The organism is Kribbella sp. NPDC051586 (assembly GCF_044453965.1).
GTDB lineage: Bacteria > Actinomycetota > Actinomycetes > Propionibacteriales > Kribbellaceae > Kribbella.
In genome coordinates this window covers 1-57671 of record NZ_JBITDF010000001.1, presented here as the reverse complement: position 1 = coordinate 57671, position 57671 = coordinate 1, and the positions used below count along the sequence as shown (strand labels likewise).

At 68.6% G+C, this 57671-nt stretch carries 52 protein-coding genes (1 of these 52 running past the window's edge); 30 read left to right on the top strand and 22 right to left on the bottom strand.

Annotated features, from left to right (window positions below):
* Positions 1 to 1815, bottom strand: the 5' portion of a protein-coding gene (locus ACIA58_RS00260) for an MFS transporter (RefSeq protein ID WP_396401410.1). 264 nt of this gene lie to the left of the window's left edge; 1815 of the gene's 2079 nt are visible here — the first part of the coding sequence; the start codon lies at positions 1813 to 1815; its stop codon lies beyond the left edge, outside the window.
* Between the two features lie 117 nt (positions 1816 to 1932).
* Here ACIA58_RS00260 and ACIA58_RS00255 point away from each other — a divergent pair, with 117 nt between their 5' ends.
* Entirely contained in the window at positions 1933 to 2721 is a 789-nt protein-coding gene (locus ACIA58_RS00255) for a DUF3027 domain-containing protein (RefSeq protein WP_396401409.1), read from the top strand.
* Positions 2722 to 2867: 146 nt separating this feature from the next.
* Here the strand turns inward: ACIA58_RS00255 and ACIA58_RS00250 are convergent, their stop codons facing one another.
* A complete protein-coding gene (locus tag ACIA58_RS00250) occupies positions 2868 to 3179 on the bottom strand; it encodes a DUF2530 domain-containing protein (protein WP_396401408.1) in 312 nt (103 codons plus the stop codon).
* A gap of 239 nt (positions 3180 to 3418) precedes the next feature.
* Here ACIA58_RS00250 and ACIA58_RS00245 point away from each other — a divergent pair, with 239 nt between their 5' ends.
* Together ACIA58_RS00245 and ACIA58_RS00240 are read left to right on the top strand one after the other, a co-directional pair.
* Positions 3419 to 4891 (top strand): NCS2 family permease, encoded by a 1473-nt coding sequence (locus ACIA58_RS00245; RefSeq protein WP_396401407.1) that lies wholly within the window; start codon positions 3419 to 3421, stop codon positions 4889 to 4891.
* Between the two features lie 4 nt (positions 4892 to 4895).
* Positions 4896 to 6956 carry a prolyl oligopeptidase family serine peptidase gene (locus ACIA58_RS00240; RefSeq protein ID WP_396401406.1) on the top strand — a complete coding sequence of 687 codons (2061 nt, stop codon included), beginning with the start codon at positions 4896 to 4898 and terminating at the stop codon, positions 6954 to 6956.
* Here the strand turns inward: ACIA58_RS00240 and ACIA58_RS00235 are convergent.
* Complete coding sequence (locus ACIA58_RS00235) at positions 6944 to 8029, bottom strand: hypothetical protein (protein WP_396401405.1); 1086 nt, start codon at positions 8027 to 8029, stop codon at positions 6944 to 6946. The two genes, ACIA58_RS00240 and ACIA58_RS00235, sit on opposite strands and share 13 nt — an antisense overlap.
* A gap of 103 nt (positions 8030 to 8132) precedes the next feature.
* Between ACIA58_RS00235 and ACIA58_RS00230 the strand changes: the two genes are divergently transcribed.
* Entirely contained in the window at positions 8133 to 8582 is a 450-nt protein-coding gene (locus tag ACIA58_RS00230) for a MarR family winged helix-turn-helix transcriptional regulator (RefSeq protein WP_396401404.1), read from the top strand.
* Complete coding sequence (locus tag ACIA58_RS00225; protein WP_396401403.1) at positions 8579 to 9946, top strand: MFS transporter; 1368 nt, start codon at positions 8579 to 8581, stop codon at positions 9944 to 9946. Before ACIA58_RS00230 ends, ACIA58_RS00225 begins: the two co-directional genes overlap by 4 nt.
* Here ACIA58_RS00225 and ACIA58_RS00220 read toward each other — a convergent pair.
* On the bottom strand, positions 9943 to 10647 hold the full coding sequence (locus tag ACIA58_RS00220) for a DUF4429 domain-containing protein (RefSeq protein ID WP_396401402.1): 705 nt from the start codon (positions 10645 to 10647) through the stop codon (positions 9943 to 9945). The genes ACIA58_RS00225 and ACIA58_RS00220 overlap by 4 nt on opposite strands.
* An 80-nt stretch (positions 10648 to 10727) precedes the next feature.
* Between ACIA58_RS00220 and ACIA58_RS00215 the strand changes: the two genes are divergently transcribed.
* Positions 10728 to 12131 (top strand): mycothione reductase, encoded by a 1404-nt coding sequence (locus ACIA58_RS00215; protein WP_396401401.1) that lies wholly within the window; start codon positions 10728 to 10730, stop codon positions 12129 to 12131.
* A 148-nt stretch (positions 12132 to 12279) separates the two neighbouring features.
* Here the strand turns inward: ACIA58_RS00215 and ACIA58_RS00210 are convergent, their stop codons facing one another.
* On the bottom strand, positions 12280 to 13722 hold the full coding sequence (locus tag ACIA58_RS00210) for an LLM class flavin-dependent oxidoreductase (protein ID WP_396401400.1): 1443 nt from the start codon (positions 13720 to 13722) through the stop codon (positions 12280 to 12282).
* Between the two features lie 20 nt (positions 13723 to 13742).
* A complete protein-coding gene (locus tag ACIA58_RS00205) occupies positions 13743 to 14849 on the bottom strand; it encodes an MFS transporter (RefSeq protein ID WP_396401399.1) in 1107 nt (368 codons plus the stop codon).
* A gap of 268 nt (positions 14850 to 15117) precedes the next feature.
* On the opposite strand from ACIA58_RS00205, the gene thpR reads away from it, so the two are divergent.
* Genes thpR through efeB form a run of 4 tightly spaced genes read left to right on the top strand, consistent with a single transcriptional unit; the run spans position 15118 to position 18999 of the window.
* A complete protein-coding gene (gene thpR / locus ACIA58_RS00200; protein WP_396401398.1) occupies positions 15118 to 15681 on the top strand; it encodes an RNA 2',3'-cyclic phosphodiesterase in 564 nt (187 codons plus the stop codon).
* 46 nt (positions 15682 to 15727) lie between these two features.
* Positions 15728 to 16579 (top strand): iron uptake transporter permease EfeU, encoded by an 852-nt coding sequence (gene efeU, locus ACIA58_RS00195; RefSeq protein ID WP_396401397.1) that lies wholly within the window; start codon positions 15728 to 15730, stop codon positions 16577 to 16579.
* A gap of 33 nt (positions 16580 to 16612) precedes the next feature.
* On the top strand, positions 16613 to 17752 hold the full coding sequence (gene efeO / locus ACIA58_RS00190) for an iron uptake system protein EfeO (protein WP_396401396.1): 1140 nt from the start codon (positions 16613 to 16615) through the stop codon (positions 17750 to 17752).
* The gene (gene efeB, locus ACIA58_RS00185; RefSeq protein WP_396401395.1) at positions 17749 to 18999 is read left to right on the top strand and encodes an iron uptake transporter deferrochelatase/peroxidase subunit; all 1251 of its coding nucleotides are present in this window, start codon (positions 17749 to 17751) and stop codon (positions 18997 to 18999) included. Before efeO ends, efeB begins: the two co-directional genes overlap by 4 nt.
* Here the strand turns inward: efeB and ACIA58_RS00180 are convergent.
* From ACIA58_RS00180 to ACIA58_RS00160, 5 genes are all read right to left on the bottom strand, one after another.
* Positions 18992 to 19435, bottom strand: coding sequence for a MaoC family dehydratase (locus ACIA58_RS00180; protein WP_396401394.1), 444 nt, complete (start codon positions 19433 to 19435; stop codon positions 18992 to 18994). The genes efeB and ACIA58_RS00180 overlap by 8 nt on opposite strands.
* Positions 19436 to 19439: 4 nt before the next feature.
* The gene (locus tag ACIA58_RS00175; protein ID WP_396401393.1) at positions 19440 to 20279 is read right to left on the bottom strand and encodes a carbohydrate ABC transporter permease; all 840 of its coding nucleotides are present in this window, start codon (positions 20277 to 20279) and stop codon (positions 19440 to 19442) included.
* The gene (locus tag ACIA58_RS00170) at positions 20272 to 21252 is read right to left on the bottom strand and encodes a carbohydrate ABC transporter permease (RefSeq protein ID WP_396401392.1); all 981 of its coding nucleotides are present in this window, start codon (positions 21250 to 21252) and stop codon (positions 20272 to 20274) included. Before ACIA58_RS00170 ends, ACIA58_RS00175 begins: the two co-directional genes overlap by 8 nt.
* 88 nt (positions 21253 to 21340) lie before the next feature.
* A complete protein-coding gene (locus tag ACIA58_RS00165) occupies positions 21341 to 22660 on the bottom strand; it encodes an ABC transporter substrate-binding protein (RefSeq protein ID WP_396401391.1) in 1320 nt (439 codons plus the stop codon).
* A gap of 437 nt (positions 22661 to 23097) precedes the next feature.
* Positions 23098 to 24168 carry a LacI family DNA-binding transcriptional regulator gene (locus ACIA58_RS00160; RefSeq protein ID WP_396401390.1) on the bottom strand — a complete coding sequence of 357 codons (1071 nt, stop codon included), beginning with the start codon at positions 24166 to 24168 and terminating at the stop codon, positions 23098 to 23100.
* A gap of 83 nt (positions 24169 to 24251) precedes the next feature.
* On the opposite strand from ACIA58_RS00160, the gene ACIA58_RS00155 reads away from it, so the two are divergent.
* Positions 24252 to 25880, top strand: coding sequence for an acyltransferase (locus ACIA58_RS00155; RefSeq protein WP_396401388.1), 1629 nt, complete (start codon positions 24252 to 24254; stop codon positions 25878 to 25880).
* 44 nt (positions 25881 to 25924) lie between these two features.
* The gene (locus ACIA58_RS00150; RefSeq protein ID WP_396401387.1) at positions 25925 to 27259 is read left to right on the top strand and encodes an FAD-binding oxidoreductase; all 1335 of its coding nucleotides are present in this window, start codon (positions 25925 to 25927) and stop codon (positions 27257 to 27259) included.
* A gap of 109 nt (positions 27260 to 27368) precedes the next feature.
* Here ACIA58_RS00150 and ACIA58_RS00145 read toward each other — a convergent pair whose 3' ends face one another.
* Genes ACIA58_RS00145 through ACIA58_RS00130 form a run of 4 tightly spaced genes read right to left on the bottom strand, consistent with a single transcriptional unit; the run spans position 27369 to position 33055 of the window.
* Complete coding sequence (locus ACIA58_RS00145; protein ID WP_396401386.1) at positions 27369 to 29885, bottom strand: hypothetical protein; 2517 nt, start codon at positions 29883 to 29885, stop codon at positions 27369 to 27371.
* A 10-nt stretch (positions 29886 to 29895) separates the two neighbouring features.
* Complete coding sequence (locus ACIA58_RS00140; RefSeq protein ID WP_396401385.1) at positions 29896 to 31206, bottom strand: ABC transporter substrate-binding protein; 1311 nt, start codon at positions 31204 to 31206, stop codon at positions 29896 to 29898.
* Positions 31207 to 31223: 17 nt separating this feature from the next.
* Positions 31224 to 32084, bottom strand: a complete 861-nt coding sequence (locus tag ACIA58_RS00135) for a carbohydrate ABC transporter permease (RefSeq protein ID WP_396401384.1) — start codon at positions 32082 to 32084, stop codon at positions 31224 to 31226.
* Positions 32084 to 33055, bottom strand: a complete 972-nt coding sequence (locus ACIA58_RS00130) for a carbohydrate ABC transporter permease (protein ID WP_396401383.1) — start codon at positions 33053 to 33055, stop codon at positions 32084 to 32086. Before ACIA58_RS00130 ends, ACIA58_RS00135 begins: the two co-directional genes overlap by 1 nt.
* A 241-nt stretch (positions 33056 to 33296) precedes the next feature.
* On the opposite strand from ACIA58_RS00130, the gene ACIA58_RS00125 reads away from it, so the two are divergent.
* A complete protein-coding gene (locus ACIA58_RS00125; RefSeq protein WP_396401382.1) occupies positions 33297 to 34394 on the top strand; it encodes a hypothetical protein in 1098 nt (365 codons plus the stop codon).
* On the opposite strand, the gene ACIA58_RS00120 is transcribed toward ACIA58_RS00125, so the two are convergent.
* Both ACIA58_RS00120 and ACIA58_RS00115 read right to left on the bottom strand, forming a co-directional pair.
* Positions 34324 to 35607, bottom strand: a complete 1284-nt coding sequence (locus tag ACIA58_RS00120; RefSeq protein ID WP_396401381.1) for an MFS transporter — start codon at positions 35605 to 35607, stop codon at positions 34324 to 34326. The genes ACIA58_RS00125 and ACIA58_RS00120 overlap by 71 nt on opposite strands.
* A gap of 20 nt (positions 35608 to 35627) precedes the next feature.
* On the bottom strand, positions 35628 to 36224 hold the full coding sequence (locus ACIA58_RS00115) for a helix-turn-helix domain-containing protein (protein ID WP_396401380.1): 597 nt from the start codon (positions 36222 to 36224) through the stop codon (positions 35628 to 35630).
* Positions 36225 to 36385: 161 nt separating this feature from the next.
* Between ACIA58_RS00115 and ACIA58_RS00110 the strand changes: the two genes are divergently transcribed.
* The 4 genes from ACIA58_RS00110 to ACIA58_RS00095 all read left to right on the top strand — a co-directional run bounded on the left by ACIA58_RS00110 (position 36386) and on the right by ACIA58_RS00095 (position 40265).
* Complete coding sequence (locus ACIA58_RS00110) at positions 36386 to 36751, top strand: hypothetical protein (protein ID WP_396401379.1); 366 nt, start codon at positions 36386 to 36388, stop codon at positions 36749 to 36751.
* A 127-nt stretch (positions 36752 to 36878) separates the two neighbouring features.
* The gene (locus ACIA58_RS00105) at positions 36879 to 38114 is read left to right on the top strand and encodes a class I SAM-dependent methyltransferase (protein WP_396401378.1); all 1236 of its coding nucleotides are present in this window, start codon (positions 36879 to 36881) and stop codon (positions 38112 to 38114) included.
* A complete protein-coding gene (locus tag ACIA58_RS00100) occupies positions 38111 to 39211 on the top strand; it encodes a hypothetical protein (RefSeq protein WP_396401377.1) in 1101 nt (366 codons plus the stop codon). Before ACIA58_RS00105 ends, ACIA58_RS00100 begins: the two co-directional genes overlap by 4 nt.
* Before the next feature lie 73 nt (positions 39212 to 39284).
* The gene (locus ACIA58_RS00095; protein WP_396401376.1) at positions 39285 to 40265 is read left to right on the top strand and encodes a GNAT family N-acetyltransferase; all 981 of its coding nucleotides are present in this window, start codon (positions 39285 to 39287) and stop codon (positions 40263 to 40265) included.
* Positions 40266 to 40329: 64 nt separating this feature from the next.
* On the opposite strand, the gene serC is transcribed toward ACIA58_RS00095, so the two are convergent.
* Complete coding sequence (gene serC / locus ACIA58_RS00090) at positions 40330 to 41454, bottom strand: phosphoserine transaminase (RefSeq protein WP_396401375.1); 1125 nt, start codon at positions 41452 to 41454, stop codon at positions 40330 to 40332.
* A gap of 108 nt (positions 41455 to 41562) precedes the next feature.
* On the bottom strand, positions 41563 to 42414 hold the full coding sequence (locus ACIA58_RS00085; protein ID WP_396401374.1) for a phytanoyl-CoA dioxygenase family protein: 852 nt from the start codon (positions 42412 to 42414) through the stop codon (positions 41563 to 41565).
* A gap of 101 nt (positions 42415 to 42515) precedes the next feature.
* Between ACIA58_RS00085 and ACIA58_RS00080 the strand changes: the two genes are divergently transcribed.
* A complete protein-coding gene (locus tag ACIA58_RS00080; RefSeq protein ID WP_396401373.1) occupies positions 42516 to 43268 on the top strand; it encodes a helix-turn-helix domain-containing protein in 753 nt (250 codons plus the stop codon).
* On the opposite strand, the gene ACIA58_RS00075 is transcribed toward ACIA58_RS00080, so the two are convergent.
* Positions 43269 to 44381: a citrate synthase 2 gene (locus ACIA58_RS00075; RefSeq protein WP_396401372.1), complete on the bottom strand. Its 1113-nt coding sequence runs from the start codon at positions 44379 to 44381 to the stop codon at positions 43269 to 43271.
* Between the two features lie 127 nt (positions 44382 to 44508).
* Between ACIA58_RS00075 and ACIA58_RS00070 the strand changes: the two genes are divergently transcribed.
* The 3 genes from ACIA58_RS00070 (at position 44509) to pdxH (ending at position 46847) form a co-directional block, all read left to right on the top strand.
* A complete protein-coding gene (locus ACIA58_RS00070; RefSeq protein ID WP_396401371.1) occupies positions 44509 to 45111 on the top strand; it encodes a hypothetical protein in 603 nt (200 codons plus the stop codon).
* 31 nt (positions 45112 to 45142) lie between these two features.
* Entirely contained in the window at positions 45143 to 46093 is a 951-nt protein-coding gene (locus tag ACIA58_RS00065; protein WP_396401370.1) for a hypothetical protein, read from the top strand.
* Between the two features lie 109 nt (positions 46094 to 46202).
* Positions 46203 to 46847 (top strand): pyridoxamine 5'-phosphate oxidase, encoded by a 645-nt coding sequence (gene pdxH, locus ACIA58_RS00060; RefSeq protein WP_396401369.1) that lies wholly within the window; start codon positions 46203 to 46205, stop codon positions 46845 to 46847.
* Here pdxH and ACIA58_RS00055 read toward each other — a convergent pair.
* The gene (locus ACIA58_RS00055; protein ID WP_396401368.1) at positions 46793 to 48976 is read right to left on the bottom strand and encodes an MMPL family transporter; all 2184 of its coding nucleotides are present in this window, start codon (positions 48974 to 48976) and stop codon (positions 46793 to 46795) included. The two genes, pdxH and ACIA58_RS00055, sit on opposite strands and share 55 nt — an antisense overlap.
* Positions 48977 to 49091: 115 nt before the next feature.
* On the opposite strand from ACIA58_RS00055, the gene ACIA58_RS00050 reads away from it, so the two are divergent.
* The 4 genes from ACIA58_RS00050 to ACIA58_RS00035 all read left to right on the top strand — a co-directional run bounded on the left by ACIA58_RS00050 (position 49092) and on the right by ACIA58_RS00035 (position 51984).
* A complete protein-coding gene (locus ACIA58_RS00050; RefSeq protein WP_396401367.1) occupies positions 49092 to 49823 on the top strand; it encodes a TetR/AcrR family transcriptional regulator in 732 nt (243 codons plus the stop codon).
* 269 nt (positions 49824 to 50092) lie between these two features.
* Positions 50093 to 50383, top strand: coding sequence for a hypothetical protein (locus ACIA58_RS00045; RefSeq protein WP_396401366.1), 291 nt, complete (start codon positions 50093 to 50095; stop codon positions 50381 to 50383).
* Positions 50383 to 51369 (top strand): SPFH domain-containing protein, encoded by a 987-nt coding sequence (locus ACIA58_RS00040; protein WP_396401365.1) that lies wholly within the window; start codon positions 50383 to 50385, stop codon positions 51367 to 51369. The genes ACIA58_RS00045 and ACIA58_RS00040 overlap by 1 nt, the downstream gene beginning before the upstream one ends.
* Positions 51370 to 51375: 6 nt before the next feature.
* Complete coding sequence (locus ACIA58_RS00035) at positions 51376 to 51984, top strand: CGNR zinc finger domain-containing protein (protein ID WP_396401364.1); 609 nt, start codon at positions 51376 to 51378, stop codon at positions 51982 to 51984.
* Here ACIA58_RS00035 and ACIA58_RS00030 read toward each other — a convergent pair.
* Positions 51977 to 52699 carry a hypothetical protein gene (locus tag ACIA58_RS00030; protein WP_396401363.1) on the bottom strand — a complete coding sequence of 241 codons (723 nt, stop codon included), beginning with the start codon at positions 52697 to 52699 and terminating at the stop codon, positions 51977 to 51979. The two genes, ACIA58_RS00035 and ACIA58_RS00030, sit on opposite strands and share 8 nt — an antisense overlap.
* A 237-nt stretch (positions 52700 to 52936) precedes the next feature.
* Here ACIA58_RS00030 and ACIA58_RS00025 point away from each other — a divergent pair, with 237 nt between their 5' ends.
* From ACIA58_RS00025 to ACIA58_RS00005, 5 genes are all read left to right on the top strand, one after another.
* Entirely contained in the window at positions 52937 to 53590 is a 654-nt protein-coding gene (locus tag ACIA58_RS00025) for a TetR/AcrR family transcriptional regulator (protein WP_396401362.1), read from the top strand.
* 154 nt (positions 53591 to 53744) lie between these two features.
* Positions 53745 to 54698: an ROK family protein gene (locus ACIA58_RS00020; RefSeq protein ID WP_396401361.1), complete on the top strand. Its 954-nt coding sequence runs from the start codon at positions 53745 to 53747 to the stop codon at positions 54696 to 54698.
* Positions 54695 to 55825, top strand: a complete 1131-nt coding sequence (gene nagA, locus ACIA58_RS00015) for an N-acetylglucosamine-6-phosphate deacetylase (protein WP_396401360.1) — start codon at positions 54695 to 54697, stop codon at positions 55823 to 55825. Before ACIA58_RS00020 ends, nagA begins: the two co-directional genes overlap by 4 nt.
* Positions 55813 to 56727, top strand: coding sequence for a 1-phosphofructokinase family hexose kinase (locus ACIA58_RS00010; protein WP_396401359.1), 915 nt, complete (start codon positions 55813 to 55815; stop codon positions 56725 to 56727). Before nagA ends, ACIA58_RS00010 begins: the two co-directional genes overlap by 13 nt.
* A gap of 11 nt (positions 56728 to 56738) precedes the next feature.
* Entirely contained in the window at positions 56739 to 57575 is an 837-nt protein-coding gene (locus ACIA58_RS00005; RefSeq protein WP_396401358.1) for a ketose-bisphosphate aldolase, read from the top strand.
* The last annotated feature ends 96 nt before the right edge of the window (positions 57576 to 57671 follow it).

Below are 57671 nucleotides of genomic sequence, written 5' to 3'. Positions count from 1 at the left end.
CGGGGGCCGGCCGCCGGAGCGCCACTCGATGGTCGGTTCTTCGCCGGAGTCCGTACGGCGCGCGCGGTTCGCCCGCTGCTCGGCGACGCTGGTGGTGAGGATCGTGCGGGTCGTGCCCTCGGTGCGCCCAGCGCCGGACGACGGGCGATCGTCCGGGTGCGTGTGCGGGTGGGCGTCGGTGCGTGGTCCACCGAGACCGCCCGGGCGCAGAGGCCCTTGGGTCGGGCGCGCCGCCGGGCGCATCCGCAGTACCAGGAAGACCACGATCACCAGTACGCCGGCCAGGAACCCGAACCCGAGCCGCGGGATCAACGGCAGCACGATCCCGCACCCGCCGCCGATCACCCAGGCCAGCTGCAACACCGTCTCCGAGCGCGCGAACACCGACGTACGCACGGACTCCGGGACGTCGCGCTGGATCATCGCGTCGAGCGACAACTTGCCGAGCGAACTGCACAAGCCGGCCACCAGACCGAGCGCGATCAGGATCGGCAACCCGTACAGCACCGCGACCGCGACCGCCACGGCCGCGTCCACGAGCAGCACGACCAGCACGACCGCTTCCGGTTTGCGTGCCTTGAGCAACGATCCGAGCACGGTGCCGAGGCTGTTGCCGATGCCGGCCGCGGCGATCACCGCAGCGGCCGCGACGGCGCCTTTCACTCCGCTGATCGGCTGGTCGCGCAACAGGAACGCCAAGTACATGGTCAGGAAGCCGGACACGAACCGCAGTCCGAGGTTGCACCGGATCCCGCGCGCCACCGCCGCGGTGATCGCGCGCCGCCGCGCTTCGCGTCCCGCCGTACCCGTGACTTCTTCGTCGGCGGGGGAGTCGACCGCGCTCGGCAGGCGGATCGCGAGGATCAGGCCGACGATGTACACGAGCGCGGCCCACCGCAGCGACCACTGCGGGCCGATCGAGGCGAACCCGGCCGCGATACCGGCGCCGACGGTCGCGCCGGCGACACCGGCGAGCGAGATGCGTGAGTTCGCGGTGACGAGGGTGATCTGCTTCGGGAGCAGACGCGGTACGGCGGAGGCGCGGGTGACGCCGTACGCCTTGGAGGCGACGAGGCAGCCGAGGGCGGCCGGATACAGCCACGCGGAGCCGTGGCCGGAGATCGAGGAGGCAAGGGTCCAGACGAGGAACGCGCGGACGCCGAGGGTCGCGCCGATCGCCCAGCGACGGCCGTGGCGGAACCGGTCGAGGATCGGGCCGATCAGCGGCGCCATCAAGGCGAACGGCGCCATCGTCAGGAGCAGGAACAGCGCCACCCGGTCGCGCGCCTGGTCGCTCGGCACGGTGAAGAACACCGTCCCGGCCAGCGATACGGCGAACGCGGTATCACCGGCCGCGTTGACCGCACCGAGCTCGATCAGCCGCGAAAGCCCGGATTCGCCGGCACCTTGCGCGTTGGTCAGCCCCCGGATCCGGCGTCCGGTCGCGCGGCCGACCTTCCCACTGACCTCAGCCGCCTTCTTGGACGCCGACGCAACCCCCTCGGCGCCCACCTTCGACGCATGCCCGACCTTCTTGCTCGCGGACCCGACCCGCTCCCGAGCATCAGTGAGCCGATCACCGGTCGACTTCCCAGCACCTTCCGGGCCGGGACCGCTCGGTCCGGCGTTCTTGCTGCCGCCCTCGCTCTGACTGCTCATCCGTGAACCCCCCGACGCACTGCGGCCGCCGTCCCGCGCGTTCCCAGTGTCCTCCCGACTTCGCTCGGCGTCACCGCGCGGCCTACCGGCGGCGGGGTTGCCGTCGCGGGTGCCGCCGGGGCCGACGTTCGGGTCGTCGGGGTCGGGGGGATGCATGAAACCATCCTGCCTCGTGCCGGGGACAGACCGCAGTCACCGCGCGTACGTCCGGTTGATTGCGGATCGCGGACGGCGGTTCGGAGTACTGCGAGCGGCGTGCGAGAATGGGCGATTGTGACTCCCGTCAGAGCTCCGGAACCGGTCCGCGCCAAACCCGACGCCATTGCCGTCGCGGCGGTCGAACCGGCCCGTGAGGCTGCGATCGCCGAGGCCGGCGCCGCGCAGGTCGGTGAGCACCTCGGTCATCTGGTCGAGGGTGAGCGCCTCGTCACGCACTACTTCGCGTCGAGCCACCCGGGGTACCGCGGCTGGCGCTGGGCGGTCACCGTGACGCGCGCCTCGCGGGCCAAGACGGTCACGGTCAACGAGGTCGTCATGCTGCCCGGCGACGTCGCGATCGTCGCGCCGGAGTGGGTGCCGTGGTCGGATCGCGTCCAGCCGGGCGACCTCCGTCCCGGCGACCTGTTCCCGACGCACGCCGACGACCCGCGCCTCGAGCCCGGCTTCACCGACACGGCGGACGCTCCCGAGGACGTCCTGACCGTGGTCGAGGAGCTCGGCCTCGGCCGCGAGCGGGTGTTGTCGCCGTTCGGCCGCGAGGAGGCGGCCGAGCGCTGGTACGCCGGAGACTTCGGTCCGACGTCGCCCATCGCCCAGGCCGTCCCGTACAAGTGCCACTCCTGCGGCTACTGGATCCGCCTGGCTGACAGCCTCGGCCAGGCCTTCGGCGTCTGCGCCAACGAGATGGCCCCCGGCGAAGCCCGCGTAGTCGCCTACGACTACGGCTGCGGCGCCCACTCCGACGCCACCATCGACATCACCGAACCCCCCACCCCCGAACACGCCTTCGACACCACCGGCTACGACACCCTCGAACTAGCCGAAACCGACGTCGCACCCTGACCAGCGCGGACCTTGGACACCTGACCGGGACTGCGGACATCGCATGGCCTGTCCGTGGTCCCGATGGCAGGTTCATAGTCCTCGGTAGCTGGTCCGTCGCCCAACGGTGAGCACCGTGGCGATGTCTGCGCCGCTTGCGCGTGGGGTCAGTCTTCGGTGGCGGGGCGGTGGCCTGCCTGGATGGCGGTCCAGCGGCGTTTGCAGTACCAGAGGCCGATGAGGCCGAGGCCGAAGCCGGCTACGGGGACCCAGAGCCACCAGTCGAGGCCGTTGGCCTCGAGGCGGTCGTGGAAGATCAGCAGGACGACGAAGGCGACGACCCACAGGGCGATCCCGGTGATGACGCTGGGGATGCCGGACAGGTCCAGCGGCTTGACCTCGGCGTGCACCAGCTCCCCACGCGCCAGCTGGCTGGTGGGATCGGTGCGCTTCTTCGGTCCGCCCTGCTCCTCCGTCACGCCCCCAACCTTAGGCCATGCCGTCCGACCCCAGGCCTACTGCGCGGCACTCGGCACGGGTACCTCGCCAGCGCGGGACCGAAGGCCACGGTGCTCCGCGTCGGGACCTTCGCCCCCGTACGCCGGTGCGCCGCACCGAGCGCCTGATCGGTGCGGCGTGGGGGCGGACGGCAGGGCCACCCGCAACGGTTTGATCTAAGTGCTCGCAACTGCCCGGTAGGAACTGGCACGATGCGGTCATGAGCTCGCCCCAGGCCTCGACGGCCCGCTCCGGCACCGGTCCTCTCGATTCCTTCTTCAAGATCAGCGAACGCGGTTCCACGCTCGGACGGGAGCTCCGTGGCGGGCTGGTCACGTTCTTCACGATGGCCTACATCGTCGTGCTGAACCCGCTGATCATCGGCACCGTCAAGGACGGCGCCGGCCAGTTCGTCGGCGGCGGCACCGACCCGGCCGCGGCGATCGCGAAGATCGCGGTCGCGACCGCGCTGGTCGCCGGCATCGTCACGATCCTGATGGGCGTGGTCGCGAACTTCCCGCTCGCGCTCGCCACCGGCCTCGGCCTGAACGCGTTCATCGCGTTCTCGGTCGCGACCAAGATGACCTGGGCGGACGCGATGGGACTGGTCGTGCTCGAGGGCCTGATCATCCTGCTGCTGGTGCTGACCGGGTTCCGCAAGGCGGTCTTCGAGGCGGTGCCGCTGCAGCTGAAGATCGCGATCAGCGTCGGCATCGGCCTGTTCATCGCGTTTATCGGCGTGATCGACGCCGGGTTCGTACGCCGTCCCGCCGCGCCGACCGGTCCTCCGGTGGAGCTGGGCGTCGGCGGCACGCTCCGCGGCTGGCCGGTGCTGGTGTTCGTGGTCGGCCTGATCCTGATCGTCACGCTGTACGCGCGGAAGGTGAAGGGCGCGATCCTGATCGGCATCCTGGCCGCGACCGTGCTGTCGATCGTCATCGAGGCGATCGCGAACATCGGCGCCCGGACCGCGGACAACCCCGGCGGCTGGGGCCTGAGCGTGCCGAAGCTGCCGGACCAGTGGTTCACGAAACCCAACCTGGACACGATCGGCGAGTTCAGCCTGTTCGGCTCGTTCGAGAAGATCGGCGTGGTGTCGGCGATCCTGCTGATCTTCACGCTGATGCTGGCCGACTTCTTCGACACGATGGGCACGATGACCGCGATCGGCGCCGAGGCCGGTCTGCTCGACAAGGACGGCATCCCGCCGAACTCGCAGCGCATCCTGATCGTGGACAGCGTCGCGGCCGCCGCCGGTGGCGCCGCATCCGTGTCCAGCAACACGTCGTACATCGAATCGGCGTCGGGTGTCGGCGAGGGCGCGCGGACCGGCCTGGCGAGCGTGGTGACCGGGATCTGCTTCCTGATCTCGATGGTCGTCGCGCCGCTGGTCACCCTCGTCCCGTACGAAGCGGCGACGCCGGCGCTGATCCTGGTCGGGTTCCTGATGATGACGCAGGTGAAGGGCATCGACTTCGACGACATCGAGGTCGCGTTCCCGGCGTTCCTGACGATCGTCCTGATGCCGTTCACGTACTCGATCTCGGCCGGTATCGGCGCCGGCTTCATCGCCTACGTGATCCTCAAGTCCGTCCGTGGCAAGGCCCGCCAGGTCCACCCGCTGATGTGGGTGGTAGCGGCCCTCTTCGTCGTCTACTTCGCCATCGGTCCGCTCACCGACTGGCTCACCTGACCCCGTGGATCCGATCGAGGCGTTCCCCGAGCAGTCAGCACGGACCGGCCGCTTCACGTTCGGGCTGCCCCGGGCGTTCACGCTGACCGATACGCACGTCCTGTTCCTCCGGACCCGCGGCCCGGAGGATCGGGCCAGTTGCCTGTGGTCCCTCGACCTGAGCGACGGCCGGGAGCAGCTGCTCGTCGCGCCCGAGCGCCTCGGCGACGACGAGCAGCTTCCGGAGGCGGAGCGGGTACGGCGGGAGCGCAGCCGCGAGCGCACGTCGGGGGTCGTTGCCTACTCGACCGATCGAGCCGCCCGGCAGATCGTGTTCGCGGCCCAGGGCGCGCTGTACCACCTGGAGCTCGGCGCCGAGCCGAGGCAGGTGCCGACGGCCGGACCGGTCGTCGATCCGCGCATCGATCCGACCGGCCGCCGGGTCGCGTACGTGACCGGCCGCGAGCTGCGCGTAGTCGACCTTGCCGACGGCAACGACCTGCTCGTTGCCGAGGACAAGGATCCGGAGGTCGGCTGGGGCCTGCCCGAGCATGTCGCAGCGGAGTCGATGGGCCGGACCCGTGGGCACTGGTGGCCGCCGGACGGCACCCGGCTGCTCGCGGCCCGCGTCGACCTGAACCCCGTGCAGCGCTGGTGGATCGCCGACCCGGCGAACCCTGACCGGCCACCACGTGAGATCGCCTACCCGGCGGCCGGTACGCCGAACGCCGACGTCACTCTGCACGCCTTCGACCTGGCCGGCCGGTCGGTCGAGGTGCGTTGGGACAGGACGACGTACGAGTACCTGGCCGCGGTCCGCTGGGATGCGCACGGACCGTTGCTCGCCGTACAGTCCCGCGATCAGCAGACCGTGCTCATGCTCGCGGCCGATCCCGAGACCGGCGAGACGCGCGTCCTGCACGAGCAGCATGATCCGGCCTGGGTCGAGCTCGTCCACGGCAGCCCGGCGCGCACGGAGTCCGGTCGGCTCGTCCACACCGAGGACGACGCCGAGACCCGGCACCTCGCGCTCGACGGCGTGCCGGTGACGCCGGATGGTCTCCAGGTCCGCTCCATCCTGGACGTCTCCGGCGAGGCCGTGCTGTTCGAAGCGAACGACGAGCCGACCGAGTGCCATCTCTGGCTGTACGACGAGAGGGGCCTCCGGCAACTGAGCAGCGGAGCCGGCTCGCACAGCGGGAGCGTCGCTGCGAATGCGCTGCTGCTCACCTCCAACACCGAGTCCGGGCAGCAGTTCGTCGTACGCCGGGACGGTCAACCGGAGCGAGTCATCGAGGCGCTCAACGCCGTACCGGTGGTCACACCACGGATCACGTGGCTGCGCGCCGGTGAGCTGGAACTGCGGACCGCGCTCCTGCTCCCGTCGTGGCACCGCCCGGGCGACGATCCGCTACCGGTTCTGATGTCGCCGTACGGCGGTCCCGCGATGCAACTCGCGAGGCGAACGAGCAGCGGTGCGTTCGCGACCGCCCAGTGGTTCGCCGAGTCCGGCTTCGCCGTCGTGATCGCGGACGGTCGTGGCACGCCTGGTCGCGGACCGGCCTGGGAGAAGACCGTCCATCTCGACTCGCTGACCGCCCCGCTCGAGGACCAGGTGACGGCCCTGCATGCGGCGGCCGAGCAGTCCGGTGCGCTCGACCTGAGCCGCGTGGCGATGAGGGGGTGGAGCTACGGCGGTCTGCTGGCCGCGGCTGCGGTACTGCTGCGTCCGGACGTGTTCCACGCTGCGGTCGCCGGTGCCGCGCCCGCTGATCAGCGGCTGTACGACACGCACTGGCGGGAGCGGTTCCTCGGCCACCCGGACGAGCATCCGGATGTCTACGACCGCCTGTCTCTGACGACGTACGCCGCCGACCTGCGACGTCCGCTGCTCCTGGTCCACGGCCTGGCCGACGACAACGTGCTCGTCGCGCACACCCTGCGCCTCTCGGCCGCGCTCCTCGCGGCCGGACGCCCACATCAGGTCCTACCGTTGCCTGCGGCCACGCACATGCCGACCGACCAGACCACAGCCGCGGCCCTGCTGCGCTACGAACTCACATTCCTCTCGACTCACGTGCTCTGATCCGAAACCCCGCCGGAGCGAAGCTCCAGGTACTCCGCGCGGGCGGTGAAGATGTCGCGGAGTTCGGTGCTGATGTTGTCCAGGAACTCCACGCGGTACGTCGAATCCGTCAACAGCGCGATCGAGTAGTACAAGCCGGTGAAGTTGGCGATGCCGACGGCGACCTTGATCAAGGACGCGCTGAGGACGATGGGGTGGTTCAGCAGCGTGAGGTGGTACGACCAGGCGCCGGGCGTGACGCCCCACTGGCCGTACACGTGGGCGCTGATCGCGAGCATGCCGAAGGCAACGAAGAAGACGCCGACGCCGGCGCTCACCACCAGGACCTGCATCCATTGCCGGATCACCAGGCTGATGCTGACGTTGAAGCGCTGGATCGGGCGCAGCCGCGGGCCGGCGCCGGCGTCGCGCTCGATCGCGTCCACCTCCCGCGGCAGCCGGATCAGCAAGAACAGTGTGCTCAGCGCCGTGAAGGCGACGACGGAGAAGACGATGAAGGACGCCGGCATTCCGGTGAACACCTGCCACATGTCCGCGGTCATGAACAGCACCAGCGAGAAGACCAGCAGCAACGGCAACGCCCGGATGAAGCTGGCGACCGAGTTCGCCAGCTCCCGGGCCAGCTGGCGCAGTCCCCACACGATGGTCGCGATCAGGCCGTAGCCGACGACGACGTACACGACCCCGACCAGCAGCAGGTTGCCGAGCGCAACGCCGAAGAACTGGCGGACCTGTTCCTGCGTGACTACGGGCAGCAATGCCGGGAGCAGCACGAACACGGCCAGCTCCGGGATCCCGAAGCGGGTCGGCAACGACCAGAACGGCCGTCCGCGGAACCTGTTCAGCAGGCCGAACCCGGCAACGAGGGCGACCAGGCCGCCGAGCGCGGCCAGCAGGTTCTGCCACCAGTGCCAGTCCAGCGAGGTGGCCCCGAACATCTCGGCCAGGAACACCAGCACCAGCAGCGGCGCCGCCCGCGTGAAGATGTCGTGGGTCGGGGAGAAGTCCTCGATGAACAGCGGCAACCCGGCCCGCCGGAACCGCTGCTCGTACCGCTCCAGCTCGGCGCTCATGATCCGGCACTCTAGCGTCCTGGGCCGGGACACGAGCGGCCCGGGAATACCAGCCGGCGGTCACCGGTTTTAGTTAGCAAAGGTAATGAGTTAAGGTAAAGACATGCCCGAAGTCGTAGCCCAGCAGGTGAAGAGTGACGTCGGGCTGGCGAGTGCCCTGCGATCGTCGACGCTCAGGCTGTCCCGGCAGATCCGGCGCCAGCGTGAGCCCGGTCACGATCTCACCGCCAACCAGCTCAGCGTGCTCGGCGCGCTGTCCAAGCACGAGTCGATGACGATCGGCGAGCTGGCCTCCCACGAACAGGTGAAGCCGCCGTCGATGACGCGGATCGTGACCAACCTGGAGGAGGCGGGTCTGGTGGCCCGCCGCCCGCACCCGACCGACAGGCGCCAGATCGTCGTCGAGCTGACTGACCGCGCCGACGAGCTGATCCTGGCGAACCGGCGCCGCCGCGACGAGTGGCTGCAGACCAAGCTGAAGCAATTGACCCCCGAGGAGCGCGACATCCTGCGCAAGGCAGCACCTGTTCTCGAACGCCTGGCGGCCCAGTGAGCCCGACCTTCCGCGCGTTCAAAGTCCGTAACTTCCGGCTCTACGCCTCCGGCGCGATCGTCTCGAACGTCGGCACCTGGATGCAGCGTGTCGCCCAGGACTGGCTGGTCCTGGAGCTGACCCACTCCGGGACGGCACTCGGTATCGTCACCGGGCTCCAGTTCCTGCCCGCCCTCCTGCTCGGCCCGTATGCCGGACTCGTCGCCGACCGCTTCCCGAAGCGGCAGGTGCTGACGATGACCCAGATCTTCATGGCCACCGTCGCGCTGACGCTCGGCGGTCTGACGATCAGCGGTGTCGTGCAGACCTGGCACGTGTACCTGCTGGCTCTGCTGTTCGGCGTCGGCACCGCCTTCGACGCCCCGACCCGGCAGTCCTTCGTGGTCGAGATGGTCGGCCGCGACGAGCTGTCCAACGCCGTCGGGCTGAACTCGGCGTCCTTCAACGCCGCCCGGCTGCTCGGCCCGGCGCTGGCCGGTCTGCTGATCAACTGGATCGGCACCGGTCCGGTGATCCTGGTCAACGGCTTCACCTACGCCGCGGTCATCGTGTCGCTGCGGATGATGCGGGTCTCCGAGCTGCACACCCCGAAGCCCGCCGGCCGTGAGAAGGGCATGATCCGCGACGGCATGCGCTACCTGTGGCGCCGGCCGGACCTGATGATGGTCCTGGTCGCGGTGTTCTTCGCCGGCACCTTCGGGCTGAACTTCCAGCTCACCTCGGCGCTGATGGCGACGAGCGTGTTCCACAAGGGCGCGGGGGAGTACGGCATCCTCGGCTCGGTGCTCGCGATCGGCTCGCTGTCCGGTGCGCTGCTGGCCGCCCGCCGGGTCCGGATCCGGGCCCGCCTGGTGATCGGCGCGGCGCTCGCCTTCGGCATCGCCGAGATCGTCAGCGCCTTGATGCCGACGTACCTGACCTTCGCGTTGGTGCTGCCGATCGTCGGACTGGCCTCGCTGACCATGCTGACCTCGGCGAACGCGACCATGCAGCTGAGCATCGAGCCGACCATGCGCGGCCGCGTGATGGCGCTGTACATGACGGTCCTGATGGGCGGTACGCCGATCGGCTCGCCGTTCATCGGCTGGATCGGTCAGGTGCTCGGCGCGCGCTACTCGCTGATCGTCGGCGGTGGACTGACCGTGCTCGGGACGGTCGCCTCGGTGCTCTACTTCTCCCGCCGTCGCGGTCTCGCGATCCGGCCGCGGTTCCTGCCGCGCCCGCACCTCGAGGTGCTGCCGCAGACCGACCTGCTCGGCGACAAGGCGGTGCTCGAGACCGTCCCGCCGGGGCCCGTCACAGCCGCCGAGCCCATCACAGTGGAGCCTGTCACGGCGAAAGACGTCGGGCCGAGGGTCGCTTAGGGCCGGATCCGGGTCAGCAGGCGGGCCGCGAAGAGTAGAGCGTCGACGTCGGCGCCGGTGTCCGTGAGCATGGCCGCCGGGTCGTGCTTCGGCCTGCGGCGCTCGACCGGCGTACCGGCGGTGGTGATCCGGAGGAAGCCGCGGGCGCCGAGCCGGCCCTGGTTCGGCGTCCACTCGACGTCGACGATGTCGCCCAGCGGCACCGACCACGGGTCGCCGAGGGCCTTCTTCTTCCGGCCCGCGGACCGCTTGTAGGCGAATGTGAGCTGCCCGTTCGCCACCGACAGGCTCGCGTCCCGGCCCTCGAGCCGGTCCGGCGCGGCCGGCGGGGCGAGCAACCAACGCGCGGCGGCGGTCGACGGTACGTCGCGGCGCACGAGGGTACGGCGGATGTCGCCGGCGATCTCCTCCGCGAGCGCGTGGTCGACCTCGGGGAAGTCGTACGGGTCCATCACCACCTGACCGCCGGTCACCGACTGCAGCGGGTCGGCGCCGTCGCGAAGGATGAGCTTGAGCCCCGCGGCACTGACCTCGACCGCCTGCAGAGCCTCGACCGGCAGGATCCGCTCGCCCAGCCGGGTCCACAACGAGCTGGTCAGCGTGTCCAGCCCGGCCTGCGTCCCGTCGTACCGGAGCCGGAGGATCCCGATGCCGTCCCAGACGACCGTGCCGTTCGTGCTCGTCAGCTCACCACTTGCCACCCTGCCCATCTTCCCCGCTGACCGGGTCCACCGCAGGACCCTGACCAGAGGTGACTTGCATGTCAGCGCCACAATGAGGTGTGACTCATTACGACTTGGTGGTCATCGGGACCGGATCCGGCAACACGATCGTGAACAAGCGGTTCGCCGACCGGAAGGTGGCGATCGTCGAGCGTGGCACGTTCGGCGGCACCTGCCTGAACGTCGGCTGCATCCCGACCAAGATGTTCGTGCACGCCGCCGACGTGGCCGCGACCCCGTCGGGGAGCTCACGGTACGGCGTCGACGAGCAGCTGCTCGGCGTCCGCTGGACCGACGTCCGGGACCGCATCTTCGGCCGGATCGATCCGATCGCGGCGAGCGGCTCGGAGTACCGGCACCACAACGCGGACAACGCCAACGTCACCGTGTACGACGGGACGGGGCGGTTCACCGGGTTCAAGGAGCTGACCGTCGACAACAAGGACGGGTCGACGAGCGTGTTCAGCGCCGACCAGTTCGTGCTCGCGACCGGCAGCCGGCCGATCGTGCCGGCGATCCCGGGGCTCGAGGAGACCGGGTTCCACACGTCGAACACGGTCATGCGGCTGGAGGAGCTGCCGCGCCGGCTGGCGATCATCGGCAGCGGGTTCGTCGCGGCCGAGTTCGCGCACGTTTTCGCGTCGTTCGGCGTCGAGGTGACGATCGTCGCCCGCTCGAGCGTGCTGCTGCGGCACGAGGACGCCGAGGTCGCCACGGCGTACACGAGGATCGCCCAGGACAAGTACGACGTACGCCTGAACCACGAGACGATCCGGGTGGAGCGGCGCAACGACGGCTCGATTCTGATCGGGATGCTGAACCCGGACGGCGCCGACGAGCTGATCGTCGACGAGCTCCTGGTCGCGGTCGGCCGGGAGCCGAACTCGGACCAGCTGAACCTGGCCGCCACCGGTGTCGAGGTCGACAGCGAGGCGCGGGTGGTTGTGGACAAGTACCAGCAGACCAGTGTCGACGGCATCTACGCGCTCGGCGACGTGACGACCCCGCACCAGCTGAAGCACGTCGCGAACCACGAGGCCCGGGTGGTGAAGCACAACCTGCTCAACCCGGAGAACCGGATCGAGTCCGACCACCGCTTCGTCCCGCACGCGGTCTTCAGCTCGCCGCAGCTCGCATCCGTCGGCTTGACCGAGGAGGAGGCGAAGGAGCGCGGGATCACCTATGTGGCGGCGGTTCATCGGTACTCCGACATCGCGTACGGCTGGGCGATGGAGGACACCACCGGCTTCGCGAAGATCCTCGCCGACCCGAAGACCGGGCAGATCATCGGCGCCCACATCATGGGCCCGCAGGCGCCGACCGTGATCCAGCCGATCATCCAGGCGATGAGCTTCGAGCTGGACGCATACTCGATGGCCCGCGGGCAGTACTGGATCCACCCCGCAATGCCCGAAGTGATCGAAAACGCCCTCCTGAAGCTTGATATAGGTCGTGGACGGTGATCCAGCGCCTACTGCGCGGCACTCGGCACGGCACCTCGCCGCACTGGAGGAAAGGCCACGATGAAACCACATCGAGGCCTCCCCTCCAGCACGCCGAGGCACCGCACCGAGCACCTGCTCGCGACGGCGCTGGATCACCGTCCACGACCTACACTCGGAAGGCTGAGATTACGTCGGTGACGGTGTCGAGGGTCTCGAGGTCGGGGAGGCTGATCATTACCTCGGCCACGCCCGCCTCGGACAGCTCGCGGAATCGCCCGATCTGATCGTCCACGGTGCCCGCGTTCACCAACGCGGCGTACCGCGCCGGGTTGACGTTGCGTGGCCGCAACTTCTGCACGAGCTGGTCGACCTCGTGAGAGTCCTTGCCGACAAGGGTTGTCGACAGATGCGTCAGCTCGACGGGTCTGTCTCCGAGGTGGGTCGCGGCCTTCCGCACCGCGGCGACGTCCCCGAACACGTTCACGGCGTCGGCGTACCGCGCGGCCAGCCTCAGGGTCCGCGGCCCACTTCCACCGACGAGCACCGGCAGATGTTTCTGCAGCGGCCGCGGGTAACACATGGTGTCCGGTACGTCGAGGACCTTGCCGTGGAACGGTTTGTTGCCTGGTCCCCATAAAACCGGCAGCAACTGCAACGCGTCCTCGAGCACGGCGTACCGCTCACTCACCGGCGGGAACGACCATCCGTAAGCCTTGTGCTCCGCCTCGAACCACGCGAGCCCGACGCCACACACCGCCCGCCCACCACTCAGTACGTCGAGGGTCGCCGCGATCTTGCCGAGATGCGCGACGTTCCGGTACGTGATGCCCGAGACCAACGTGCCGAGGCGTACGCGGGTCGTACAGGCGGCGAGGTACCCGAGCGTCGTCCAGCTCTCCAGGAAGTCCTCCCACGCGCGCCCGACCTGCGGGATCTGCCGGAAGTGATCCATCACATAGATCGCGTCGAACCCAGCAGCCTCGGCCCGCGACGCCACCTCCCGGATCCACTCGGCCTTCGGACCCTTGTGCGTGTAGCTGCTCAACTGCAATCCGAACCGCAACCCCACCGGCGTCTCCGCTTGCCGGGCGTGCGCCGCAGTCGACTCCACGAAGGCATTCGGCACCACCCGCACCGCGGTCGGCCGCAGCACGTCGTCGTACCCCTCGCCCGGCAAGTCCTTCTTCACCGCCGACCATGACCTCAGCTGCGAGGTCAGCACATCAGCCGGGATCCGCTTCGACGACCGCTCCCGGTTCCGCCGCCGGCACTCCTCAGCCGGCGTATCGAAACCCACTGCCACACAAGGCATCCCGGCCTCACGCGCGAGCCGAAGCCACCCCAGCCGCCGTTCCTGGTCCAGCCCCAGGGTGTCGACAACAGTCGTCAGTTGCCGTCCGATTCGTTGCCGCACCACCACATCCAGCAACGCGAACGCATCCGCACTGGCCGCAATATCGTCCTCGCCCGACCCCACCAACGCCCGCAGCCGATCGCTCGACACGATCAACTCGGCCGCGAACCGCTCCGCCGCCCACGTCGACTTCCCCGAGGCACCAGGCCCGACCAGGATCACCACACACGGCGACGGCAGCTTCAACTCGTCCATTGCCGCAGTCTGACGCGACATCAGCCGAAGACGGAAGGCATCCGGCGCCGGAGCGCCGCGGCCAGGCTCGCCGCGAGCCCGACTGCGACCGGCGGTACGGCGAATGCCAGCGCGGGTCCACCGCAGTCGACCAGCGTCCCGCCGATCGCGGATCCGAGCGCCGTACCGACAGCCAGACCGGTCGACTGCCAGGCGAACGCCTCCGTGCGGCATTCGGCCGGCGTCGCGCGGCGGATCAAGAGGTACCCGGACGTTGCCAGCGGCGTGGCCAGCAGGCCGGTCGCCGTCAGCGTGGCTGCCAGTCCGATCAGGCCGGCGGGAGACCCGAGCGCGGCGAACACCGACAGCGGCACCAGACCGCAGCCGAACCACACCATCAGCCGGACATAGTCTCTCGACACGTCGAGCACACCGCCGATCACTCCACCGAGGGTCAGCGTCGACTGGACGATTCCAGCAGCGGTCGGCGCGCCGGACCGTGTCGCCGCGGCCACGAGCGCGATCGGAAGCACGCCGTACGTCAAACTCTGCAGCAGAGTGCTGGTGCTCAGGACCCGGACAGCGGGTATCCGCAACGCCCCGTGGCGGAGCCGGTCGTGCGGGCGGGGGCGGCGCGGGCCGGCCGCGAGGACGAAGCCAAAGGTGCCGCTGGCAACCAATGTGGCGGCTGTCAGCGCCGTGACGGCGGGGCCTGCGAGCGCGATCAGTCCCGTCGCGGCCAGCGGACCGACGAGGAAGAAGCTCTGCTGCAGCAGGGATTCCATCGCGTACGCGGCCGGGAGCTGGTCCTCGGCGACCAGCTCCGCCCACAAGGCCTTCACGGATCCCGAGATCGGCGGCACGCCGAGACCGGCCAGGACCGCCAGCGCGCCGAGGACGACGGGCGACCTGGTGCTGACCAGACCGATCGTGGCCGCCACGTGGACCACCGCGAGCGGGATCAGCACGCGGGAGTACCCGTGCCGGTCGACCAGGCGACCCTGCCAGGGAGCGGTCGCCGCGTCACCCACCGCGAAGAGCGCAGTCACCGCGCCGGCGAGCGCGTAGGACCCGGTCTGCCGGGTCACCAGCAGCACCAGGGTCAGCGGCAGCATGCCCTTCGGCATCCTGGCGAGCAGCGAGCTCACGGCCAGGGGCCTGATCCGGGGCAGCGTGAGGACGGAACGAAAAGCGGTAAAGGGACGGAACACGGAGCATCACCTCGGGCGTTCGACGGCACGGTCAAGTGCGCCGACGTCGCCCTACCAGGCTTTTGCCCCTTCAGATGCCCACCGTCGTGGTGGGTCGTGGCGCTCGGACCAGCCCGCCCGGGGGCGGCGGAACCCTAGCCACGTCCTGTCGATCGACCCTCAAATTAGCACGCGGCCGGCACCTCGGACCGCCTAATCTCAGGGGATGCGATTGTTCGTGGCCGTGGTGCCACCCCCTGAAGTTGTGGAGGATCTGAGCGAGTTCGTCGAGCCGCGGCGGGAGCATCCGGATGACGACCTCCGGTGGGCGGCGGAGCAGCATTGGCACATCACGCTGGCATTCCTCGGCGACGTACCGGACTGGAAGACCGAGGAGCTCGAGGAGCGGCTGGAGGCGGCCGCGCAGCGGCAGAAGCCGTTCGAGCTGCAACTGACCGGAGCGGGCGCGTTCCCCGGCGTGCCGGAGGCCCGGGTGCTGTACGCCGGAGTTCGCGACGACTCCGAGGCGCTCAAGCACTTGTCGATGACCACGCGAGCGGCGGCGAACCGGGCCGGCGTCACCGTCGAGGGCCGCAAGTTCACGCCGCATGTCACGCTGGCCCGCTTGCGCCGACCGGTCGACGTGACCAGGTGGGTCAGGGTTTTCGATACGTACGACGGTCCGGTCTGGACCGCAGGCAGCCTGCAGCTGATCGAATCCCGGCTCGGTGAGGGGCCGGGGCAGAGTGCGGCGTACGACACAGTAGGCGAATGGGACTTCTTAGGTTAACCTCAGCAAGGTTAGCCGTACCTAATGCTATGGAAGTGTCGCCGCCATGCTCGCGAACTATCTGATCGGACTCCGTGAAGGACTCGAGGCCTCGCTGGTTGTCAGCATCCTCGCCACGTTCCTGGTCAAGTCGGGGCATCGCGATCGGCTGAAACTGGTCTGGATCGGTGTCGCCTCGGCGCTCGCCGTGGCCGCCGTGGCCTGGGGCCTGCTCCAGTTCGTCACCGCGCTGACCGCGAAGTCGTTCACCACCCAGGAGACCGTCGGCGGGGTGATGTCGATCCTCGCGGTCGGCTTCGTCACCTGGATGATCTTCTGGATGCGCAAGGCGTCCCGCAGCATCGCCAGGGAACTGCGCGAGCGGATGGGGCAGGCCCTCGAGGTCGGGTCCCGCGCCGTGGTGATCCTCGCGTTCCTGGCGGTGTTCCGGGAGAGCATCGAGACCGCCTTCATCGTGTACGCGTCGGCCGCCACCGCGACCACCGCCGTACCGCTGATCGGCGTCCTGCTCGGTCTCGGTACGTCGGTGCTGCTGGGGATCGCGATCTACAAGGGCGCGGTGAAGATCAACCTCGCCGTGTTCTTCAAGTGGACCGGCGCGGTGCTGATCCTGGTCGCGGCCGGCATCTTCGCGTACGGGTTCCACGACCTGCAGGAGGCGGGCATCCTGCCCGGGCTGCAGCATGTCGCCTTCGACATCTCGCACGTGGTCCCGCCGGACAGCTGGTACGGCGTACTGCTCAAGGGCATCTTCAACTTCAACCCGACCCCGACCGTGCTCGAGGCAAGCGCGTGGGTCGTCTATCTGGTCCCGGTGATGGTGCTCTACTTCCGTCCGGTGAAGAGCTCGACGCCACCCGCCGTACCGGCGGCCAGGACCGCCGGCGAAGCGGCCTGATCCACCCCTCACACATCCCCGCTCAGGAGAACCATGTCCAGCTCATTGCCCCGCCGGGCCGCCGTTCTCGGCGTCGTCCTCAGTATCGGCGCGCTGACCGCGTGCGCGAAGGACGAGCCCGCGGCCAAGGACGACGGCACCGGTCCGGTCTCGGTGAAGGCGTCCGACTCGGGTTGTGACCTGAGCCGCCGCGACGTGAAGTCCGGCACCAGCACGTTCTCGGTGTCGAACGGCGGCAGCAAGATCACCGAGTTCTACGTGTACGCCGAGGGCGACCGGGTGATGGGCGAGGTCGAGAACATCGGGCCGGGCCTGAAGCGGGACCTGATCGTCGAGCTGCCGACCGGCAAGTACCAGGCGGTCTGCAAGCCGGGCATGGTCGGCGACGGGATCCGCGGCGACCTGACTGTGACCGGTGACGCGCCCGCGCAGGTCGACACCGACACCGAGCTGAAGCAGGCCACCTCCAGCTACCAGCGCTACGTGAACTCGCAGGCGATCGCGCTGGAGCAGAAGACCACGGAGTTCGTCACCGCGGTGAAGGCCGGCGACGTCGCGAAGGCGAAGGCGCTCTTCCCGGTGTCGCGGACGTACTGGGAGCGGATCGAGCCGGTCGCGGAGTCGTTCGGCGATCTGGACCCGAAGATCGACGCGCGGGTGAACGACGTGGAGCCGGGCACCGAGTGGACCGGCTACCACCGGATCGAGCAGGCGCTCTGGGTCTCCAACTCCACCAAGGGCATGGAGAAGTACGCCGACCAGCTGCTGACCGACGTGAAGACGGTGGTGGCGAAGGCCAAGGTGGTGAAGCTGACGCCGCTGCAGCTGGCCAACGGCGCGAAGGAACTGCTCGACGAGGTCGCGACGGGCAAGGTCACCGGCGAGGAGGACCGCTACTCGCACACCGACCTGTGGGACTTCCAGGCCAACGTCGAGGGCTCGCAGGCCGCCATCCAGGCGCTTCGCCCGGCGCTGCAGTCGCGCGACGCGGCGCTCGTCACCCAGCTCGACACGAGCTTCAAGGCAGTCTTCGCGGCCCTGGACAAGTACCGCACCGGCGAAGGCTTCAAGCCCTACACCGCCTCCGAGCCCGAGAAGAAGGCCCTCGGCACAGTAGTCGACGGCCTGGCCGAGCCCGTCAGCAAAGTAGCCGGAGTAATCGCGAAGAAATGACCGAGCGTAAGGGAATCTCGAGGCGCGGCCTGTTCGGGGCCGCGGGGGCAGCGGTCGCCACTGGAGTCGCCGGGTACGCCGCGCACTCGGCTCTGGCCAGCGAACCGTCACAAGCGGCTGACAACACCGGGCCGGTGGAGTTTCATGGGCCGCATCAGGCTGGGATTATCACGCCGGCTCAGGATCGGCTGCACTTCGCGGCGTTTGATGTGACGACGACGAGTCGGGACGAGCTGATCGCGCTGCTGAAGGAGTGGACCGCCGCGGCCGCGCTGCTGACGGCCGGCCGCGACATCGGTCAGTACGGCGCAGTGAACGGACCGGACGAGGCCCCGCCCGAGGACACCGGCGAGGCGGTCGGTCTGCCGCCGGCGCGGTTGACGCTGACCGTCGGGTTCGGGCCGACCCTGTTCGACAAGCGGTTCGGCCTGGCCGCGAAGCGCCCGAAGGCCTTGGTCGACCTGCCGCACTTCATCGGCGACGACCTCGACCCGACGCGCTCGTACGGCGACATCGCGGTACAGGCCTGCTCGGACGATCCGCAGGTCGCAGTACACGCGATCCGCAACCTCGCGCGGATCGGCTTCGGACGGGTCGCCGTACGGTACTCCCAGCTCGGCTTCGGCCGTACGTCGTCGACATCGCGAGCCCAGTCGACGCCACGGAACCTGTTCGGTTTCAAGGACGGCACGGCCAACCTCAAGCTCGAGGACGCCGACAAGCTCGAGCAGCAACTGTGGGTGCAGCCCGAGGACGGCCCGGACTGGATGGTCGGTGGGTCGTACCTGGTGTCGCGGCGGATCCGGATGAACATCGAGATCTGGGACCGTACGTCGCTCGGCGAGCAGGAAGGCATCATCGGCCGCGGCAAGGGCACAGGTGCTCCGCTGGGCAAGGCCGACGAGTTCGACACGATCGATTTCAACGCCAAGCAGGCCGACGGCCAGCCGAAGATCCCGGCCGACTCACACGTCCGTCTGGCCCACCCCAACTTCAACAAGGGCGCGGAACTCCTGCGCCGCGGCTACAACTTCGTCGACGGCTCCGACGGTCTGGGCCGCCTCGACGCCGGCCTCTTCTTCCTCGCCTACCAGCGAGACCCGCGCAAACAGTTCATCCCCATCCAGAACCAGCTCGCCAAGAACGACACGATGAACGAGTACATCCACCACGTAGGCTCCGCCATCTTCGCCTGCCCACCTGGCGTAACCCCCGGCACCTACTGGGGCGAAAAACTCTTCAGCTAGGCCTGACGGCGAGGAAGTTCAGCACCTCACACGAGAACACCACGACGGCGTCCTGGTTGAGCAGCTCGGTGCGGGTCCGTACCAGCCCTCGATCGGGCTTGGACTTCGAGACGCGTGCCTCGAGTACTTCGGTGCGCAGCCGCAGTACATCCCCCGGACGGACCGGCGCGTGCCACCGGAGCTCGTCCACTCCCGGTCCGCCCAGGCTCGCCACCTTGGACAGATACTGGTCGGCGTACAGCCGCATCATCAAGCCGGCGGTGTGCCAGCCGCTGGCGATCAGCCCCTTGTACGGACCGTCGGCCGCCGCATCAGGGTCGACGTGGAAGTACTGCGGATCGAACTGCTCGGCGAACTCGATGACGTCGGCCTGGTCGACGGTGATCGTGGCCGGGTGCTCGACGGGAGCACCCGGTACATAGTCCTCGAAGTACATCCGGCTATTTAACCGCGCCCGCGGTAACACCGGCGACGAAGTGGCGTTGGGCGAGGAGGAAGCCGATGACTACTGGGACGCTGACTACCAGGGCTGCTGCCATGATCTGGTTCCAGTAGATGTTGGTTTGGGTGGAGTACTGGCGCAGGCCTACGGACAGGGTGCGGTTGGCTTCGGTGGTCATCACCGAGGCGAACAGGACCTCGCCCCAAGCCGTCATGAACGAGTAGATCGCGACCGCGATCACGCCCGGTCGCGCGGCGGGCAGTACGACGCGCCACAGTGCGCCCATGGGTCCGCAACCGTCGACCAGCGCGGCTTCGTCCAGCTCGCGGGGGATGCTGTCGAAGTACCCGGCCAGCATCCAGATCGAGAACGGCAGGCTGAACGTCAGGTACGTGATGATCAACCCGAGCCGCGTCCCGACCAGCTGCAGCCCGAACGAGTTGTTGATGTTCACGAAGATCAGGAACAACGGCAGCAGGAACAGCACACCCGGGAACATCTGCGTCGACAGCACGGTCGTGGTGAACGCCGTCCGCCCGTGGAACCGGAACCGTGACACCGCGAACGCGGCCAGGATCGCGATCGCCACCGAGAACACCGTCGCCGACACGGACACGATCGTGCTGTTCACGAAGTACCGGGCCAGCGGCACCGTCTTCCACATGTCCACGAACGGCGCGAGCGTCAGGTTCGACGGCCACCACGAGAACGCGCCCTGCACGTCCTTCAGCGGCTTGAGCGACGACGTGATCATCACGTACAGCGGGACGAGCACGAACAGGCCGAGCACGGTCAGCACGACACCGCGGTAGATCTTGAAGCCCTGGGTCTCACGCACGACGCGACCTCCTTCCGGTGACGAGCAGGTATGCGCCGGTGACGATCATCAGGAAGATCAGCAGCAGTACGGACATCGCCGCCCCGGTGCCGAAGTTCCAGGTCAGGAACGACGCGTTGTAGATGTGGAACGTGATCAGGTCACCGGCCGGCGGCTGCGCCGTACCGAACAGCACGTACGGCGTGTTGAAGTCGCTGAACGTCCACAGGAACAGGACGAGGACGAGGACGAGGTTGACCGGCCGCAGCGACGGGAGGGTGATGTTGCGCCACTGCCGGAGGTTGCCGGCGCCGTCCACCGACGCGGCCTCGTACAGGTCGCCCGGGATGCTCTGCAGGCCGGCCATCAGGGTGAGGAACGCGAACGTCCACAGCTTCCAGGTCGCGACCGTGATCAGCGAGACCAGCGCGTTGCTGCCGATCAGCCAGAACGTCCGGCCGTCGGTGAGGTGCAGCTGGTTCAGCACGTGGTTCACCGCGCCGGTGTCGCGCTGGAGCATGAAGTTCCAGGTCAGGATCCCGGCGTACGCCGGCAGCGCGTACGGCACCAGGAAGAAGGTCCGGATCACACCTCGGCCGCGGAACGGCGGCTGCAGCGCGACCGCGGCGGCCATCCCGAGCACCCAGGACAAGGCGACGGTGATCAGCGAGAAGGCGACCGTGACGCCGAACGACTTCAGCAGGCCCTCGCCGACTGCGTTGTTGAAGTCCAGCGCGACCTTGTAGTTGTTCAGCCCGGCGCTGGGCGCGGCCGACCAGTTCGCGATGAAGAACTTGGTCAGCTTGATGAAGCTCATCCAGATGCCGACCACCATCGGGATGATGTGGATCAGCAGCTCGGCCAGTACCGCCGGCGCCAGCAGCAGATACGGCAGCCATCGGTTCAGGCCCGGGCGGTGTTCGGGGCCGCGCCTGGTCTTCTTCTTCGCAGGCTTCGCGGCGGCCGGCGTCGCTTCCTGTATGGCGACGGACATCCTGGTGGTCGCCTCCTGTCTGTCGGATCGATGGTGGGCTGACGTGGTCAGTGGCCCGGACGGGTCGTCCGGGCCACTGAGCGCGCGGTCAGCTACCTGCGGCCACCTGATCCTGGGCCGTCTTCAGGGCCGCCTTCACATCGTCGGCCGTGACCGTCCCGCCGGTGGCGATCTTGGCGAACATCGAGTTCATCGCCTTGCCGACGGTGCTCTCGAACTGGTCCTCGGCCGGCACCAGCGGCAGCGGCTTGGACTTGGTGTTGTAGACGTCGGCGAAGGTCGCCGCCTCGGCCGCGTCGGTGGTGAACACGGGCTTCGCGTCCTTGAGCACCGGCAGCGAGGAGAACGGCTTGCCCAGCGTGGTCTGGGTGGTCGCGTCCGTCATGTACTTGACGAACTTGAGCGCCGCGTCCTTGTGCTTGGTGTTCTTGAACACCGACAGGTTGATACCGGCCACGTGGCTGGCCACCTGCTCGCCACCGGACGGCGCCGGGAACGGCACGACGCCGTACTCGCCGGCCTTCATGCCGTTGGCAACGATCGAGGAGTCCGCGTTGTTCTGGTTGATGACCATCGCGACCTTCTTGGTGGCGAAGTCGTTCACCGACTTGGTGCCGTTGTCGTACTGCGCGTTCGACGGGTTGGCGACCTTGTCCTTCTGCATCAGGTCGAGGTACCGCAACACGCCCTGCACGTTGCCGTCACCGGTGAAGGTCGGCTTGCCGTCCTTGTCGAACCAGTCCGCCTTGTTCTGCGCGGCGTTGATGAAGGCGAAGTGCACGTTCTCGGTGTAGCTGCCGGCCGCCAGCGCCATACCCCACTGCTTCTTCGCCGGGACGGTCAGCTTCTGCGCGTCGGTGACCATCTCTTCCCAGGTCTTCGGCGGCTGCAGACCGGCCGCGGCGAACATCGCCTTGTTGTAGTACAGGCCGTAGGCCAGACCGTAGAGCGGAACCGACGTCGGGTCGGTGCCTTCCTTGCCGCCGGTCGCCAGAGCCGTCGGCACGAACTTGTCCTTCCCGCCGATCGCGCCCATCGCGTCGCCGTCGAACGGCAGGAACGCGTCGGTCGCCTGCAGCGAGGCCGCCCAGGTGTTGCCGATGTTGACCACGTCCGGCGCCTGGCCGGAGGTGATCGCGGTCTGGATCCGCGTCTGCAGATCGTTCCAGCCGATCACCTCGAGGTTGACCTTGATGCCGGTGTCCTGGGTGAACTTCTGCAGGACCGGGGTCAGCACCTCCTTGTCGTTGTCCAGGCTGGTGCCCTGGTTGCTGGCCCAGTAGGTCAGCGTCTGGTCACCACCCGAGCCGCCGCCGGAGGAGTCATTCTTGTCGCCACCACCACAGGCAGCGAGGCTGATTCCCATCGCGGTCGCCGCCACCGCGGCTACAAACGAACGCAGTCTCACGTCGGACTCCCTCGTCCTGTCGAGCCTTCACAGGCCTGCGAAGGCGGATCGGCCCCATACTGACCTAACCGGTTAAGTTTCGAAACCCTAACCGGTTCAGTTCCGGGGTCTTCGTTACGACCTCGTGACTGATCCAACCTCTCGCGCGCCCCCGGCAAACGCAATCCAACACCCTCCGAATCCGAATGAATTCACAGAGTCTTGGCAGATGAGTGGTTCACCCCTCAAATCGCCCCTTCGCCAACTGCCTGCGGGTGGGAAGGCGGCCGTTTGGAGGGTGAACCTGTCGATTCGCCCTCCCGGCGGCATGCTGGTGCGAAAGGGGCCGTTCGAGGGGTTAACCCCTCGAACGGTCCCTTCGCTGGCCGCATGCGAGTGGTGGAGGGACCATTTGAGGGGTGAACCTCTCAAACGGCGGCTGGCGGGGCGGAGGTGGTTCAGGCGGCGGGGCCGCTGGAATCCCGGGCCTGCAGTTCCCCGGGCGGGGCTTCCTCGTGCATCTCGGTCTCGCCGGTGACGATCCGGAGCAGGAGATCGGCAGCCGCCCGCCCGCGCTCCATCGTCTTCTGGTTGACCGCGGTGATGCCGGGCCGGGCGAGTTCGCACAGCGGCGAGTCCTCCCAGGCGAGGATCGACACCTCGGCCGGCACCGCCGTACCGAGATCCATCGCCACCCGCAGCGCCGCGACCGCCATCAGGTCGTTCCCGAGCACGATCGCGCTCGGCGGATCTGGATCGGCCAGCAACTGCCGGGTCAGCTCGGCGCCGTCGTCGTAGCGGTAGCTGCCTTCGATCTGCCGTACGGCGACGCCGCGCCGCTCGGCCTGCTCCTGCAGGACCTGCACCCGCAACCGCTCGTGGACGAACGTGAACGGCCCGCTGATATGCGCGATGTTGCGGTGCCCGAGCTCGACCAGATGATCGAGCAGCAGCTCGACCGTCTCCTCCGACGAGCTGATCAACCGCCCGACCGAATCGTCGGGCGCGTTCGAACTCACCACCACGCACGGAACCCCGAGCTCCTTCAGCAGCGGGATCCTGGGGTCGTCGTCATGTTCGTCGAACAGGATGAACCCGTCGACCCGTCCCTGCCGCGACCAGCGCCGCAGTACGTCGAGATCCTCGCCGTGCTCGCCGGTGAGCCGGAGCAGCAGCGACGAGTCGACCTCGTTCAGGTACTGCTCGATGCCGACCAGCGTGCGCATGTAGAAGGCCTCGGTGGAGATCAGCGCCGGGTCGCGGGCGATCACGATCCCGATCGTCCGGGTCCGGCTGGCCGACAGGGCGACGGCGGCGGAGTTCGGGTGGAAGCCAAGCTCCTCGGCCAGATCGAGCACCCGCCGGCGGGTCTCCTCGCTGACCCCGGCCCGGCCGTTCAGCGCGTACGAGACCGAGGCCTTCGAGATCTGCAGGCGGCGTGCGAGGTCGCTGATCGTGACCCGACGGCTCCGGCCTGTCGTGGCACGACCGTCGTCGGCGTTCTCGCCGTCCGCCAGAGATGTCGTCATCGCCCGCTACCCCGCACGGACGGGAGGTTAGCACCGGCGATCCGGGGCTATCGGTTCTCCCAGTATTTGGATAGCGTTTTCCCATGACGTCTCGTGAGCCGTTGCGACTGGATTTCCTGCCCTGGGAGTTTCACCGGAAGGCCTCCGCCGAGGAGCGTGCCCGCCAGGCCGACCGTCAGGCCGGGCTGGGCGGGACGGTCGACCTGGCCACCGACGTGTACGTCGCGGAGTCGGCCGCGGTGTTCTGCGACGAGCTCCGGATGGGGGAGCGCTCGTACATCGCGGCGCACGCCTACGTGACCGGCAAGATCACCCTCGGGTCCGACTCGACGATCAACCCGTTCGCGACCGTGCGCGGCGAGATCAGCATCGGCGACGGGGTCCGGATCGGCGCGCACACGTCGCTGCTCGCCTTCAACCACGGCACCGCGGCCGGTACGCCGGTCTTCCGGCAGCCGATCACCGCCCGCGGCATCACGATCGGCGACGACGTCTGGATCGGCTCCAACGTCACGATCCTCGACGGCGTCACCGTCGGACCGCACACGATCATCGGCGCGGGAGCCGTTGTGACGAAGGACATTCCCGCCAACTCAGTGGCCGCCGGCAATCCTGCCCGCGTCCTCCGCTCGCGCACTGGAGCTTCCATGTCAGGTGACCTGCGCACCAAACTGTCCGAGTTCGCCGCGAAGGCGCGCTCGCAGGTGGACGATGTACTCGCTCGCTGCTGGGACGGCGAGCGTTTCGTCGACCGTCCCGACCTCGGCCATGAGCCGGCGGTGCGCCCGTGGTGCGACGCCATCGAGATCGCCGATCTGCTGGTACGCCGTACTCCGCTCGGACACACCCGCGACGACCTGGTCCGTCGGCTGCGTCACCGGCAGGACCCGAAGACCGGACTGGTCGCACCAGGAGACCTCTCGGACGCCGGGCTGGACCTTCCGGACGACTCCGAACTCTCTGTCCTCCAGGGCCCGGCCGGCTACCACGTGCTGTGCGTCGGTTACGCGCTCCAGGTCCTCGACAGCAGCTTCGAGCACCCGATCGACACCACGTTCACCTTCGCCGACCTGGACAATTTGCCCTGGGCAAGAAGGTCCTGGTCGGCGGGGTCCGGTATCGACCATCTCGGCACCGCAATCGCCCGGAATCTCCATGACCGCGGCGAATCCGGGCCGCTCGAAGCCCTGATGGGTTGGCTCGTCACGCGGGTCGATCCGGCGACCGGTGCTTGGGGACACCAACATCCCGACGACGGTTGGCTGCAGGTCGTGAACGGCTTCTACCGCCTCACCCGAGGCACCTACGCGCAGTTCGGCCTCCCGCTGCCGTATCCGGAGCGGGCGGTCGCCACTGTCCTTGCCCACAGCAACGACCGGCGCATGTTCACCGGCGACAACTACAACTCCTGCAACATCCTGGACGTCATCCACCCGTTGTGGCTGGCCCGCAAACAGACGACGTACGGCGAGCAGGACGCCCGCCGCTGGGCCGAGGAACAACTCCGCGCGATCCTCCCGCGCTGGGTCGACGGCGCCGGCTTCGCGTTCGCCCCCGACGGCACCGACGACCGCGCGATCCCCGGCCTCCAAGGCACCGAGATGTGGCTCGCCATCATCTGGCTGCTCTCCGACTACCTGGGCCTGTCCGACGCCCTCGGCTACCGCCCCCGCGGTGTACACCGCCCCGAACCTCTCGTCAGCCTCCACTGAACCTGGGATACCGCTGGCGAAGAACTCGCGGGATCGTGGTGGGTATGGACGAGTTGCGGCAGGTGCTGAGCGGGCGGTTGGTGGTCCCGGGGGATCCGGACTGGGAGCAGGCGCGGCGCGCGTGGAACCTGTCCGTCGACCAGCAACCCGCGGCGGTCGTGGAGGCGGCCGGTCACAACGACGTCGAGTTCACGGTCGCGTACGCCGGCGCGCGCGGCCTGAAGGTGGCTGCGCAAGCGGGTGGCCACGGTGCGACGCGTGCGCTCGACGGGACGATCCTGGTGCGCACCGACGCGCTCGACGACATCTGGATCGACTCGCACGCCCGCATCGCGCGGCTCGGCGCCGGAGTGCGCTGGGGGACCGTGCAGACCGCGCTGGACGGCACCGGACTGACCGGACTGCCTGGCACGAGCAGCAACATCTCGGTGGCCGGCTTCTGTACGAGTGGTGGGTTCTCGTGGTTCTCCCGTCCGTTCGGGAGTGGTGCGGGCAGCCTGCGGTCCGCGGAGATCGTCGACGGGACCGGGTCCCGCCGGCGGATCGACGACGCGGTCGACCCGGAGCTGATGTGGGCGCTGCGCGGTGGCGGCGGGAACTTCGGCGTGGTCACGTCGATCGAGGTGGAGCTGCATCCGGCTCCGGAGATCACCGGCGGACGGCTGATGTTCCCGATCGAGCAGTCCGAGGCGGTGCTGACGGCGTACGCGAAGGCTACGCAGGAGGCGCCGGAGCAGGTGACCTTGTGGGCGTACCTGATCCACTACCCGCAGTCGGCCGCGCTGCCGGACGCCGTACGTGGGAAGTCGTTCTGCATGGTCGATGCCATCACGCCGTACGCACCGGAAGCATTGGAAGGAGTGCTTGCGACCATCCGTGCGGCCGGGACACCTGTTGCTGACGCGTTCGCTCCGCTGTCGCCCAGCGGCGTCGCGGAGATGAATGCGGTGCCTGCGCCGCCACAGGCGCTTTCGCTGATCACCAGTACGTTCGACGAGCTCACGCCCGAGCTGATCGGCACCCTGCTCGAGTACGCCGGTCAGCCGTCCCTGATCTTCCAGGTGCAGATCAGGCACCTGCGGGCGAGCGGTGAGGTCGGTCACCCCGGGGTGGCGGCGGCCGACCCGGCAGCGCAGTACATGGTGCTGGCCGTCTCGATCGTGCCCGTACCGGAGCTGCAGGAGCAGGCGGAGGCGGCACTGCGGTCCCTGAAGGACACACTGGCCCCGTGGCACGCCGGTGGGATGCCGCCGACCGGCCTGTCCGCCTGGGAATCGCTCCACGAGTCCATCAGCGAGCCCGACCTCGCCAGACTCCGCGAGATCAAGCAGCGGGTCGACCCGCTCGGGGTCATGGTCGGCAACTACCCACTGGTGTGAACCAGCCGGACGGGGGTCCACTAGCCTGAGCAAGTGGACCCCCGGACCCGTCGACTCATCACCTCTGTCGTGCTGGCAGCGCTCGTCGCGATCGTCGTGATCGCAGCCATCATCCGGTGACGGTCGCCGAGCCCAGTACGACGTACGGCTGGTTGGACAGATCGGCGTCCAGACCCGGGTAGAGCGCCTGCCCACCGTCGCGGTGCCGCACGCTGAAGAAGTACATCAGCGGGTACGCCGAGTCCGTGTAGCCACCGTCGATCGTGCCGGACAACGTGCGCCCGGACAGCTCCATCGGCACCTGCTGCCAGGGCTTCGACTGGTCCACGTGCCGGTAGTGCAGTGTTGCGCCGATCACATCCAGAGCCACTGCCTCCAGCGAGAGCGTGACCGGTTTGCCGCGTTCGAAGCTCGCCGGCACCGGGTGCTCCACTCCAGGCGTGGCAGGCCGCGCCGGTGCTGCAGTCAGCTGAGTCGGCTGCGTGCTCGTAGCTTCTTGTAGTTCCTCGGCGAGGGCTGCCAGGTCGGTGTCCATGTCCGGGATCCGATCCGCCCAGTGCCCGTGCTCCGACGCCTCGATGCCGAACCGCAGGTCCCGCTGGTAGACGCCGTCGACGATGGCCGGAATCTCGGCGTACGCGTCCCGCGCCGACTGGTAGGTGCGCAGTGCAGACTCCAGTGAGCTGAGGTCCCCAGTCGTCCGGAAGGTCGAGTAGTCGACCGCGGCCCGGAACTTGCCGGCGAAGAACTTGCCCAACCTGACAAGGACCTCCAGGTCGATCAGGACCCGGCGTACCTGCGGGTCCGACTGGTCCGCGCCGGCCCGTACGTTGTCGAGGCCTGCCTGCCCGTCGGCGACCAACTGCTCGATCCACGCGGCCACCTCGAGCGGCGTGTACTTCGCCGACACCGAGCCGTCCGCCAGCGCCGCGACGTACTCGTCGATGCCGTAGAACGTCGTCGGGTCGAACGGGCTGACGCCACCCCAGTTCGCCGGCGGGTCGGTGTCGCCGGCGTAGTGATCGGAGTGCACCCGCGAGGAGATCGGGAGGTTGAGGTAGACCTCCGGCCAGTAGCCGTTGTTCGATCCGCCGACTCCGTGGACCACCGTCACCAGCGGGAGGATCCGGCTGAGCGGACTCAGCGCGTCCTCCACGGCCGTCGCGGCCTCGCCGTACGTCGAGCGGAGGTGGCGACGCCACGTCTCGGGCTCCGCGTCGGGGTTGTAGAGGAGCCGTCCCCACAACAGGTAGCCGTAGCGGTACTTGGTCCAATCCCGGTTGCCGGGCAGCTTGAGGTCGTCGCGGACATAGGGGTCCCGCATGCCGGGCTCGCCGCTGCCGTGACGTCCCTTGAAGAACAGGGGTTCACACAGGTCGACACCACGGGATCCACCGAACGTCGACAACCGCCCGTACCCGGCCGCGATCGCGGGATCGCCCCACGCCAACAGCTTCTGGGTCCCCGGCCAGACCCGGAACATCAGGTCGACGGTCCGGTCCTCGCGCAGGAAGTCGCCGTACCCGTAGCGGGTGAACCGGCGGGAGAACTCGGTGATGCCCTTCATCTCGTGGCCGGCCGGGATCGGCTTGGCCGTCTCCTTGGCCCGGATCGAGGCCTGGTGGTACGGCAGCCCGACGTGCTCGGCCCAGTACTTCGCGGACAGCACCGGGGACAGGTTCGGCAGGTCGACGGCATCGAGCAGGGCTTGGTCGACCCCCTTGGCATGCATGTCGATCTCGAGCGGCCGGCCGACCGAGTTCGCGCCCTCGAAGACCGAGCGCCAGAAGACCTCGTGCTTGTCGTCGGGGATGCCGCCCTCGTAGTGCACCCGGAACGTGAGCCCGTCGATGTCCGGACACTCGGTCAGCAGCTTGGCGATGCCGGCCTTGCAGTACGCCGCGTGGTTGTCCGGGCCGATCCCGCTGATCGGGTACCGGTGGACCGAGTCCCGGCCGTAGTCGTAGGCGTGGTTCCACAGACCGAGCTGGAACTTCAGCCCCCGGCGCTTGCTCTCGGCGGCGATGAAGCGCAGGGTCTCCAGGTTGCGCTTCTGCTCGTCCGCGCCGACCCCCTCGGCCCGTACGTCGTAGCCGTCCACGTCGAACAGGAACGGGTACGCCAGGCACAGGTAGTTGTCGGTCGCGCCGCGCCGATCGGCGCCGTAGTTGTACTGCATGCCGAGCGCCAGGTGGAACCGGTTGAACCGGGACGCGGCCAGCCAGGTCAGGTACTCGGTCCAGAACTGCTGGTCGTGGAACCAGTCCGTGTCCTCGTCCACGCTGGAGAACGACCGCACGACACCCCGGACGGGTACGGCGGGCTGCTCGGCGAACGGCGTCGTACCGGCGAGATCCGCGCCCGCGGCCACTCGGTCCGCCAGCTCCAGCACTCCGCACCGGAGGCCGATCTCATCGTTGCTGACGACAACGATCTCGTCGTCGACGCGGACGACGGCGTACGACTCTGGCGCGTCCGCGACGGCCGCGGTGGGGATCTCGTCGGGCGTGGCCAGCCGGACCGGCGGGTCGGTGGCGGTGATGCCCTTCTCGGCCAGGGCTTGGACGAGCTGCTCGATCGCCCAGCCGGCGGTCCGGCCGGTGGTGACAGGGTTCTGCTCTTTCATCGGGCTCCAATCACTTGCCGTCGAGGGTCTTGCCGGCGTCGGCCATGAACTTCGGCACGGCCTGCTTGATCGAGATCTTCTTGAAGGCGATGTCCTGGCTGACCTTCAGCAACAGGTCGCCGACCGCCGTCGAGGCGGCCGGGGCTGCCTGCGGCGGGGCGAAGGAGTTCTTCAGGGCCAGGTCGGTGTAGGCCAGCACCTGCTTCTCGCTCGCCGACAGGTCACTGCCCTTGAGCAGTACGTCGCGGCCTTCGGCCGAGGCCGGCGGTCCGCTGATCAGCCGCAGCGTCTTCGCGGCCTCCGCGCCGTTGGTGAACCAGTTGATGAACGCGGCGGCGTCGTCCGAGCGCTGACTCTTGGCGTTCAGCGACAGGTAGCTGCTCGGCGCCGGGAAGGTCCCGCACTTGCCGCCCGCGGTGTTGCGCGGCGGCAGGGTGATGTCGATGGTGTTCTTGGTCAGATCCTGGAAACCGCCCTTGAGGTTGGGCGTGTGGATGTGCGCGAGCGCCGCCTGCTTCTTGACCAGCGGACTGGTCGGCCAGTCGCCGTACTTGGCCTGGGCGGCGATGTCGGCGGGGATCGTGCCGCCGGTGGCCCGGAGCGCGGCCCAGTACTCGAACCACTCGGTCAGCGCGGCGTCGGTGAAGGCGAGCGCGCCGTCCTTGTACAGGTCCTGGCCCATACCGCGCAGGAAGATCTGCAGCGACGCCGTGTCCCCGCTGGGATCCTCCGCGCCGTAGATCTTCTTGCCGGACTTCTGCCGCACCTGGTTGGCCAGGGTCGCGAACTCGGCCCAGGTCCAGGTCTCCTTCGGGTGTTCCAGACCGAGTTGGTCGAGCACTGTCACGTCGTACCCCATGCTGTACGCGCCCATCGCGACCGGGATACCGAACTGCTGGCCCTTCAGCTGCCCCTGGACGAGCAGGTTCTGGTCGAGCGGTTTGGTGTCGATCGGGTCCGGGATGTACTTCTCGAGGGACTGCAGCGCTCCGGCCGCGCCGTACTGGCCGATCCGGGCGATGTCGATGTTGATCACGTCCGGGGCGTTGCCGCCGGCCATCTGGGTGGCGAGCTTGTCCCAGTACTCCGCGGTCGCGGTGCCCTCGAAGACCATCTTCACGTTCTGATGGCTCGAGGTGTACTGGTCCGCGAGCTTGCCGCGCAGGCCGAGCTTGGTCGGGTCCCCGTAGCTCGAGAAGCGGACCGAGTTCTTCGCCTCCTTGGCGGCGGGGTCGAGGTTGCAGGCGGCCAGCAGAGGTGCGAGTACGCCGGCCGCGAGTCCGGCCTGCAAGAAGCGCCGCCGGTCGATGGGTGTGGTCATGAGTGGTTCCTTTCGGGCTAGCCCTTGAGGCCGGTCGTGGCGATGCCCTCGACGATCCGGCGCTGGGCGAGGAGGAAGACGATGAAGGTCGGCACCAGCGACAGCACCGACATGGCCAGCAGCTGCCCGTACGACGATTGGCCGGTCGCGTCGACGAACCGCCGCAGCGCGACCGGGACCGTCTCGCTGCTGGGATAGGACAGGTAGATCAGCTGGGAGAAGAAGTCGTTGTAGGTCCAGATGAAGGTGAAGATCATGGTGGTGATCAGCACCGGTCCGGTCAGCGGCAGGATGATCCGGCTGAAGATGCGGACCTTGCCGCAGCCGTCGATCATCGCGGCCTCGTCCAGCGTGCGCGGGATCGTGCGGATGAACTGGACCATCAAGAAGATGAAGAACGCGTCGGTGGCCAGGAACTTCGGCACCACCAGCGGGAGATAGGTGTTCACCCAGCCGAGGTGGAAGAACAGCACGTACTGCGGGATCAGCAGCGCGTGCGCCGGCAGCATGATGGAGCCGAGCATGATCGCGAAGAACACCTTCTTGCCGCGGAACTCCAGCCGGGCGAACGCGTACGCCGTGAGCGTGCAGGCGATCACGTTGCCGGCCACGGCGAGCACGGCGATCAGCATGGAGTTGATGTAGAACCGGGTGAAGGTGGGGTCGGTCGCCGTCCACCCGGCGATGTAGCTGCGCGGGTCGAGCGAACTGGGGAACGGGTTGAGCTGCGAGAAGATGTCGGACTCGTCCTTGAAGGAGCCGCCGACCATCCACAGCAGCGGATAGACCATCACCAGGGTGCCGGCGATCAAGGCGACGTGGGTGAGCCACCTGCGGGTGCGCCGCCGGGCTGCGGGAGCGTGCTGGAGCGTCGTCATCAGCGGTCCTCGTAGTAGACCCAGCGGCGGGCGAGCCCGAAGTTGATCAGCGTGAAGATCGCGATGATCAGCAGCAGCACCCACGCCATCGCGGAGGCGTAGCCCATGTTCAGGTTCGTGAAACCCTGCTGGTACAGGTAAAGCGTGTAGAACAACGTGGAGTCCGACGGGCCCCCGCTGCCGCCGCTCACGACGTACGCCGGGGTGAAGGCCTGGAACGCCTGGATGATCTGCAGCACCACGTTGAAGAAGATGATCGGCGTCAGCAGCGGCACGGTGACCGACCAGAACCGCCGCCATGCGTTCGCGCCGTCCACCGACGCGGCGTCGTACAGCTCCTGCGGTATCTGTTTGAGCCCGGCCAGGAAGATCACCATCGGCGAACCGAACTGCCAGATGTTCAGCAGCACCAGCGTGTAGAGCGCCGTGTCGGGATTGGAGATCCAGCTGCGGCTGCCGACGCCGAAGAACGCGAGGAAGGCGTTGAGCACGCCGTCGTCGTCGAACAGCTGACCCCAGATCACCGCGATCGCGACGCTGCCGCCGAGCAGCGAGGGGATGTAGTAGATCGACCGGTACAGCGCCATCCCGCGCATCGGCCGGTTCAGCATGACGGCGACCGCCAGCGCGAATCCCAGTTGCAGCGGGACGGTGAGCGCGACGTAGATGAAGGTGACCTTCAACGACTGCAGGTAGCGCGGGTCGTCGGTGAACATCTTCACGTAGTTGCCGAAGCCGTTCCAGGCGGGGGACTGCAGCAGGTTGAACCTGGTGAACGACAGGTACAGCGATCCGAGCAGCGGCGCGGCCGTCAGCAGCACCAGGCCGGCGAACCACGGGAGCAGGAAGACGTAGGCGACCCGATCCGTGCGCCGGGTGGGTTTGAGGCGTGCTGCCGGAGGGCCGCCGGGAGGAACGTCGGCTGTCGGCTCACCGCCGGACGGAGCAGAGACCTCGGTTCTCATGCTCATGGTGGCCTCCTCTCAGGAGTCCTTCTTCACCGATGTAGAAACTGGCTGGAAAATCGGCCGAGACCTTCGGATGGGTTCTCCGGAAGGGCATCGGCCGGTGTTTGGGCGCGTGCAGGCATCCACTTTGTGGAAGTGGTGTTCCGCTATGCGAGAGATTAAGTGACCGCCGGGCGATCCGCAAGAGCGGAGTGCATTCGTATTCATAAGCGTGAAACCGGGGCCGCCGCTAAGGTTCTGGCGCATGAGCTCCAGTGGGCGGTCGTCGTACCTGATGCGGGCCGGCCTGGTTCGCAACGTGCGGTCGGGGGAGCACCTGACCACGTTCGTGGTGTCCGGAGTGGCGACGGTGCTGGTGACGCGGCTGATCCTCAGCCTGAGCGGCTACCCGCAGATCGGCGGCAAGGGGCTGCACATCGCGCACGTTCTCCCCGGCGGACTGCTGATGCTGATCGCGATCTCACTCCTGCTCGGGTACGTCGGACCCGTGGTCCGGCCGGCTGCGGCGACTGTCGGCGGGATCGGCTTCGGGCTGTTCATCGACGAGGTGGGGAAGTTCGTCACCTCGGACAACAACTACTTCTACAAGCCGACGGCGGCGATCGTGTACGTCGTCTTCGTGCTGATCGTGCTGGGGTTCCGGTTCCTGACTACGCGGCGGCCGATCGACCCGCGCGAGGAGCTGGCCAACGTCATCGACCACGCCGTCGAGGGGGTCGCCGGCGGCCTGTCCCGGCGTCGTCGCGCGGAGGCGTCGGAGCTGCTGCGCGCGGTGCCCCGGCAGATTCAGGGGCGGCAGGAGACCCGGGAGCTGCTGGCCGCCTGCCCCGCCGACGAGGTCGAGCTGGCCGCTCCGGTCGACGCGGCCTGGCGGGCGCTGCAGCGTGGGTTCGAGCGGCTCGCCACCCACCCGAAGGCGCCGCGCGTCGCAGTCGCCGTACTCGCCGCTCAGGTGGTTGGTGCGCTGGTCATCGCGATCGTCGTCGGTAACGGCCTCAATCACCTGCCGGTGCTCGGGGTGACCGCGGGAAGCTTGCTGTCAGCAACGTTCACCGTGCGCGGTGCATTGACGCTGCGCAAGGGCAATCGGGTCAGGGCGGTGCGGCTGTTCGAGCTGGCGGTCCTGGTGTCGCTGCTGATGACGCAGGTCTTCCAGTTCGCCGCCACGCAGTTCGCGGCCGCCGGTGGGATGCTGCTGGACCTGGTGATGCTCGGCCTGCTGCGCGCGGAGCGGGACCGGATGCGGCGTGAGCTGGAAAGCGCCACGAAGGTCAAGGCGTTGCGACTGCCACCCGATCCCGATCAGCCGCCGTTTCCGGAGGATCCGTCGGATCCGGTGTAGCTTTCCAGTTCTCGTGCCGGCCGATCAGCACCGGTGACATGGTCGCGATCAGGTAGATCGCGCCGCCGGCAAGCGCCGCGGGCGCGAAACCGATCGCGGCGATGGCGACGCCCGCGACCACGCCACCGAGCGGTACGCCGGTCCAGCAGGCGGCATTGGTCAGCGAGTTGACCCGTCCGAGGAGGTGGTGGGGGATCCGTTCGACGCGGATGGCGCCGAGGATCGGGTTGATGAAGCCGGCTCCGATGCCGCCGACGGCGTACACCGCCATCAGGGCCCAGACCGGGGCGTCGCTCGCCATCGCGACGAACCGCGGTGCTCCGGCGATGAGGAAGGCCAGGGTGAAGATCAGCTTGCGGGGGATCCGGTCGCCGATCGCCGAGGCCAGCAAGGCGAACGCGGTGGCCGTCACACCGAACGCGGTGAGGACCAGACTGGTGTGTCCGGGGCCGTAGCCGTGCGATTTGATCCAGACCGGCAGCAGCACCGTGCTGGTCGCGGCGTCGAGCAGATTGGTCACGGCGATCATGGTGACCAGTGGGAGCAGGAGCCTGTCCGTGTGGAGGAAGTGCCAGCCCTCGAGCAGCCTCTGGCCGTAGCCCTGCTCCACCTCGTCCATGGATTCCTGCTTGGCGTGCTTCGGGATCCAGCGGGCGATGAGGAGCGCGCAGATGCCGAACGACGCGGCGTCGATCCAGAGCGCGTTGACCGCGCCGACCAGGGTGATCAGTCCGCCGGCCAATGCGTACGCGAAGAAGCCGGCGAGGCGTTCCGTCGTACTCTCCAGGCCTGTCACTCGCTCCAGCGGAACCTTTGCCGCACGGGCGATGTCGGGGATGAGTGTCTCCTTGGCGGAGTCGCCTGGTCCTCGGCAGGCGCCGGCGATCGCAACCAGCACGAGAAGCGCCGGAAAGTGCAGTAGGCCGAGTGTGTGCAGCAGCGGCACCAGACCGACTATCGCCGTACTCGCGGTGTCCGCGACGATGCTGATCCGGCGTGCTCCGACCTTGTCGATCAACGGCCCGCCCGCGACCTTGACCAGGACCAACGGCGTCATCTCCGCCATCGCCACCAGACCGGTCTTCACCGGCGACCCGGTGGTGATCAGCACGAACCAGGGGATCGCGATGGCGCTCACCCTGGTGCCGCAGACCGACACCACGTTCGCCACCAGGAACGCGATCAGCGGCGCCCGGTTTCGCTTGTCGCTCATCTGCCTCACCCCTTGTCCCGCTACCGCGTCTCGCGCGGGAAGGCCTGGATCTGGACCGTCACCTGCTCGGCGCCCTCCGGCAGCGGAGCGGTCAGGTCGGGTGTCTTGTACTTCTCCAGCACCGCCACGACCTCGTGCATCATCGCGTCGAGCTGGTCGGCCCGCAGGTGGAAGAAGTAGTCCCCCAGCAGGCTGGCGTCGCGCCAGTCCGCCGGCATCGTCTGCATCGCGTCGATGAAGCCGAAGATGTTCTCGGCGTACGTCTGCCCGACTCCGTGCAGGAAGCCCAGGGCCAGCTCGGGCTCCTGCTCCAGCAGCTCGGCCTTGTTGAACTCGGTGCCTTGGTGGGCGGCCTTCCACCAGCGGTCGCGCGCGTTGCCGCGGCTGTCGTCCTCGACCACCAGGCCGGCGTCGGCCAGCTGGCGGAGGTGGTAGCTGGTCGCGCCGGTGTTCACGCCGAGCCGGCCGGCCAGGGTGGTGGCGGTCTGCGGTCCGTAGACCCGCAGGAGGCCGACGATCCGGTTCCGCATCGGGTGGGCCAGGGCCCGCACCAGGTGGCGGTCCAGCCGGACTGTCCGCGCCGGCTCCGTGCTCTCGGGCTCGTTCTCGTCGCTCATGGCCTCGAGCATAGGACTGCAAAGACTCTTTGCAAAGAGATTTTGCAAAGAAGTTGTGCGGTTGGTTGTCCACAGGCTGCGGATCGGTGCGTCCGGGCGGGTGGGGATCGCGGCATCTTCTCTGTCGACCACGCATCCACCGTGAATGGAGAGAACCAGTAATGATGCGCGTGATGCTCGAGGACGCCGACTACTGCGACGTCCCGGCCGACCTGATGACGTTCGACGACGGGGCGGTGGTGTTCTGGCGCGGGGGCGAGGAGGTCGGCCGGCATCGCCAGGCCCGGATCCGCTCCCTCGAGCTGCTCAACCCGCGCTCGATGACCCGCAAGATCGAGCAGGCCCGCAAGAACCACCCGAAGGCCTTCAGCCAGTGGACCCCCGAGGACGAGCAGACCCTGATCGAGATGTTCAACAAGCGCGCCACCAAGGAAGAACTCGTCGACGCCCTCGGCCGCCAGGAAGGCGGCATCGCCACCCGCCTCCGAGCCCTGGGCCTCCTGACCGACGACCAAAAACTCGAATGACCCCGTCAGGCCGACCGGCTCGAGGGCCGCGTCCAGCGGAGGAAATGTACGGGGAGTTCGGGGGGTGCGACGGTGGGTTTCCGAGACCCTTTTGAGATCGGGGGCAGGGGTCGGAGACAATGGCGCGATGCAACCAGTGGTGCGGGCGGACGAGCCGGCGCGGTCGGCGGAGGCCGGCGCGCTGGAGATGGTCCGTGCTGCCCTGCTGGACCAGAGCAGTCTGGTGCGGGCGCTCGCGTCCGGCCGGCGCCGCGGGCTCGAGCCGCCGGCCTACCTGCGGGTCGAGGTGCGGTACGTCGATCTGAAGGGGCAGCGGCACCTGCAGATCACCGAGTTCGACGAGCGGCAGGCCCACACACGCAACGTCGCCGCCGACGACAGGGCGAAGGCGGTCGACGAGCTCCTCGGCCTGCCGTACGGGTCATGGCATGTCGAGACGACGAGCGAGACGTTGCGGCTTCGCTACACCAAGAAGGGCAAGGAGCTGCTGCACCGGCAGGACGACAGCCGGGAGCAGGAGACCAGCCACGACCGGGTGAAGCAGCGGGCGCTCGATCCGGCCGCGCCGTTCCTGATCGAGCTCGGCATCAGCGACCACCAGGGCCGGGTGAAGCCGTCGCGGCAGGCGAAGTACAAGCAGATCGACGAGTTCTGCAAGCTGCTGGAGCCTGCGCTCGACGAGGCCATCGGGGCCGGGCGGATCGCGGCGGACCGGCCGCTGCAGGTCGTCGACCTCGGCTGCGGGAACGCGTACCTCACGCTGGCGGCGTACCACCTGCTGTCCGCGGCCGGGCACGACGTGCGGATGACCGGCATCGACCACAACCCGGCAGCCCGCACGCGGAACGCCCGGGTGGTCGAGGCGCTCGGCTGGCAGGACCACCTGCGGTTCGTCGACGCGACCATCGAGGCGGCCGAGCTCGACGTCCGGCCGGACGTCGTGCTGGCGCTGCACGCCTGCGACACGGCCACCGACGACGCGCTGGCGCGGGCCGTCGGCTGGGAGGCTCCGCTGGTGCTCGCGGCCCCATGTTGTCATCACGACATCCAAAAGCAGCTCAAGAGCGTCACACCACCGGCGCCTTATGCGTTGATGACGCGATATGGCATCGTTCGTGAGCGGTTTGCCGACGTCCTGACGGATTCACTGCGGGCGGCGGTGCTGCGACAGGTCGGTTACCGGGTGGAGGTCGTGCAGTTCGTGGACAGTCAGCACACGCCGCGCAATCTGCTGCTCCGCGCTGCGCGGACCGGCGCGAAGCCGCCCGCCGACCTCCAGGCCGAGTACCAGGCCCTGGTCACCGAGTGGCAGGTCAATCCACGCCTGGCCCAACTCCTGCTGCCGCCCGAGGTGGTCTCGTGAGACGAGTCCGGACCGCGTTCGCGCTGCTGGGGGCGACGCTGTGCGCGTTGACCGGTGTGGCGCTTCCCACATCGGCCTCGGCGACGGTGGACGCGGATCCGACCCCGGCGGTTCCGAAGAAGCTGTTCACGATCCGCGACGAGCGGATCAAGGAGTCGTCCGGCCTGGCGAAGAGCGTGAAGCACCCCGGCACCTACTACACGGTGAACGACTCGGGCGACACCGGCCGGGTGTTCGCCATCGACGGGACGACCGGCAAGGTGCAGGCGGTACTGCGGTTCGGCGCGAAGGTGACCGACGTCGAGGCGCTCGGCGTCGACCGGACCGGCACGATCTACATCGCGGACATCGGCGACAACAAGGCCAGCCGGGAGCAGATCGAGATCTACACGATCCCGGAGCCGGAGACGCTCGAGGACGGCGACCTCAAGTACCACCAGTTCGACTTCAAGTACCCCGACGGCGCGCATGACGCCGAGACGCTGCTGATCGAGCCGGGCACCAGCCAGCTGTACATCGTGACGAAGGAGCTCAAGGGCACCGGCGCCATCTACGCCGCCCCGCCGGCCCCGTCCCGCCAGGGCACCAACGACCTCTCCAAGCTCGCACCGGCGCCGTCCGGGATCATCACGGACGGGACGTTCCTGCCCGACGGCCAACGCGTGGTCCTGCGGACGTACACCGACGTCGCAACGGTTGCCTGGGGCGACACCCCGACCGCGATCGCCCGCGGCGCCGCGGTCCTGGGGCAGGGCGAGACCGTGGCGGTCGGCCCCACCGAGAACATGGTCCTCGTCGGCAGCGAAGGCGCCAACTCGGCTGTGTACCAGCTGACGGCTCCCGCCAAGGCACCCGCATCCACGCCGCCGTCCGCCGGTGCGACGTCCAAGCCGGCCACGACCTCCGACGCCGGCAGCACCAGCTCGGGCAAGAGTCACAACCTGCGCTGGATCATCGTTGGCGCCAGCCTGTTCGCGCTCATCATCACGATCGTCACGTTCCCGCCGGGCCGCCGTGAGCGCCAGGACCGGCAAGCCGAGAACGACCGCCTGACCGGCCAGTCACAACCCACCGGACACCGCCGCCCGCACGCCTGACCTCACGCCTGATCCGCACCCCAAGGACGAATCCGGAAGCTGTCCGTCCGGAACCAGGCCTAGCATCGGGGTCATGGATCACGAGTTCAGCGGCGAGATCTTCGAGTGGCGTGGTCCGGCGCCGTACTACTTCGTGCCGGTCCCGGAGCAGGAAGCTGTCGCCTTGCGGGCCGCCGCGTCGGCCGCTGGCTACAACAGTTGGGGGATGCTGCCGATCCGCGCTTGCCTCGGCAGCACCGAGTGGAAGACGTCGCTGTGGTCGAAGGACGGCGGCTACGTGCTGCCGCTGAAGGACGCTGTACGCAAGCCGGCCGGGCTGGATGCGGGCGATGAGGTGGATCTGCGGCTGACGTTCGCCGCACCGACTCGCAAGCTGGTGCAGGGGAATCAGGTGCAGGGGAATCAGGTGCAGCGGAAGCCGGCCCAGGCGAGGCGGGTTGCCGTGCCGCGGCCGGCGGGATCGCGCGAACCGGTCACCTTCGAGCAGCTCACGATCGTTCCGGCCAACGAGGCGACGCAGGAGGACCTGGAAGCGGTCTTCGCGGCCGGTGATCCAGCGCGGTGCTGGTGCCAGCGGTTCCGGATGCTGCCGAAGGAGTCGTGGGGCTCCGAAGGCCCCGACGAACTAGCCGCCCGGCTGCGTGACCAGACCTCCTGCGGAAACAAGAAAGCACAGCAGACCAGCGGCCTGGTCGCCTACCTCGACGGCGAGCCCGTCGGCTGGTGCGCCGTAGCGCCGAGGTCGGACCATCCGAGATTGCTACGCGACTTCCGCGTGCCCTGGCTCGGCCGCAACGAGGACAGGACCGACCCCACCGTCTGGGCCGTGACATGCTTCGTCACCCGCGCCGGCTACCGCCGCCGAGGCATCAGCCGAGCCCTCGCCCGCGCCACCGTTGCCTTCGCCCGTGAACGCGGTGCTCGCGCCATCGAGGGCTACCCGGACCTCGTCGATGGTGGCGCGGTCGGCACTCTCACGACCTTCACCACCGCGGGCTTCACCGAGGTGAATCGCCCGGGCAACCGCCGCGCAGTCTTCCGGATCGACTTCTGACCCTTCACAACACGAGGCAGCCGCCGCACCCGGACAAGGTACGGCGGCTGTTCGGCGGAGTGGGTTACTTGAGGTTCTCGACCACGTAGTCGATGGCCTGGGTCAGCTTCTCGACGTCGTCGGGGTCCACCGCGGGGAACATCGCCACGCGGAGCTGGTTGCGGCCGAGTTTGCGGTAGGGCTCGGTGTCGACGATGCCGTTGGCGCGCAGGACCTTCGCGACCGCGGTGGCGTCGATGGCGTCGTCGAGGTCGATGGTGCCGACGACGAGCGAGCGGGCGTCGGGGTCGGCGACGTACGGGGTGGCGTACTCCGACTTCTCCGCCCACGTGTACAGCCGGTTGCTGGAGTCCGTCGTCCGGGCGACGCTCCACTCCAGACCGCCCTGGTTGTTGATCCAGTCGGTCTGCTCCGCCATCAGGAACAGCGTGGCCAGCGACGGCGTGTTGTAGGTCTGGTTCTTGCTCGAGTTGTCGACCGCGGTCGCCAGGTCCAAGAACGCCGGGATCCAGCGGCCGGACGCGGTGATCTCTTCGACCCGGGCGAGCGCCGCCGGGCTCATCAGCGCGATCCACAGGCCGCCGTCGGACGCGAAGCCCTTCTGCGGCGCGAAGTAGTAGACGTCGGCCTCGTTGATGTCGACCGGCAGACCGGCCGCACCCGACGTGGCGTCGATGGCGACCAGCGCACCCTCGTCGGCGCCGGCGACGCGCTTGACCGGCGCCATCACGCCGGTGGAGGTCTCGTTGTGCGGCCACGCGTACAGGTCCACGCCGGCCTCGGCCACCGCGACCGGACGGGTGCCGGGCTCGGACTTGATCACCGACGGGTCGGCCAGGTGCGGCGCCTGCTGAGCGGCCTTGGCGAACTTGGACGAGAACTCGCCGAAGTTCAGGTGCTGGCTCTTCTCCCGGATCAGCGCGAACGTCGCCACGTCCCAGAACGCGGTGGATCCACCGTTGCCGAGCACGACCTGGTAGCCCTCGGGCAGCTGGAACAGGTCGGCCACGCCCTCCTGGACGCGCTTGACCAGGTTCTTCACCGGGGCCTGGCGGTGGGAGGTGCCGAGCAGCTTGGCGCCCTCGGTCGCCAGTGCGGCGACGGCTTCCGGACGGACCTTCGACGGGCCCGAACCGAAGCGGCCGTCAGCGGGCTTGAGCTCAGCAGGAATCTGAATGTCGCTGGTCACCAGCGTGTTCCCTTCGTCGTCTGCACTTCAGAAAGCCGACGACGCTGTCAGCGCACCCCATCCTCGCACACCCGGCCCAGCCCGCCGCCCGGGGGCTCACCGCACGGACTACTCGTGCTTGCGCGTGATGGTCTGGGTGCCGGTCAGGACCGCGACCGGCCCGTCCGGGGTCTCGGTCCACTCGCCGCAGGCACCGCCGCCTTCGGCCACTTCGAGCGTGAGCTCGGTCCCGTCCATCCGCAGCGCGGGGTGGTAGTACTGCGCCACCCGCTCCGCCTCGCCCTCGATGTAGTGGCCGATCAGCGCCCGCCGGAAGCGGTCCGTGGTGACGTTGGGGTTGCTGCCATGGACCAGCGCCCCGTGGAAGAACAACACGTCACCCGGCTCCATCTCCACCGGTACGGCGGACCCGGTGGAAGGCAGCGGCACCGTGACATCGGTGAAGCTGACCGTGGTGTCGGCCTTCTCCGTGCAGAGGATCGGCCAGCGGTGCGAACCGGGCACGACCTCGAGACATCCGTTCGCCTCGTCGACCCGGTCGAGCGCCATCCACGCGGCGACACACGTGCCCGGATCGGCCTTCAGGTAGAAGTTGTCCTGGTGCAGCGCCTGTCCGCGGGAGCCCGGCGGCTTGAAGTAGACCATCGTCTGGACGGCGTACGGCGACCTGCCGAGCAGCGCCGTCATCACCTCGTCGATGCGCGGGTCGATCATCCACTGCAGCGACGCCTCGTCCCACCGGTGCATCTGCGCCATCCGCGGGTAGCGCTTCAACGGGTCACGGTCGGTGGAGTCGTGCCCGGCGAAGTCGTTCGCCCGCGGACCGCGCTGCCGGACCTCCATGTAGTGGTCCCGCAGCCGGTCGACCTCGTCGGCGCCGAACAGCCCACGCACCAGCGCGAACCCGGTCTGCTCGAACTCTTCCCGAAGTACGGTGTCGACATTGGATGAAACGCTCATGCACAACTCCCGCGTCTGTGCCCTACGCTGCCTGACGGGACCAATTCTCCTGCCTGGTACCGGGACCGGACCATGGAGGATTTGCGCGAGGAGTTGAACTTTTGTTGCATCGACTGGAGCTCGAGCGGATGTCCGCGCCGACCTTCTGGCGGTGTGAGCCGAGCTGGTCCTGGACCTCGCGCCCGCTCGCGGACCACCTGCTCTGGTGCGTGATGGACGGTCGTGGCGAGTTGGTGCTCGACGGCGACCGTCAGGATCTGCACCCCGGTGTCTGCGCGGTGTTCCAGCCCGGCGACGCCCCGCGCGCCACCCATGACCCGCACCGACGGCTGCTGGTCTTCGGGATGCACTTCCAGACAACAGGAGCGGCACCCGACCCACGTTGGGGCGAGGTGATGGACCGCGAACTGCTCGGCGTTCTCGCCCGTACGAGCGACGCGTCGTACCGCCGGCAGGACGTACTCGGCCGGCGCCAGGCGGAACTGTGCCTCGAGCAACTGATCGCACTGATCTGGGACGCTGTCCACAACCCGGGCCGCAGCGTCACCGACACCGCGGTCGACGAGATCGCCCGTCAACTCCGTCAGGATCCCGGCCGCGACTGGACCGTCGCGGAGATGGCGTCCAAAGCTTCGCTCAGCCGGGCGCAGTTCACCCGCCGCTTCGTTGCGCAGTTCGGGATGTCACCGGCGCAGTACCTGATCCAGGCCCGGATCGACCGCGCGCACCAACTGCTCACCGAGAGCGGCATGACTGTCACCGAGACAGCCACGGCCCTCGGCTACACCGACGTCCCGTACTTCAGCCGGCAGTACAAACAACGCACCGGCCGCACCCCGAGCCAGGACCGCTAGCTACGCCCAGTCCGGGTTCCAGCCCTCGATGGCGTCGGCGGGGCGGGACGCGGGGCCGGAGTAGATCGCCGACGGCCGGATCAGCCGGCCGGTCCGCTTCTGCTCCAGGACGTGCGCACTCCAGCCGGCTGTCCGTGCGCAAGTGAACATCGACGTGAACATCGGCGGCGGCACCTCGGCGAAGTCCAGCACGATCGCCGCCCAGAACTCCACGTTCGTCTCCAGCACGCGGTCCGGCCGGCGCTCGCGCAGCTCGGTCAGCGCGGCCTGCTCCAGCGCCTCCGCGACCTCGTACCGCGGTGCGTCCAGCTCACGCGCCGTACGGCGAAGCACCCGGGCGCGCGGGTCCTCGGCGCGGTACACGCGGTGCCCGAAGCCCATCAGCCGCTCGCCCGCGTCCAGCAAGCCCTTCACGTACGAGCGTGCGTCGCCGGACCGCTCCACGCCTTCGATCATCGTCAGCACCCGCGCCGGCGCACCGCCGTGCAGCGGACCGGACATCGCGCCGACCGCACCGGACAGCGCCGCGGCGACGTCCGCACCGGTCGATGCGATCACCCGGGCGGTGAACGTCGACGCGTTCATGCCGTGCTCGGCCGCGGACGTCCAGTACGCGTCGACCGCCTGCACATGCTTGGGGTCCGGCTCGCCGCGCCAGCGGATCATGAACCGCTCGGTGATCGTCTTCGCCTTGTCCACCTCGCGTTGCGGCACCATCGGGTGGCCGACGCCGCGGGCCGCCTGTGCGACGTACGACAGCGCCATCACCGCCGCCCGGGACAAGTCGTCACGGGCCTGCACGTCGTCGATGTCGTAGAGCGGCCGCAGACCCCAGGCGGGTGCGAGCATCGCGAGCGCGGACTGTACGTCGACCCGGACGTCGCCGGTGTGCACCGGCAGCGGGAACGGCTCGGCCGGCGGCAGGCCCGGGGTGAACGCGCCGTCGACCAGCAGGCCCCAGACGTTCTCGAACGGCACACGACCGACCAGGTCCTCGATGTCCACGCCGCGGTAGCGGAGCGCCGAACCTTCCTTGTCCGGCTCGGCGATCTGCGTGTCGAAGGCGACCACGCCTTCCAGCCCGTGCTGCACCTCGGTCCTTGGATCAGACATGCGACTCCCTCGTCCTCGTGTCGGCGCTCCCGCAGCATAGTTCTCGGAACTGGTGACAACACAGCTTTGTGACCGGTTCGAGCCGGTCACAGCTCGGTGGACCGGTCACAGGTCTAGTGTCGACGGCATGGCCAAGCCCCTCCCCGCCCTAGGGCTCGTGATCGGCGTCATCGCCGCCTATGCCGGACTGGTCGGCGCGTCGTACGCGACCGCCCGGCTGATCCTGCGGGTCCAGACGTTCCGCCATGACCTCGGCCAGGTGCTGCCGTGGCTGGCGGCGGTGGTCGCCATCGCGGTCGTGCTCGGACTCCTGATGATGGCGCCGGCGATCGGGTCCGGTGTGACCACCGGCGCCGGACTGTTGCTGACCGCTTCCGGACTCGCCGTGATCCTGCTGCCGGTGGCGCAGGCGATCGACGTGGTGAAGCTCTTCCAGTTGCCGGGCACGCGGTTCGGCGTTTCGTACCTGCTGTCCGACGGGTCGGCCGTTCTGCTCGGCATACCGCTGCTCCTGGTCGGCATGCGTCGCTGGGCCGTCGACGCCAAGGTGGCGAAGCTCATGGCAGGCCCGGGGCAACTACAGGACAGCCGTGGGTATCAGCCCGGTTACCCGCAGCAGCAGCCGCAGCAGCAGTGGGGCGGCTACCCGGGCCAACAGCAACAACCGCCGCAGCAGCCGTACCAAGGCCAGCAGCCACCGCAGTACCCGGGCCAGCGGCCGCCGCAATAACTTTCGCCGCGGAGCCCGCATCAGGCTCTGCATGGACACCCTGGTCGCCCACACCTTCGACAGCGCCGCACGCGCCGCGGCCGGTCGTGCCCGCGTGGAGGCGTATTACGGCGCTCGGCCCCAGGTGACTCCGGCCGAGGAGCCGCCGGAGCTCGACCGGCTGTTCGAACTGCGGCTGCCGGACGGGTGCGTTTGGACCAATCGGCCGGTCGCGGCGCTCCTCTTCGCGGGGGTGCCGGCCGTCGCCTCGTCGCGGGGCTGGACCTTCGCCGCGGCCTGCGGGTGGTTCATGGACGACAGCACGCCGTACGACGGTGTGCTGGCTGTACCCGGAGCAACACACATCGTTGCCGACGGCCACCGTCAGGCGGTTGTCCGGCCGGAGCCGGTGGAGCTGATCGGGCGGGCCCTCGACTGGCACAGGTACGCGGAGGGACTCGCGTCGTCCAACCGGCTGTTCGAGGCTCCGCCTGACGGGTTCGCCACGACCGAGCCGGTCGGTGAGGTTGCCCACGGCTACTTCTATCCGCGCAATGTGACGGAACTCGACGCGCTGTCGTTGCCGGACAAACTGCGTGCCTTCAGCAATCATCTGCAGACCAGGCTGATCCCGGCCGCCGGCCCGACGCAGGCGGCCCGTGCCGCCGTGACCGGGCGGATCGACCGCGTGCTGCAGACCGCTGCCGACACCGGTATCGAGGATGCGACGATGCTCGACTACTTCTACGAGGTCGAGCCGCTGCGTCGAGGGGGTACGCCGTTCACCCCGAACGAGATCCGGAGGAACCTGGCCTCGGCCGTCGACCGCGACCTGATCGAGCCGCTGCTCACCGACGTCGAAGGCTTCGGCGACCTCAGCACGCTGTGGGCCGCCTCGGTAGCCGGCGCAAGCTCGGCAGGCGGCGAGGCAACCCTGCGCCAGGCCCTCTGGCGAGCCACCTTCGATCAACACCTCGCCGAGGTAAACCGCCACCTCCCCTGACCCACCCCTGAGCAACGGATGCGGTCCACCCCTCTCCCGCCCTCCCCCTCTCCCGCCCCTGAGCGGAGCAAAGGGGCGGTTGCGTTTTTCTTCCCAGTAGGCTCGAAGCGTGGACCTTGCGGAGATGCGGCGTACGTACGGGCTGGGGGAGTTGCTCGAGGACCAACTGGCCCCCGACCCGATCCAGCAGTTCGAAACCTGGCTGCAGCAGGCCCGGCACGCCGGGCTGGCCGAGCCGAACGCCATGGTGCTGGCCACGGCCGACGGGGACGGCCGGCCGTCGGCGCGGACGGTGCTGCTGAAGCGCGTCGACCAGCGGGGATTCGTCTTCTACACCAACCAGCAGTCCCGCAAGGCCGACGACCTGGCCGCCAATCCGCACTGCGCGCTGGTGTTCCCATGGCACGCGATGGAGCGACAGATCCGCATCGAGGGCACGGTCACCAAGCTGCCGGGCGATGAAGTGGACGAGTACTTCGCCGGCCGGCCACGCGAGTCACAGCTCGGCGCGTGGGCGTCCCAGCAGAGCCGGCCGGTCGATTCCCGGGAGGAGCTCGACCTGCAGTACGAGTCGTACGAGCGCCAGTGGCCGGAGGGCACCGAGATCTCCACGCCGTACTTCTGGGGCGGTTACCTGGTCGCCCCGGAAGCGTTCGAGTTCTGGCAGGGCCGCGTCGGCCGGCTGCACGACCGCCTGGCCTACCGCCGCACCAGCTCCGGCGACTCCTGGGAGCTGGTCCGGCTCCAGCCCTGAGGCTCGTCGGACTCGCGGAAGCCGTGGCGATCCCACCAGCGCACGAGCGGCTTCGGCGCCCACCAGTTCGCCCGGCCGAGTAGCCGCATCGTCGCCGGCACGAGCAATGCCCGGACGAAGGTCGCGTCCAGCGCGATCGCGATCACCAGTCCGACGCCGATCATCTTCACGAACACGATGCCCGACGTGGCGAACGCCGCCACCACGATGATCAGCAGCAACGCCGCACTGGTGATGATCCCGCCCGTGCGCTGCAGCCCGTGTGCGACCGCCTCGGTGTTGTCGCCGGTCCGGTCGTACTCCTCCCGGATCCGGCTCAGCAGGAACACCTCGTAGTCCATCGACAGCCCGAACAGTACGGCGAACAGCAGCACCGGGTTCGTCGCGTCCAGGAACCCGGCCGGTGTGAACCCGAGGAACCCCGACAGGTGCCCGTCCTGGAAGATCCACACCATCGCCCCGAACGCCGCCGACAACGACAACACGTTCATCAGCAACGCCTTCGCCGGCAGCACGAACGAGCCGAAGGCCATGAACAGCAGCACGAACGTGACCACCACGATGAACCCGCCCATGTACGGCGCACGCTCCTTCAGCACCTGCAGCAGATCGATCACCGCCGCCGTCTCACCACCGACCTGTACCTGCGTCCCGATCGGCGCCGGCACCGCCCGCACCCCGTGTACGACGTCCCGCGCCGCCAACTCCTGCCCGGTGAAATGGGTGTGCGCGACAACGGACGCGACACCGTTGGCGTAACCACCGATCCGCACGTTCTCCACGTCCCGCACCTGCTGCAGCCGGGAGATGTACGGCGCCAACGCCACCGCCGGATCGCCCGGGGCGGCGTCGAACCGCACCGCCGCGTAGATGTCCGACCCGCCGGCTCCCGGGAAGTCCCGCTGCAGTGTCTCGGTCACCGTCCGCGAGGTAGCGCCCGGCGGCAACGATCGATGGTCGACGCCGCCCAGCTGCGCCGACAGGAACGGGATCCCCAGAATCAGCAGCACCGGGACGAGCACCAGCACGTACCGCACGGGCCGCCTCATCACACTGTGCGCCAAGCGGTACCAGGCGCCGTGGGAAGCGGAAGCCTTGCGCGGCTTGAAGATTCGCAGGCTGTTCACCCGGTGCCCGAGAACGGCGAGCAACGCCGGTAGCGCGGTGAGCGCCGCGATCATCGCGATCGCCACGGCGGCAGCACCGCCGTAGGCCATCGACTTCAGGAACATCACCGGGAAGAGCACGAGGCTGCTGATCGCCACCCCGACGGTCACCCCGGAGAACGCGACCGTCCGCCCGGCCGTCGCCATCGTCGCGGTCAGCGCCGCCTCGACATCGTTGCCGCGAGCAAGTTCTTCGCGGAACCGGGTGACGATGAACAACGCGTAGTCGATCGCCAGCCCGAGCCCGATCATCGTGACGATGTTGATCGAGAAGATCGACACGTCGGTGACCGCCGACAACCCGCGCAGCAGCACGAACGAGCCGAGGATCGCGAGCGCGCCGACGAACAGCGGCAGCGAGGCCGCGACCAGACCGCCGAAGACGAGCACCAGCAGCACCAGCACGATCGGCGTCGAGATCGACTCGGCCTTGACGATGTCGTGCTCGGTCTGGGTGTTCACCTCGTCGAAGACCGCGATCTCGCCGCCGACCTTCGTCTCCAGCCCCGGCGGCGCGGTGCGGACCTTCGAGGCGATCCGGTGGAACGTCTCCAGCCGGGCCTCCTGATCGGCGCCGGCCAGCGTGAGCACGGCGTACGTGCTGTGCTGATCCTTGGATACGAATACCGGCGACTTCGTGCTCCAGTACGTCGAAACCCCGGTCACGTCGGCGGTCGGCAACCCGGCGAGCTGGTTCTCGACGGACTGCTTGAACGCCGGGTCGGCGACGGTCTCGGACGGGCTGCGGTACAGGACGACGACGTCGGTGCCGGTGCGGCCGACGCTCTGCTCGATCGTCGCGACGGCGTTCGCGGCCTCGGTGTCCGGCGCGTCGAAGCCGCCGTTCGCCAGCGAGCCGAACACGCCGGTACCCCAGGCCAGTCCGAGGACGACGAAGACACCGGTGAGGGCGAGCACCAGACGGCGGCGCCGGTATGTGAAGTGGCCGAGCGTCTCGAACACGAAACTCTCCCCAGCGAGTAGATTTGAGCGGCAGGAGCTTGAGTGAACAGCGTTAACTGTTAACGGTGTTCACTCTAAACTCCGGCCCTACCGCGATGTCAAGGAGAGTTTTCTGGTGGAGGACGGTGGAAGCCGGGACCGGCGGCGAGCTGCGACGCTGGCCGAGATCAAGGCGGCCGCACGCCGGCTGCTGGTCAGCGGCGGCTCGGCCGCGGTCGGCCTGCGGGCGGTGGCGCGCGAGCTCGGCCTGACCCCGCCCGCGCTGTACCGGTACTTCCCGAGCCACGAGGCGCTGATCGGCGCGATGATCGCCGATCTGTACGACGAGCTGACGACAGCGCTGATGCAGTTGCAGACGACCGAAGACGTGCCGGACCTGGGCGAGCGGCTGTACCTGCTGGCGAACGGCCTGCGGGACTGGGGGCTGGCGCATCCGGCCGAGTTCGCCCTGCTCTTCGGTACGGCGGTCCCGATGACGGACGCGGACGGTCACGACGAGACGCCCGGGCATCAGGCGGCAATGCGGTTCGGTGCGGTCTTCAAGGAACTGGTCGCGCAGATCTGGCACTGGAAGCCGTTCCCGTACCCGCCCGACGAGCTGCTCGGCAAGGAGCTGATCGCCCAGCTGACGGCGGAATCGGAGCACTTCCAGGGCATGCCGCCCGGCGCGATCTACCTGTCGCTGACCTACTGGACCAGGCTCTACGGCCTGATCTGCATGGAGGTCTTCGGTCAGCTGCACTGGGTGCTGCCGGACGCCGGCGCCTACTTCGAGGCGCAGCTCCGGGAGATCGGCGAGGCGCTCGGCCTGGACTGCCCGCCGGCCGACGAAGAAGCCGGGGCATAAAAAAGCCTGCGGGCGCTTCCAGAGACACGACCGGGTGGCCGAACTCAGGGTCAGGCGGACTACCTGACTGCCCGCAGGCCCGGTGGCTGGCGTTGTATTGGCCGACCACTTGCCCACTTAACTGTGGTTGGCGGTTAGCCCGCCGCCACCTCACGAGTCCGATAGCAATTCATGCGTTGGACCACCTCCCTTCGCGTGTACTGCGAACTTACTGTCCGGCGGTCAACGGTTCAACCGTTTTTCGCCCTGGGATGAACGACAATCGGGACATGATCGAACTGGGTCTGATCCCGCTGCTGGTACTGATCGGAACCGCCTGGTTCGGATGGGCGTCGTACCGCCGGGCCGTCCAGGCAGAGCAGGCGCTGGCCGAGGTCAACGCCGAACACCGGGCACTGACACGCGAGGTCAGGTCGCTCGAGCGGGCGGTCGCGGCTGCCGAGCAGGGCCTGCGTACGCTCAGCTCGCATCCGTCGGTACCGCGCGACGTCGCGGTCACCGCCGACCTGACCCTCGCCGACGTACGGCGCCTGGTGGAACGCAAGGAGATCGACGACTGATGGCAAAACTGGGGAACGCAGCCGCCGCGATCAAGCCCAAGGGCGGCGGCAGCGTGAAGGCCAAGGTGATCGGCGGCCTGATCGTCGCGGTGATCGTGATCATCGCGCTGTTCAACATCTTCAACTTCGCGAACACCGACGCGAACCGGATCGGCCTGCACTACGGCGGCGGCGTGATCGAGGACAAGAAGTTCAAGTCGATCGTCCCGCCGGGCTCGACGAACGAGCTGATCGGCCCCGGCGACACGCTCTACACCTACCCGATCGACCAGCGCTCCTACATCATCGGCGGTGACGGCGCCGACACCGACGCGGCCGACGAGGTCACCGTGGTCAGCAAGGACAACGTCCGGCTCGGCGTCCGGGTCCAGGTGTACTTCACGCTGAACCGGGACAAGGACGTGATCAAGTCCTTCCACGAACGGATCGGCCTGAAGACCGAGGCCTACGAGGAGAGCGGCTGGAACGACATGCTGCAGAGCTACTTCCGGCCGCAGATCGACCGGGCGCTGGCCGCGGTCGCGACCAACTACGGCTGGGCCGAGCTCTACAACAACGAGGCGAAGAAGTCCGCGTTCCAGAGCGCGGCGGCCAAGGAGTTCACCCGGCTGCTGCCGGCCGCTGTCGGCGGTGACTACTTCTGCGGCCCGGGCTACAACGGCAGCAACGACTGCGGCGAGCTGTCGTTCACGATCCAGAAGCCGATGCCGCTGGACAAGGGCATCATCGACGGGCTCGAGGCCAAGCAGCGCGCCGAGCTGGCGAAGGCCACCCAGGAGCAGAAGAACCAGCAGGTGAACGTCGAGCTGCAGTCGGTCAAGCAGCAGGTCGCGATGCTCGGTGCGAACGGCTACCTGCTGAAGACCGCGATCGAGTCGGGCAAGATCCAGTTCATGGTCATCCCGCAGAACGGCAACGTCAGCATCCCGGTGCCGACCACCACGCCGTCGACCCCCGGCGACCAGCCCACCCAGCCCGCCAGGTAGTCCCCGATGAATGCGCTGCCGTCCCACCTCGAGCTTGTGCAGGGTGTCGTCCTGCCCAAGCCGGTCGGCGCGCATCCGGTCCTCGACTTCGTCAACACCCGGTCCGAGTGGACCACCCGTGGCCCCGCCCGGACCGAGTGGCTGACGTCGTACGAGGCCTTCCTGATCTGGAACTCCTACATCGGCCTGTTGTCACCGGCCACCGTGTTCCGGCTGATCGAGCAGGCCGGCAGCAGCTCGACCGAGGCGGCCAGGCGGCTCCAGGCGACCCTGGACTTCCGCGTCGATCTGTACGACGTCCTCACCGACCAGGCGGCCGGGACGACCTTCGAGGCGGCCGCCCGGCTGATCGAGAAGGCGTACGGCGGTCGTCGGCTGGTCTCCACCGACGACGGACTGACCTGGGAGCTGCGCGAGGACCTGGCGCTCCCGCTCCACAATCTCGCCCTGCTCGCCGGCGACCTGCTCACCGGCCCGTCCCGCGAGCACGTCCGCACGTGCCCGTCCTGCGGCTGGTTGTTCCTCGACCCGCGCGGGCGCCGGCGCTGGTGCTCGATGGCGACCTGCGGCAATCGCGCCAAGGTCCGCGCCCACGCGGCCCGGGTGGCTAATTGAAGGCAGCCGGGTCGACCGTGATCCAGGTGTGCTTGGCGCGGGCGAGCACGCGGCCGTCGGCGTCGTAGAGGGTGCTGGCGGTGAAGGTCTTGCGGCCGTCCTCGCCGAGGTAGCGGCCGAGCGCGACGCACTCCTCGCCGACCTGCGGTCGCGCGTCGATGCACGCGGTCAGCTGGCCGAGCACCGAGGGGCGGCCTTCGAGGTCGATCGTCCAGCCGCCGGGGCAGTCGAGCGCCGCCCACAGGAACACCTCGTCGACCAGTCCGCCGGTCGCGAGGTCCGCGGCGGGCTTCCAGGTGCACGCCGTACGCCCGTCGCCGATCGGCCCCGGCTTCAGCTGCAGACCGCCCTGGTTCGCCGGTCCGCAGACGAAGCAGCTCGGGAACGGATGGTCCTGCAACCCGCGGTACGCCGACTCCGCTGCTCGAGCTTCCTGCGGCAACACCGGATCGATCGTCGCGTCGGCGAGGAGATCGCTCTCGACCGGTACTGCGTCCGCGACCAGACCGTCACCGTCCGTAAGCCGTGCGCCGTCGCCGGCGACCGACAATGCGAGGTCCTTCTGCAGCGGTGGCGGCTTCCGCAACCGGACCTGTGGGACGAGCGCGCCGTTCAGTTGCGCCGCCAACGTCGTCCCGACCAGGCCGGCGACGTATCCGCCGTTGCCCGACCGCTCCGGCCCCCGGAAACGCTGCTCGACCCGCACGAAAGTCATGGCTCCGGACCCTAACCCAATAACAGGTTTCACCCGAATGTGTACGGGCCGTGGTGGAGGTGTGAGTGCGGAGAACCTGGGAAGGAAAGGGTTTCAGAGAAATCTGAGGATTTCTCGAGACAACCGAGCTGAGCCCTCCAGTTCAAACGACCGTTTGAACTATGCTGACTTGCAGGCTACTGCGCGTGAGCAGGTGGGGTGCCTGCGCGAGCGGTAGTCGGGGGGAAGGAGAACTCTGTGGAAACACCGGTCGAAACGACCCGGGAGAGACTGCTCAACGTCGCTGAGCAGAGGTTCGGTGAAGGGGGTTACGAGGGCACGTCGCTGCGCGCCATCACGGTCGCGGCGGCCGCGAACATCGCGGCGGTCAACTACCACTTCGGTTCGAAGGAAGCGCTGCTGCGGGCTGCCGTGGCGCGGGCGATGGCGCCGGTCAACACCGAGCGGCGGCGCCGGCTGGACCAGTTGGAGGCCGGCGGGCCGCCAACGCCGGAGGAGCTGATCCGGGCGTTCATCGAGCCCGGTCTGGAACTCGTGCTGCACCGCGGCGAGCGCGGCGCGTTGGTCGCGCGGTTCATCGGGCGGATCGCGTTCGATCCGAGCCGGCGGATCCGCGAGCTGTACGCGGCGGAGTCGGATCCGATCGAGAGTCGCTATCTGGCCGCCCTGCAGCGGGCATTGCCGCAGGCGTCGCCGGAAGCGGTCGCCTTCGGGTACATGAACATGCTCGGTCTGCTCGCACTGCACCAATCGCAGGCTCTGTCCCCGACGCCGGGTGCCGCCGGCCCGGGGAACAGCGGAAACACTGCGAACACCGAAGATCCCGGCAAGCTCGCCGAGAACCTGGTCGCATTTCTGGTCGCGGCCTTCGACGGCGGCCTGCGGCCCTGATCGAGGGTTGTCTCGATGCCCCGGAAACCGTGGATTCCCTGCCCACGGCTCCCGGGTCTCCCTGATCCGGACCGAGCAGTGGTCCGGGTGAGTTTTGTCCGTGTTTTGCTCACGGATGTTCGGACCGTCGGGTAACGCTGCATAATGGCGCTCCGTGGACCCCTGTGAAGTCGTGGTTGCCGTCGACCTCGGTGGAACCCGGATGAAGTGCGGCCTGGTCGCCGCCGACGGTGCCGTGCTGCACCGCGAGACCAGGCCGACGCCCCGGGCTGCGTCGGACGAGCGCGGCGGCGGTCGAGTCGTGCTCGAGGCACTGCTGGAGACCGTGGTCGAGCTCAGCCAGAAGGCGACCGCCGACGGTCATCGGGTGCGTGCCATCGGGGTCGTGGTGCCGGGCGTCATCGACGCCGAGCACGGCACCGTCGGCGCCGAGAACCTGGAATGGGTCGCGACGCCGGTGCTGGCCGAGCTCAAGGGCGCGATCAGCGACGACGTGCCGATCGTGCTCGCCCACGACGTCCGCGCCGGCGGGTACGCCGAGTTCCGCCAGGGCGCCCTGGCCGGTACGACGAACTCGATGTTCCTCCCGCTCGGTACCGGGATCGCCGCCGCGATGATCGTCGACGGCTCCTTGGTGAGCGGCGACGGGTACGCCGGTGAGCTCGGCCACTCGAAGTTCATCTACGGCGACGCTGCCGAGCTGTGTGCCTGCGGTCAGTGGGGCTGCCTCGAGACGGTCGCCTCCGCCGCCGCGCTCGCCCGGCGGTACACCGCCCGCACCGGGCGGACCGTGGATGGCGCTCGCGAGGTGATGGAGCTGCTGGCGGCCGGAGACCCGGACGCCGCCAAGGTCTGGCAGGACGCGTTGGCCGCTCTGATCGACGCCCTGGTCCTCTACACGACCCTGGTCGCGCCGACGCGGATCGCGATCGGCGGCGGCTTGGTCGGAGCCGGTGAGACCCTGCTGCAGCCGCTGCGTGAAGGTGTGCACGCGCGCCTGACGTTCCAGCGCGAGCCCGAGATCGTCGCCGCGGTGCTGGGCGAGGAAGCAGGCATGCTGGGTGCGGCGCAAATGGCTTGGGATCGCGTTGAGGGGGACAAGGCATGACGACGTACCGCGTGGGCCGGGTGGTCACGCCGGACGACGTGCTCGAGAACGCCTGGATCCAGGTGGTCGACGAGGACATCCATGCGTTCGGCCGCCGGTCCGAAGGGATGCCGGCTGACGGCAAGCGGCCGGAGGACCTCGGCGACGTCACCGTCGTACCGGGATTCGTCGACATCCACACACACGGTGGCGGCGGGTCGTCGTACTCGACCACCGACCCGGAGGAGGCGCGCAAGGTCGCGGCCTTCCACGGCAAGCACGGTACGACGACGACGCTGGCCAGTCTGGTCTCGGGGCCGCTCGACGTCCTCGTCTCGCAGACGGCGTGCCTCGCGGAGCTGGTCGCCGACGGTGTGATCGCCGGCGTCCACCTGGAAGGGCCGTTCCTGTCCAAGGCGCGCTGTGGTGCGCACGACCCGGCGCTGCTGCGGCCGCCGCTGAAGGACGACGTCGCGACGGTGCTCGGCGAGGCCGTGAGGATGGTGACGATCGCACCGGAACTCGAGAACGGGCTGGAAGCGATCCGCCAGGTCGGCGACGCGGGCAAGGTCGCCGCGCTCGGGCACACGGATGCGACGTACGAACAGATGGTCGCCGGTGTGGACGCCGGCGCGACCGTGGCGACGCACCTGTTCAACGGCATGCGGCCGTTCCACCACCGCGATCCCGGCCCGGTCGGCGCCGCGCTGAACGACGAACGCCTGCTGCTCGAGGTGATCAACGACGGCATGCATCTGGACCCCCAGGTGGTCCGCGTCGCGCTCGCGGCCGCCGGAGTGAACCGGATCGCGCTGATCACCGATGCGATGGCCGCTGCCGGGATGCCTGACGGCCGGTACCAGCTCGGCGACCTGGCCGTTGATGTGACCAACGGTCTGGTGACGCTTGCCGAGGGCACGCATTCGATCGCCGGCAGCACCCTCACGATGGATGTTGCCTACCGCAACGCGGTGAAGGCCGGGGTGTCGCTGGTGGACGCGTCGCGGATGGCCTCGACGACCCCGGCGCAGCACTTCGGCTGGTACGACGTGGGCTCGATCGAGACCGGCAAGCGGGCGGACCTGGTGCTGCTGGACGACGAGTACGCCGTGCGGAAAGTGATGCGGGCAGGGTCGTGGCTGGACTGATCGGGACCGTTACCCTCAACCTCGCGCTGGACGTGACGTACGAGGTCGACGAACTGCAGGTCGGCGGGAGTCATCGTGTCGAGCGGATCCGTCGGCGGGCCGGCGGCAAGGGTGTGAACGTCGCGCGGGTCGCGGCGACGCTCGGGCATCAGGTGCTCGTGCTCGGATTCGTCGGCGGTGTGACCGGTGAGCTGGTGGCCGAGGAGCTGTTCGACGCCGGGCTGACCGCTTTGCTGACACCGATCGCGGGCGAGACCCGCCGTACCGTTGCCATCGTCAACGAAGTCGACGGGGACGCGACGATCTTCAACGAGGCTGGTCCGACGGTGAGTGCGGACGAGTGGCGCGCGTTCCTCGACCGGATGCCGTGGGGGCGGATGAACGTCCTCGCGTGCTCGGGCAGTCTGCCGCCAGGGTTGCCTGCCGATGCGTATGCCGAGATCGCCGTACGCGGCCGGCATCACGACGTACTGTCGGTGATCGATGCCGGCGGCGACGCGTTGACCGCCGCGGCGAAGGTAGGCGCGGTGGTGCGGGCGAACGCATCCGAGCTGCGTGCAGCCGTCGGCGATGTGGACGTGGAGGAAGGCGCATCGGAGCTCGTCGCGCTCGGTGCATCCGCTGCCGTCATCACCGATGGCGCCCGCGGGATGGTTGCCGCCAGCAAGAAAGGTGTCTGGCGTGCCCTGCCGGTCGAGACCGTGAGCGGGAACCCGACCGGTGCAGGCGATGCCTGTACGGCGGTGGTGGCAGCAGCTGTTGCGGAATCGCCCGAGCCCGACTGGTCCGTCGTACTCAAGTCCGCCGTTGCCGCATCCGCGGCCGCCGTCCTGACCCCGGTTGCCGGGGACATCGATCTGGCCGCCTACCGCCGCTGGCAACCCCAGGTCACCGTTAATTAGAAGGAGTTCTCATGCCGTTGGTTTCCGGGGTCGAGGTGGTATTGGCTGCGGCCAAGGCCGGCCGTGGTGTTGGCGCGTTCAACGTGATCCAGCTCGAGCACGCGACCGCGCTGATCGCAGGGGCCGAGCAGGCTGGTGCGCCGGTGATCCTGCAGATCAGCGAGAACGCGGTGAAGTACCACGGCTCGCTCAAGCCGATCGGGGTGGCGACGCTGGCTGCCGCGGCCGCCTCGACGGTGCCCGTCGTCGTACACCTGGATCACGCGATGGATCGGGACCTGGTCACCGAGGCGGTCACGCTCGGGTTCACGTCGGTGATGTACGACGCGTCCAAGCTCGAGTACGCCGACAACGTGGCGGCGACGACCGAGGTGACGGCGTACTGCCATGACCACGGCGTCTTCGTCGAGGCGGAGATCGGCGAGGTCGGCGGCAAGGACGGCGTGCACGCGCCGGGTGCCCGCACCCGACCCGAAGAGGCCGTCGCCTTCGCGGAAGCGACCGGCGTGGACGCCCTCGCCGTGGCCGTCGGTTCGTCCCACGCGATGACCGAGCGCACGGCGACGCTCGACTTCGACCTCATCACCCGCCTGCACGAGGCCGTCGCGGTCCCGCTGGTCCTGCACGGCTCGTCCGGTGTCGCCGACCCCGACCTCACCCGCGCCGTCGAGGCCGGCATGACGAAGGTCAACATCGCGACCCACCTCAACAACGTCTTCACCGACAAGGTCCGCCAGATCCTCGCGGAGAACCCGAAGCTCGTCGACACCCGCAAGTACCTCGGTCCGGCGCGCGACGCCGTCGCGACCGAGGTGGCCCGCCTGCTCGGGGTGCTGAAGGCGGTCTAGATGTACTCGGCCAGGACGTTGGTGACGTTGGGGTTGGTGGGTTGACGTAGGGAAGACCTCCGGAGTGCGGTGGAGATAGCCGTCTTCACCAGTCCG

Coding starts and splice junctions, on each gene's coding strand:
- thpR (WP_396401398.1), top strand. CDS start 15,118: ATGCGATTGTTCGTGGCCGTGGTGCCACCCCCTGAAGTTGTGGAGGAT.
- ACIA58_RS00140 (WP_396401385.1), bottom strand. CDS start 31,206: ATGACCACACCCATCGACCGGCGGCGCTTCTTGCAGGCCGGACTCGCG.
- ACIA58_RS00160 (WP_396401390.1), bottom strand. CDS start 24,168: ATGACGACATCTCTGGCGGACGGCGAGAACGCCGACGACGGTCGTGCC.
- ACIA58_RS00035 (WP_396401364.1), top strand. CDS start 51,376: ATGAATGCGCTGCCGTCCCACCTCGAGCTTGTGCAGGGTGTCGTCCTG.
- nagA (WP_396401360.1), top strand. CDS start 54,695: ATGACGACGTACCGCGTGGGCCGGGTGGTCACGCCGGACGACGTGCTC.
- ACIA58_RS00120 (WP_396401381.1), bottom strand. CDS start 35,607: ATGAGCGACAAGCGAAACCGGGCGCCGCTGATCGCGTTCCTGGTGGCG.
- ACIA58_RS00115 (WP_396401380.1), bottom strand. CDS start 36,224: ATGAGCGACGAGAACGAGCCCGAGAGCACGGAGCCGGCGCGGACAGTC.
- ACIA58_RS00075 (WP_396401372.1), bottom strand. CDS start 44,381: ATGTCTGATCCAAGGACCGAGGTGCAGCACGGGCTGGAAGGCGTGGTC.
- ACIA58_RS00135 (WP_396401384.1), bottom strand. CDS start 32,084: ATGACGACGCTCCAGCACGCTCCCGCAGCCCGGCGGCGCACCCGCAGG.
- ACIA58_RS00065 (WP_396401370.1), top strand. CDS start 45,143: ATGGACACCCTGGTCGCCCACACCTTCGACAGCGCCGCACGCGCCGCG.
- ACIA58_RS00155 (WP_396401388.1), top strand. CDS start 24,252: ATGACGTCTCGTGAGCCGTTGCGACTGGATTTCCTGCCCTGGGAGTTT.
- ACIA58_RS00235 (WP_396401405.1), bottom strand. CDS start 8,029: ATGAGCGCCGAGCTGGAGCGGTACGAGCAGCGGTTCCGGCGGGCCGGG.
- ACIA58_RS00230 (WP_396401404.1), top strand. CDS start 8,133: ATGCCCGAAGTCGTAGCCCAGCAGGTGAAGAGTGACGTCGGGCTGGCG.
- ACIA58_RS00030 (WP_396401363.1), bottom strand. CDS start 52,699: ATGACTTTCGTGCGGGTCGAGCAGCGTTTCCGGGGGCCGGAGCGGTCG.
- ACIA58_RS00070 (WP_396401371.1), top strand. CDS start 44,509: ATGGCCAAGCCCCTCCCCGCCCTAGGGCTCGTGATCGGCGTCATCGCC.
- ACIA58_RS00125 (WP_396401382.1), top strand. CDS start 33,297: ATGAGCTCCAGTGGGCGGTCGTCGTACCTGATGCGGGCCGGCCTGGTT.
- ACIA58_RS00245 (WP_396401407.1), top strand. CDS start 3,419: ATGAGCTCGCCCCAGGCCTCGACGGCCCGCTCCGGCACCGGTCCTCTC.
- efeU (WP_396401397.1), top strand. CDS start 15,728: ATGCTCGCGAACTATCTGATCGGACTCCGTGAAGGACTCGAGGCCTCG.
- ACIA58_RS00150 (WP_396401387.1), top strand. CDS start 25,925: ATGGACGAGTTGCGGCAGGTGCTGAGCGGGCGGTTGGTGGTCCCGGGG.
- ACIA58_RS00085 (WP_396401374.1), bottom strand. CDS start 42,414: ATGAGCGTTTCATCCAATGTCGACACCGTACTTCGGGAAGAGTTCGAG.
- efeB (WP_396401395.1), top strand. CDS start 17,749: ATGACCGAGCGTAAGGGAATCTCGAGGCGCGGCCTGTTCGGGGCCGCG.
- ACIA58_RS00145 (WP_396401386.1), bottom strand. CDS start 29,885: ATGAAAGAGCAGAACCCTGTCACCACCGGCCGGACCGCCGGCTGGGCG.
- efeO (WP_396401396.1), top strand. CDS start 16,613: ATGTCCAGCTCATTGCCCCGCCGGGCCGCCGTTCTCGGCGTCGTCCTC.
- ACIA58_RS00040 (WP_396401365.1), top strand. CDS start 50,383: ATGGCAAAACTGGGGAACGCAGCCGCCGCGATCAAGCCCAAGGGCGGC.
- ACIA58_RS00005 (WP_396401358.1), top strand. CDS start 56,739: ATGCCGTTGGTTTCCGGGGTCGAGGTGGTATTGGCTGCGGCCAAGGCC.
- ACIA58_RS00170 (WP_396401392.1), bottom strand. CDS start 21,252: ATGTCCGTCGCCATACAGGAAGCGACGCCGGCCGCCGCGAAGCCTGCG.
- ACIA58_RS00210 (WP_396401400.1), bottom strand. CDS start 13,722: ATGGACGAGTTGAAGCTGCCGTCGCCGTGTGTGGTGATCCTGGTCGGG.
- ACIA58_RS00130 (WP_396401383.1), bottom strand. CDS start 33,055: ATGAGCATGAGAACCGAGGTCTCTGCTCCGTCCGGCGGTGAGCCGACA.
- ACIA58_RS00110 (WP_396401379.1), top strand. CDS start 36,386: ATGATGCGCGTGATGCTCGAGGACGCCGACTACTGCGACGTCCCGGCC.
- ACIA58_RS00105 (WP_396401378.1), top strand. CDS start 36,879: ATGCAACCAGTGGTGCGGGCGGACGAGCCGGCGCGGTCGGCGGAGGCC.
- ACIA58_RS00045 (WP_396401366.1), top strand. CDS start 50,093: ATGATCGAACTGGGTCTGATCCCGCTGCTGGTACTGATCGGAACCGCC.
- ACIA58_RS00095 (WP_396401376.1), top strand. CDS start 39,285: ATGGATCACGAGTTCAGCGGCGAGATCTTCGAGTGGCGTGGTCCGGCG.
- ACIA58_RS00180 (WP_396401394.1), bottom strand. CDS start 19,435: ATGTACTTCGAGGACTATGTACCGGGTGCTCCCGTCGAGCACCCGGCC.